This window comes from Pseudomonas sp. R3.Fl (assembly GCF_023516765.1).
In the GTDB taxonomy this organism is placed as follows: Bacteria; Pseudomonadota; Gammaproteobacteria; order Pseudomonadales; family Pseudomonadaceae; genus Pseudomonas; species Pseudomonas citronellolis.
In genome coordinates this window covers 1,696,162-1,751,184 of sequence record NZ_JAMGSO010000001.1, presented here as the reverse complement: position 1 = coordinate 1,751,184, position 55,023 = coordinate 1,696,162, and the positions used below count along the sequence as shown (strand labels likewise).

Annotated in this window: 50 protein-coding genes and 2 tRNA genes (2 of these 52 cut by a window edge); 27 read left to right on the top strand and 25 right to left on the bottom strand. The window is 68.0% G+C overall.

Annotation, left to right across the window (positions count from 1 at the left end):
• The 3 genes from queE to M8R19_RS07370 all read left to right on the top strand — a co-directional run.
• Positions 1-522, top strand: the 3' portion of a protein-coding gene (queE, locus tag M8R19_RS07380; RefSeq protein WP_024128550.1) for a 7-carboxy-7-deazaguanine synthase QueE. 126 nt of this gene lie to the left of the window's left edge; the window shows 522 of its 648 coding nt (coding positions 127-648); its start codon lies off the left edge, out of view; it ends in the stop codon at positions 520-522.
• 24 nt (positions 523-546) lie between these two features.
• On the top strand, positions 547-1,221 hold the full coding sequence (gene queC, locus M8R19_RS07375) for a 7-cyano-7-deazaguanine synthase QueC (RefSeq protein ID WP_074981488.1): 675 nt from the start codon (positions 547-549) through the stop codon (positions 1,219-1,221).
• 59 nt (positions 1,222-1,280) lie between these two features.
• Positions 1,281-1,356: transfer RNA gene (locus tag M8R19_RS07370), tRNA-Lys, on the top strand.
• Between the two features lie 54 nt (positions 1,357-1,410).
• Here M8R19_RS07370 and M8R19_RS07365 read toward each other — a convergent pair.
• The 3 genes from M8R19_RS07365 to M8R19_RS07355 all read right to left on the bottom strand — a co-directional run bounded on the left by M8R19_RS07365 (position 1,411) and on the right by M8R19_RS07355 (position 5,872).
• Entirely contained in the window at positions 1,411-2,295 is an 885-nt protein-coding gene (locus tag M8R19_RS07365; protein ID WP_116423079.1) for a TauD/TfdA dioxygenase family protein, read from the bottom strand.
• A gap of 217 nt (positions 2,296-2,512) precedes the next feature.
• Positions 2,513-3,415 (bottom strand): TauD/TfdA dioxygenase family protein, encoded by a 903-nt coding sequence (locus M8R19_RS07360; protein WP_249917448.1) that lies wholly within the window; start codon positions 3,413-3,415, stop codon positions 2,513-2,515.
• Positions 3,416-3,475: 60 nt separating this feature from the next.
• Complete coding sequence (locus tag M8R19_RS07355; RefSeq protein ID WP_249917447.1) at positions 3,476-5,872, bottom strand: TonB-dependent receptor; 2,397 nt, start codon at positions 5,870-5,872, stop codon at positions 3,476-3,478.
• A 346-nt stretch (positions 5,873-6,218) separates the two neighbouring features.
• On the opposite strand from M8R19_RS07355, the gene M8R19_RS07350 reads away from it, so the two are divergent.
• A complete protein-coding gene (locus tag M8R19_RS07350; RefSeq protein WP_249917446.1) occupies positions 6,219-7,139 on the top strand; it encodes a LysR family transcriptional regulator in 921 nt (306 codons plus the stop codon).
• 214 nt (positions 7,140-7,353) lie between these two features.
• Here the strand turns inward: M8R19_RS07350 and M8R19_RS07345 are convergent, their stop codons facing one another.
• Entirely contained in the window at positions 7,354-8,415 is a 1,062-nt protein-coding gene (locus M8R19_RS07345) for an ABC transporter substrate-binding protein (RefSeq protein ID WP_249917445.1), read from the bottom strand.
• A gap of 241 nt (positions 8,416-8,656) precedes the next feature.
• Between M8R19_RS07345 and M8R19_RS07340 the strand changes: the two genes are divergently transcribed.
• The 3 genes from M8R19_RS07340 to M8R19_RS07330 all read left to right on the top strand — a co-directional run bounded on the left by M8R19_RS07340 (position 8,657) and on the right by M8R19_RS07330 (position 12,849).
• The gene (locus M8R19_RS07340) at positions 8,657-10,261 is read left to right on the top strand and encodes an ABC transporter permease (RefSeq protein WP_249917444.1); all 1,605 of its coding nucleotides are present in this window, start codon (positions 8,657-8,659) and stop codon (positions 10,259-10,261) included.
• Complete coding sequence (locus M8R19_RS07335) at positions 10,258-11,085, top strand: ABC transporter ATP-binding protein (RefSeq protein ID WP_249917443.1); 828 nt, start codon at positions 10,258-10,260, stop codon at positions 11,083-11,085. Before M8R19_RS07340 ends, M8R19_RS07335 begins: the two co-directional genes overlap by 4 nt.
• 153 nt (positions 11,086-11,238) lie before the next feature.
• Complete coding sequence (locus M8R19_RS07330; protein WP_249917442.1) at positions 11,239-12,849, top strand: arylsulfatase; 1,611 nt, start codon at positions 11,239-11,241, stop codon at positions 12,847-12,849.
• Between the two features lie 709 nt (positions 12,850-13,558).
• Here the strand turns inward: M8R19_RS07330 and M8R19_RS07325 are convergent.
• From M8R19_RS07325 to M8R19_RS07315, 3 genes are read right to left on the bottom strand one after another with little or no spacing between them, the layout of a single operon-like run.
• Complete coding sequence (locus M8R19_RS07325) at positions 13,559-13,960, bottom strand: ExbD/TolR family protein (RefSeq protein WP_009616955.1); 402 nt, start codon at positions 13,958-13,960, stop codon at positions 13,559-13,561.
• A 1-nt stretch (position 13,961) separates the two neighbouring features.
• Complete coding sequence (locus tag M8R19_RS07320) at positions 13,962-14,681, bottom strand: MotA/TolQ/ExbB proton channel family protein (protein WP_058490881.1); 720 nt, start codon at positions 14,679-14,681, stop codon at positions 13,962-13,964.
• Between the two features lie 31 nt (positions 14,682-14,712).
• Positions 14,713-15,510, bottom strand: a complete 798-nt coding sequence (locus tag M8R19_RS07315; RefSeq protein ID WP_074981508.1) for an energy transducer TonB — start codon at positions 15,508-15,510, stop codon at positions 14,713-14,715.
• 365 nt (positions 15,511-15,875) lie between these two features.
• On the opposite strand from M8R19_RS07315, the gene M8R19_RS07310 reads away from it, so the two are divergent.
• Complete coding sequence (locus M8R19_RS07310; protein WP_249917441.1) at positions 15,876-16,625, top strand: class II aldolase and adducin N-terminal domain-containing protein; 750 nt, start codon at positions 15,876-15,878, stop codon at positions 16,623-16,625.
• Here the strand turns inward: M8R19_RS07310 and M8R19_RS07305 are convergent.
• From M8R19_RS07305 to M8R19_RS07295, 3 genes are all read right to left on the bottom strand, one after another.
• On the bottom strand, positions 16,613-17,659 hold the full coding sequence (locus M8R19_RS07305; protein ID WP_116423087.1) for a GlxA family transcriptional regulator: 1,047 nt from the start codon (positions 17,657-17,659) through the stop codon (positions 16,613-16,615). The two genes, M8R19_RS07310 and M8R19_RS07305, sit on opposite strands and share 13 nt — an antisense overlap.
• Positions 17,660-17,771: 112 nt before the next feature.
• Positions 17,772-19,433: a choline dehydrogenase gene (locus tag M8R19_RS07300; RefSeq protein WP_249917440.1), complete on the bottom strand. Its 1,662-nt coding sequence runs from the start codon at positions 19,431-19,433 to the stop codon at positions 17,772-17,774.
• A gap of 11 nt (positions 19,434-19,444) precedes the next feature.
• Positions 19,445-20,599, bottom strand: a complete 1,155-nt coding sequence (locus tag M8R19_RS07295) for an aromatic ring-hydroxylating oxygenase subunit alpha (protein WP_249917439.1) — start codon at positions 20,597-20,599, stop codon at positions 19,445-19,447.
• 217 nt (positions 20,600-20,816) lie between these two features.
• Here M8R19_RS07295 and nadA point away from each other — a divergent pair, with 217 nt between their 5' ends.
• Complete coding sequence (gene nadA / locus M8R19_RS07290; RefSeq protein ID WP_116423090.1) at positions 20,817-21,875, top strand: quinolinate synthase NadA; 1,059 nt, start codon at positions 20,817-20,819, stop codon at positions 21,873-21,875.
• 317 nt (positions 21,876-22,192) lie between these two features.
• On the opposite strand, the gene M8R19_RS07285 is transcribed toward nadA, so the two are convergent.
• Positions 22,193-23,629 carry a M48 family metalloprotease gene (locus tag M8R19_RS07285; protein ID WP_249917438.1) on the bottom strand — a complete coding sequence of 479 codons (1,437 nt, stop codon included), beginning with the start codon at positions 23,627-23,629 and terminating at the stop codon, positions 22,193-22,195.
• A gap of 217 nt (positions 23,630-23,846) precedes the next feature.
• Here M8R19_RS07285 and M8R19_RS07280 point away from each other — a divergent pair, with 217 nt between their 5' ends.
• Both M8R19_RS07280 and M8R19_RS07275 read left to right on the top strand, forming a co-directional pair.
• Complete coding sequence (locus tag M8R19_RS07280) at positions 23,847-24,098, top strand: sulfurtransferase TusA family protein (RefSeq protein ID WP_074981519.1); 252 nt, start codon at positions 23,847-23,849, stop codon at positions 24,096-24,098.
• 50 nt (positions 24,099-24,148) lie between these two features.
• Entirely contained in the window at positions 24,149-25,228 is a 1,080-nt protein-coding gene (locus tag M8R19_RS07275) for an AI-2E family transporter (protein ID WP_074981521.1), read from the top strand.
• An 801-nt stretch (positions 25,229-26,029) separates the two neighbouring features.
• On the opposite strand, the gene M8R19_RS07270 is transcribed toward M8R19_RS07275, so the two are convergent.
• Both M8R19_RS07270 and M8R19_RS07265 read right to left on the bottom strand, forming a co-directional pair.
• A complete protein-coding gene (locus tag M8R19_RS07270) occupies positions 26,030-26,503 on the bottom strand; it encodes a peroxiredoxin (protein ID WP_249917437.1) in 474 nt (157 codons plus the stop codon).
• Between the two features lie 27 nt (positions 26,504-26,530).
• Entirely contained in the window at positions 26,531-27,088 is a 558-nt protein-coding gene (locus M8R19_RS07265; protein WP_074981523.1) for a glycine cleavage system transcriptional repressor, read from the bottom strand.
• Between the two features lie 171 nt (positions 27,089-27,259).
• Between M8R19_RS07265 and dapA the strand changes: the two genes are divergently transcribed.
• The 6 genes from dapA (at position 27,260) to M8R19_RS07235 (ending at position 31,804) form a co-directional block, all read left to right on the top strand.
• A complete protein-coding gene (gene dapA, locus M8R19_RS07260) occupies positions 27,260-28,138 on the top strand; it encodes a 4-hydroxy-tetrahydrodipicolinate synthase (protein WP_249917436.1) in 879 nt (292 codons plus the stop codon).
• A 12-nt stretch (positions 28,139-28,150) separates the two neighbouring features.
• A complete protein-coding gene (bamC, locus tag M8R19_RS07255; protein ID WP_116423092.1) occupies positions 28,151-29,347 on the top strand; it encodes an NlpB/DapX family lipoprotein in 1,197 nt (398 codons plus the stop codon).
• The gene (locus M8R19_RS07250) at positions 29,286-30,044 is read left to right on the top strand and encodes an MBL fold metallo-hydrolase (protein ID WP_249917435.1); all 759 of its coding nucleotides are present in this window, start codon (positions 29,286-29,288) and stop codon (positions 30,042-30,044) included. The genes bamC and M8R19_RS07250 overlap by 62 nt, the downstream gene beginning before the upstream one ends.
• Positions 30,045-30,075: 31 nt before the next feature.
• Positions 30,076-30,786 carry a phosphoribosylaminoimidazolesuccinocarboxamide synthase gene (gene purC, locus M8R19_RS07245; RefSeq protein ID WP_009620599.1) on the top strand — a complete coding sequence of 237 codons (711 nt, stop codon included), beginning with the start codon at positions 30,076-30,078 and terminating at the stop codon, positions 30,784-30,786.
• Between the two features lie 95 nt (positions 30,787-30,881).
• Positions 30,882-30,971, top strand: a tRNA-Ser gene (locus M8R19_RS07240).
• A 152-nt stretch (positions 30,972-31,123) separates the two neighbouring features.
• Positions 31,124-31,804: a PIN domain-containing protein gene (locus M8R19_RS07235; RefSeq protein WP_064583934.1), complete on the top strand. Its 681-nt coding sequence runs from the start codon at positions 31,124-31,126 to the stop codon at positions 31,802-31,804.
• A gap of 186 nt (positions 31,805-31,990) precedes the next feature.
• On the opposite strand, the gene M8R19_RS07230 is transcribed toward M8R19_RS07235, so the two are convergent.
• Positions 31,991-32,827, bottom strand: coding sequence for a 5'-nucleotidase, lipoprotein e(P4) family (locus tag M8R19_RS07230; protein WP_116423094.1), 837 nt, complete (start codon positions 32,825-32,827; stop codon positions 31,991-31,993).
• A 293-nt stretch (positions 32,828-33,120) separates the two neighbouring features.
• Here M8R19_RS07230 and M8R19_RS07225 point away from each other — a divergent pair, with 293 nt between their 5' ends.
• Positions 33,121-34,170 carry a diguanylate cyclase gene (locus tag M8R19_RS07225; protein WP_249917434.1) on the top strand — a complete coding sequence of 350 codons (1,050 nt, stop codon included), beginning with the start codon at positions 33,121-33,123 and terminating at the stop codon, positions 34,168-34,170.
• On the opposite strand, the gene M8R19_RS07220 is transcribed toward M8R19_RS07225, so the two are convergent.
• From M8R19_RS07220 to M8R19_RS07210, 3 genes are all read right to left on the bottom strand, one after another.
• Positions 34,158-34,529 (bottom strand): hypothetical protein, encoded by a 372-nt coding sequence (locus M8R19_RS07220; RefSeq protein WP_074981535.1) that lies wholly within the window; start codon positions 34,527-34,529, stop codon positions 34,158-34,160. The two genes, M8R19_RS07225 and M8R19_RS07220, sit on opposite strands and share 13 nt — an antisense overlap.
• A gap of 91 nt (positions 34,530-34,620) precedes the next feature.
• A complete protein-coding gene (locus M8R19_RS07215) occupies positions 34,621-34,962 on the bottom strand; it encodes a carboxymuconolactone decarboxylase family protein (protein ID WP_009620588.1) in 342 nt (113 codons plus the stop codon).
• A gap of 71 nt (positions 34,963-35,033) precedes the next feature.
• Positions 35,034-35,516 carry a GreA/GreB family elongation factor gene (locus M8R19_RS07210; protein WP_249917433.1) on the bottom strand — a complete coding sequence of 161 codons (483 nt, stop codon included), beginning with the start codon at positions 35,514-35,516 and terminating at the stop codon, positions 35,034-35,036.
• A 128-nt stretch (positions 35,517-35,644) separates the two neighbouring features.
• On the opposite strand from M8R19_RS07210, the gene M8R19_RS07205 reads away from it, so the two are divergent.
• Complete coding sequence (locus tag M8R19_RS07205) at positions 35,645-36,076, top strand: hypothetical protein (RefSeq protein WP_249917432.1); 432 nt, start codon at positions 35,645-35,647, stop codon at positions 36,074-36,076.
• A 6-nt stretch (positions 36,077-36,082) separates the two neighbouring features.
• Here M8R19_RS07205 and M8R19_RS07200 read toward each other — a convergent pair whose 3' ends face one another.
• Positions 36,083-36,517: an RcnB family protein gene (locus M8R19_RS07200; RefSeq protein ID WP_249917431.1), complete on the bottom strand. Its 435-nt coding sequence runs from the start codon at positions 36,515-36,517 to the stop codon at positions 36,083-36,085.
• 277 nt (positions 36,518-36,794) lie between these two features.
• Between M8R19_RS07200 and M8R19_RS07195 the strand changes: the two genes are divergently transcribed.
• The 4 genes from M8R19_RS07195 to M8R19_RS07180 all read left to right on the top strand — a co-directional run bounded on the left by M8R19_RS07195 (position 36,795) and on the right by M8R19_RS07180 (position 40,105).
• Positions 36,795-37,163, top strand: a complete 369-nt coding sequence (locus tag M8R19_RS07195) for an antitoxin Xre/MbcA/ParS toxin-binding domain-containing protein (RefSeq protein WP_043271094.1) — start codon at positions 36,795-36,797, stop codon at positions 37,161-37,163.
• A complete protein-coding gene (locus tag M8R19_RS07190; protein ID WP_249917430.1) occupies positions 37,164-37,934 on the top strand; it encodes an RES family NAD+ phosphorylase in 771 nt (256 codons plus the stop codon).
• Positions 37,935-38,009: 75 nt separating this feature from the next.
• On the top strand, positions 38,010-38,216 hold the full coding sequence (locus M8R19_RS07185) for a hypothetical protein (protein WP_116423099.1): 207 nt from the start codon (positions 38,010-38,012) through the stop codon (positions 38,214-38,216).
• 524 nt (positions 38,217-38,740) lie between these two features.
• Positions 38,741-40,105: a DNA recombination protein RmuC gene (locus M8R19_RS07180; protein WP_116423183.1), complete on the top strand. Its 1,365-nt coding sequence runs from the start codon at positions 38,741-38,743 to the stop codon at positions 40,103-40,105.
• A gap of 285 nt (positions 40,106-40,390) precedes the next feature.
• Here M8R19_RS07180 and M8R19_RS07175 read toward each other — a convergent pair whose 3' ends face one another.
• Both M8R19_RS07175 and M8R19_RS07170 read right to left on the bottom strand, forming a co-directional pair.
• Entirely contained in the window at positions 40,391-41,278 is an 888-nt protein-coding gene (locus tag M8R19_RS07175) for a metal-dependent hydrolase (protein WP_249917429.1), read from the bottom strand.
• Positions 41,275-43,062, bottom strand: coding sequence for an SDR family oxidoreductase (locus M8R19_RS07170; protein WP_249917428.1), 1,788 nt, complete (start codon positions 43,060-43,062; stop codon positions 41,275-41,277). Before M8R19_RS07170 ends, M8R19_RS07175 begins: the two co-directional genes overlap by 4 nt.
• Positions 43,063-43,465: 403 nt before the next feature.
• Here M8R19_RS07170 and M8R19_RS07165 point away from each other — a divergent pair, with 403 nt between their 5' ends.
• Positions 43,466-44,221: a MerR family transcriptional regulator gene (locus tag M8R19_RS07165; RefSeq protein ID WP_135499989.1), complete on the top strand. Its 756-nt coding sequence runs from the start codon at positions 43,466-43,468 to the stop codon at positions 44,219-44,221.
• Between the two features lie 119 nt (positions 44,222-44,340).
• Here M8R19_RS07165 and M8R19_RS07160 read toward each other — a convergent pair whose 3' ends face one another.
• Positions 44,341-45,600 carry an MgtC/SapB family protein gene (locus M8R19_RS07160; protein ID WP_249917427.1) on the bottom strand — a complete coding sequence of 420 codons (1,260 nt, stop codon included), beginning with the start codon at positions 45,598-45,600 and terminating at the stop codon, positions 44,341-44,343.
• A gap of 603 nt (positions 45,601-46,203) precedes the next feature.
• Positions 46,204-49,680: a PAS domain-containing hybrid sensor histidine kinase/response regulator gene (locus M8R19_RS07155; protein WP_249917426.1), complete on the bottom strand. Its 3,477-nt coding sequence runs from the start codon at positions 49,678-49,680 to the stop codon at positions 46,204-46,206.
• Between the two features lie 251 nt (positions 49,681-49,931).
• Here M8R19_RS07155 and M8R19_RS07150 point away from each other — a divergent pair, with 251 nt between their 5' ends.
• From M8R19_RS07150 to M8R19_RS07140, 3 genes are all read left to right on the top strand, one after another.
• Complete coding sequence (locus tag M8R19_RS07150; protein WP_116423104.1) at positions 49,932-50,501, top strand: GNAT family N-acetyltransferase; 570 nt, start codon at positions 49,932-49,934, stop codon at positions 50,499-50,501.
• 9 nt (positions 50,502-50,510) lie between these two features.
• Complete coding sequence (locus M8R19_RS07145) at positions 50,511-51,371, top strand: AraC family transcriptional regulator (RefSeq protein WP_249917425.1); 861 nt, start codon at positions 50,511-50,513, stop codon at positions 51,369-51,371.
• 682 nt (positions 51,372-52,053) lie between these two features.
• Positions 52,054-53,928, top strand: coding sequence for an MFS transporter (locus tag M8R19_RS07140; RefSeq protein ID WP_249917424.1), 1,875 nt, complete (start codon positions 52,054-52,056; stop codon positions 53,926-53,928).
• Between the two features lie 49 nt (positions 53,929-53,977).
• Here the strand turns inward: M8R19_RS07140 and M8R19_RS07135 are convergent, their stop codons facing one another.
• From M8R19_RS07135 to M8R19_RS07125, 3 genes are all read right to left on the bottom strand, one after another.
• Positions 53,978-54,187 carry a cold-shock protein gene (locus M8R19_RS07135; protein ID WP_009620558.1) on the bottom strand — a complete coding sequence of 70 codons (210 nt, stop codon included), beginning with the start codon at positions 54,185-54,187 and terminating at the stop codon, positions 53,978-53,980.
• Positions 54,188-54,378: 191 nt separating this feature from the next.
• Positions 54,379-54,693: a quaternary ammonium compound efflux SMR transporter SugE gene (sugE, locus tag M8R19_RS07130; RefSeq protein ID WP_009620556.1), complete on the bottom strand. Its 315-nt coding sequence runs from the start codon at positions 54,691-54,693 to the stop codon at positions 54,379-54,381.
• Between the two features lie 145 nt (positions 54,694-54,838).
• Positions 54,839-55,023 carry the 3' end of a bile acid:sodium symporter family protein gene (locus M8R19_RS07125; RefSeq protein WP_249917423.1) on the bottom strand. 760 nt of this gene lie beyond the right edge of the window, so the window shows 185 of its 945 coding nt (coding positions 761-945); its start codon lies off the right edge, out of view; the stop codon is at positions 54,839-54,841.

Here is a 55,023-nt window from a genome sequence, read left to right as displayed (position 1 = left end):
GCCTACGCCTTCAGTGGCGGCGAGATCCGCAGCCTGGACAGCATCCTCGAAACCGTCGCCGGCTACCGGCCGCGCTACGTCTGCGTCACCGGCGGCGAGCCGCTGGCGCAGCCCAACTGCCTGCCGCTGCTGCAGCGCCTGTGCGACGCCGGTTACTCGGTATCCCTGGAGACCAGCGGCGCGCTGGACATCTCCGCCACCGACCGCCGCGTCAGCCGGGTGCTCGACCTGAAGACCCCGGGCTCCGGCGAGGTGCGCCGCAACCGCTACGAGAACATCGCCGAGCTCACCGGCAACGACCAGGTCAAGTTCGTCCTCTGCTCCCGCGAGGACTACGACTGGGCGGTGTCCAAGCTGATCGAATACCGCCTCGACGAGCGCGCCGGCGAAGTGCTGTTCTCGCCGAGTCATCACCAGCTGGCGCCGCGCGAGCTGGCCGACTGGATAGTCGCCGACAACCTGCCGGTGCGCTTCCAGATGCAACTGCACAAGATCCTCTGGAACGACGAACCGGGCCGCTGAGACGCGGACGGGAAGGGTAACCACATGACTCAGAAGAAAGCCGTCATCCTGCTCTCCGGCGGGCTCGACTCCGCCACCGTGGTAGCCATGGCCAAGGCCGAGGGCTACGCCTGCTACAGCATGAGCTTCGACTATGGCCAGCGCCACCGCGCCGAACTCCAGGCCGCCGAGCGCGTGGCCCGCCAATTGGGCGTGGTCGAGCACAAGGTCATCGGCCTGAACCTCAACGGCATCGGCGGCTCGGCGCTGACCGACAGCAGCATCGCCGTGCCCGAGGCGCCCAGCGAGGGCATCCCGGTGACCTACGTGCCGGCGCGCAACACCGTGTTCCTTTCCCTGGCCCTGGGCTGGGCCGAGGTGCTCGGTGCGCGGGACATCTTCATCGGCGTCAACGCCGTGGACTATTCCGGCTACCCGGACTGCCGCCCCGAGTTCGTCGAGGCCTTCGAGCGCATGGCCAACCTGGCCACCAAGGCGGGAGTGGAAGGCGATGGCTTCCGCATCCAGGCGCCGCTGCAGTTCCTCTCCAAGGCGCAGATCATCCAGGCCGGCGTGGCCCGCGGCGTGGACTACGCGCTCACCGTGAGCTGCTACCAGGCGGACGACGCAGGCCGCGCCTGCGGCAAGTGCGACAGCTGCCGTCTGCGCGCCGAAGGCTTCGCCGCGGCGGGAATTTCAGACCCTACGCGATATTTCTGAAAAATTTTTCGTAAAGGTGTTGTTTTTGCGTTAGAAATCAGTATTATACGCCTCGCGTTGGGTCGTTAGCTCAGTCGGTAGAGCAGTTGGCTTTTAACCAATTGGTCGTAGGTTCGAATCCTACACGACCCACCACTTCGCAAAGCCCCTGGCCATCGGCCAGGGGCTTTTTCTTTGCCCGCGGGAAACTCAGAACGGCCGGCTGCCGCCCAGGCTGATGCGCTTCAGGCGGCGCCGCTCGCTGGCCGGGAAGGCGTTGCGGCCGTGCAGGGTGGCCTGGTTGTCCCACCAGACGATGTCGCCGACCTGCCATTTGTGGCTGTAGATCAGCTCCGGCTTCTGCAGGTGGGCGCGCAGGCGCTCGACCAGGGCCTTGCCCTGCTGCGGCTCATGGCCGGGGATTTCCACTTCGGTGTGGACGCTGAGGTAGAGCACGCGCTTGCCGCTTTCCGGATGGGTGCGCACCAGCGGGTGCTCGGTGCCCTGGATCGGCTCGATGTCCGGGGTGCGGTAGGTGACGAAACCGCCCGAATAGCCGTTCTTCAGGCGCACGAAGGGGTTGTAGCTGACCAGCCGCAGGTCGTCGATTTCCTTGCGCGTGGCTGCGTCCAGGCTCTGGTAGGCGAGCGCCAGGTTGGTGAACAGGGTTTCGCCGCCCTGGCTCGGCACTTCCAGCGCGTAGAGGAAGGAGCCGGAGGAGGGCAGCGGCGTCCACTGGTGGTCGATGTGCGCGGGCAGGGCGAAGTTGCCCAGTTCGCCATCGCCGGTGTTGGCCACCTTGACGATGTCCGGGGCCTTGCCATCGGCGCCGGAAGACAGCACCGGCACGTCCGCCGGCGGCTGGAACACCGCGCCGAACAGGGTGGCGAAGTTCAGGTACTGCCGATCGTCCAGTTGCTGATTCCTGAAGATGAGGATGTGGTGGTCGCGGTGGGCCTGCTTGATCGCCAGGATCTGCTCGGGCGTCAGCGGCTGGCGTGCGTCCAGGCCGCGGACTTCGGCGCCCAGCGGGGCGTCGAGGGGGATGATGGTGAAGGGTTCGGGGGTGATCTTCAGGGCGGAGGATTGGCTCATGCTTGGGTGCTCCGTATCGGGTTTGGGTTGCCCTGTCCCCAGCCCTCGGCTGCGCGCCCCGCCCTGAAGGGAGAGGGGGCTTGTCCGTGCCGAGAGAAGGAATGCTTTCAGTCGGAAACCAACGGTGCTGCCGGCTGACTCTGAAATATCCGAGTACTCTGAACGGTCCCCTCTCCCTTCAGGGAGAGGGTTAGGGAGAGGGGCTCTTGCTGTGCTTTCAGGCTTTCCTGACAGTCCGACTCCGCTGCCCATCCACCCCCACCGGTACCTCACCGGCCAGCGTCACGCGCCGCACGATGCGCGGCTGGGTGCCGTAGTCGTCCACCGCGTAGTGCTGGGTGGCGCGGTTGTCCCAGATGGCCACGTCGCCGGCCTGCCAGCGCCAGCGCACGGTGTTTTCCAGGCGGGTGACGTGGCTCTGCAGTACCGCGAAGAGGTGCTGGGAGTCGTGCTGCGACAGGCCCTTCAGGCGCTTCACGAAGTGCCCCAGCAGCAGGTTGCGCTCGCCGCTGACGGGGTGCACGCGCACCACCGGGTGCTCGGTCTCGTAGACGGTGGAGGTGAACACCTTGCGGTACTGCTCCAGGCGCGCCGGGTCGGCGTTGGGTTTGATGGCGGCGTAGTCGTATTCATTGCTGTGCACCGCCCAGAGCTTGTCGGCCAGGGCCTTGAGTTCGTCGCTGAGGTCGTCGTAGGCGCTCGCGGTGTTGGCCCAGATGGTGTCGCCGCCGGCCTGCGGGGCCACCACGTTGCGCAGGATCGAGGCCTTCGGGTAGGCCTCGACGAAGGTCACGTCGGTGTGCCAGGAGTTGGCCCGGCGGCCTTCTGCGCCGTCCAGTTCGAGCAGGTATTCGGTGCCGTCGCGCACCGGCACCGTCGGGTGCGCCACCGGCTCGCCGAGCAGCTTGGCGAAGGCTTCCTGGCCCTGGTCGTCGAGCTGGCTCTGGCCGCGGAAGAAGATCACCTTGTGCTTCACCAGGGCGGCCTGGATGGCCTCGACCGTGGCCGTGTCCAGCTGGCCGGAAAGCGTCACCCCGCGGATCTCGGCGCCGATGCGCCCGGCCACCGGGTGGATGTCGAGTTGTACGGCGGGTCGAATGGCTTGTGCTGCGTTGCTCATCTCGTGTTCCTCATTGCTGTAGGTGGTACTGCAAGGAGCCGCGCGGGGCGGCGAGTGGGATCAGAAGTCGTAGCGGACCGAGGCGCCCAGGGTGCGCGGCTGGCCCACCGAGGCGGTGTAGGAGCCGTTGATGCTAGCGAAGGCGGCCAGGTAGTAGTCCTTGTCGAAGGCGTTCTTCAGCCAGACCGAGGCGTCCAGCTGGCCGTCGCCCAAGTCGTGGCGCACGCCCACGGAGAAGTTCGCCAGGCCGTAGCCGGGGATCTTCGAAAGGTCGGAATCGTCCAGGGTGCCCTCGGCCTCGGAGCGGTACGAATAGCTGGCGTTGACGTAGGGCTCGAAGCGGTTGGCCAACTGCCACTTGTATTCGCCGTTGAGGTTGGCGATCCATTTCGAGGCGCCGACCACGCGCTTGCCGGTGAGGTCGCAGCTGGCCGGGGCGCCGGGCTGGGTGCTGATCTCGGCCGGGCACGGGGCGTCCTTGAACGACAGGTAGCTGACGTCGTTGTAGGAGCCGTTGAAGTTCAGCGTCAGGCCGCGCAGCGGCAGCGCGGTGGCCTCCAGCTCCAGGCCGCGGGAGCGCACGCTGCCGGCGTTGGACAGCACCTGCACCAGTTGGGTGGAGCCGGCCGGCTGGTACAGGGTGGTGGCCTGGTAGCCGTGGATGCCGGTCCAGAAAATGTTGGCGTTGAGCTGCAGGCGGCGGTCGAGCAGCGTCGACTTGATCCCCAGTTCGGCATCGTTGGCGCGTTCCGGGCCGACCAGCAGCGAGTCGGCGCCGGCGCTCGGCGCGCTGGCCACCGCCAGGTTCACCCCGCCGGACTTCTCGCCGTGGGACAGCGAGGCATAGCCCAGCAGCTCGTCGCTGAACTGGTAGCTCAGGCTGAGCAGTGCCGAGGGGGCGAAGCTGTAGACGCTGAGGTCGCCGGAATCGTAGGCGCCCAGTTGGCCGTTGCGCACCACCGCGCCGGCGCCGCTCACGGGCGCACCGCCCACCGGCGCGTAGCGCTTCACCTTGGCGTCCTTCTCCTCGTAGGTGCCGCGCAGGCCGGCGGTGAAGTCGAGTTTGTCGGTGAGGTGCCAGGTACCCTGGGAGAAGAGCGCGAAGCTGTCCGTCTCGATCTTGCCGTTGGCCTTGCTGGAGGTGTCGTTCAGGGCGTTGAGGTTGGTGCCCAGCAGGTAGCTGTCGGCGAAGGGGCCGTAGTCGGTGAAGGTCTTGTTGCCCAGGTTCTGGTTGAACGCGTAGGCGCCGACCACATAGTCGAAGGCGCCGCCGGTGGGCGAGGCCAGGCGGATTTCCTGGGAGAACTGGCGGTCGCGCACCGCCACCCCGGTGTTGCGGATCGCCGAGACGTTCAACTGCTCGTCGTTGGCCGGGGTGAAGTTCCAGAAGCGGTAGGCGCTGATGGAGGTCAGGGTGAAGTCGTTGGCCAGCTTCCAGTTGGCCTCCACCGAACTGCCGCCCTGGTGCACGCTGACGTGCTGGCGGCTGTCGATGTTGACCTTGTGCCGGTCCGGATCGGCGATCGGCGAGGCGCCGACCAGCGCAGCGCGCTGCCAGAAGCGCGGGGCGGCGCCGTAGACCACCATGCTGCCGTTGCTGGAGTCCTCCTCGTTGTATTCGCTGATCCAGCGCAGGCTGAAGTCCTCGCTGGGCTTGTACAGCAGCTGGCCGCGGATGCCCTGGCGCTCGCCGCCGTTGAGCTTGTTGTCGTCGTGGATGTTGGTGATGTAGCCGTCGCTGCGCGTGCGGTAGGCGGAAACGCGCCCGGCCAGTTCGTCGGTGAGTGGCCCGGAGACGGTGCCGCGGCCCTGGAAGTAGCCTTCCTGGCCGCCGGAGACCTCCACCGTGCGCTCGGGGGTGAAGGTCGGCGCACGGGTGCTGATGTTCAGCACGCCGGCGGTGGTGTTCTTGCCGAACAGCGTGCCTTGCGGGCCGCGCAACAGCTCCAGCTGCTCGATGTCCAGCAGGTCGAACACCGCCATGCCCGGGCGGCCCAGGTAGACGTTGTCCAGGTAGACCCCGGCGGAGCCCTCCAGGCCGTCGCTGGCCGGGTTGTTGCCGATGCCGCGCACGGCGATGCTCGACTGGCGGGCGTGGATGTAGGCGACGTTGACGCTGGGCAGCACCTGCTGCAGGTCCTGCACCTTGGTGATGCGCTGGTTCTCCAGGGTGGCGCCGTCGAGCACGGTGATCGGCGTGGGTACCTTCTGCGAGTCTTCCTCGCGGCGCCGGGCGGTGACCGTGACCTTGCCCAGGGCGGTGGCCTGGGTGCTGGTGCCCTTGTCGGCGGTGCTGGCGGCCTCGGGCGTGGCGCTGGCCTCGTCCTGCTCGGCGGCCTGCAGCGGCAGCGCGCCGCCCAGGGCGAGCAGCAGGGCCAGGGCATAGTCGGGGGCGCCGGGCCGGGTTCGGCCGGGGCGCAGCGTGAACGGGGTTTGCAGCGAAGCACTCTGGCTCATCGTCTTTTCCTTGCATCAGGCACTGCCCGGCGGATCGCGGGCAACAGGGGGCCGCGCCATGCGGGGCATGGCGGAAACGGCTCTCTTCTAATCGGTGGGCGTCGTCCGGCGACGCCGGGGCTCAGCGGCTACAGCCGCGAGAGGGAAGCATTCGTGCCGGCAGCAGGCGTGGGGCGAAAGGGTGCAAAGCCATTGGGGGCTCCTGGTCGAGGGGCATATTCTTATTTCTTAAAAGAATAAATTTAAGTTTTATTCTTCGTTGACGGAATAAGAGCTTGCATTTAAAACCAGCGCATCCCCGACGGCAAATGCCTTTGTCCAATATTTTCAATGCCGGTAAAGCATCATGGATCTGCGCCAACTGCGTTACTTCATCGCCCTCACCGAACACCGCAGTTTCGTCCGCGCGGCCGATGCCATGGGCATCACCCAGCCGGCCTTCAGCCGCAGCATCCAGGGCCTGGAGCAGGAGCTGGGCTGCCAACTGGTGGACCGCGGCAGCAAGGAACTGCGCCCCACGCCGGAAGGCCAGGTGGTGCTGCAGCACGCGCTGCGCCTGGTGCAGGGCGCGGCCAACCTGACCCAGGAAATCACCCAGCTGAACAAGCTGGACGCCGGCGAGCTGCACTTCGGCTGCGGGCCGGCGCCAGCGCAGAAACTGGTGCCCGATGCGGTGGCGCGGCTGATCCAGCGGCATCCGCGGCTGCAGATCGATTTCCAGGTGGACAACTGGGAGCGCCTGTCGCGCAGCCTGCTGCGCGACGAGATCGAATTCTTCATCGCCGACATCCGCCACTTCGAGGCCGACCCCGGCTTCCAGACACGGCCGCTGAGCCCGCGCCGGGGCTTCTTCTTCTGCCGCACCGGGCATCCACTGCTGGCCAAGGAGAGCCTGTCCACCAACGATCTGTTCGCCTACCCGCTGGCCTCGGCGCGGATGCCGCCGGGCATCCGCAAGCTGCTGGCCAACCTCAGCGGCAAGAGCGACCTGCAGGCGAACATCCAGTGCGAGCACCTGGGCTCGCTGGTGCGCATCGTCAGCCAGACCGATGCCATCGGCGTGGGCAGCGAGGATGGTTTGCGCCATGCGCTGGCCAACGGCGAGGTGACGCGCCTGCACCTGCGCAACCTGCCGCACAACATCGACAGCCTGCAGGCGCGCTGCGGGATCGTCAGCCGTACCGGCTACCGCCTTTCGGCGGCGGCGCGGGCGTTGATCGAGATGTTGGTGGAGTTGGACGAGGAAGAGCGGAGTGCGGTGGCGTGAAGGTTTGCGGGGAGAGGGGCGTACGGTGGGTATGGCGTAGGGCGAATAACGCTCCGCGTTATCCGCCGTTTGGCCTTGATTCCAGGCGGCGCCGGGGTTGACCTGGGCGTGGGCTGGGGGCTTGGGTGAGGCGGCGTATAACCGCGAACGGTTATACGCCCTACGGTGGATTGGCGTTATCCGCGATCGAGCTCGCAGGCTGCTACGGCCTCAATCACTGCACCTGCGCCACCGGCTGCGCCGCGGCCAGCTTCGCGGCGCCGGCCAGGTAGTCCGGCCTGGCCCACTCGGCGGCCTTGAAGTCGCGGCGGATCAGGCCGTACTGCCTGGCCGCCTGGATCGAGGCGTCGAGCTGGCCGAGGAAGCCGGCGTCCAGTTGCGGCGACAGGGCCTCGGCCAGCGGGCGATCCTTGTATTCGGTCTGCAGGACGATCGGCGGGTAGCCGGCCTGGTTCGACACCAGGTCGATGAAGGCCGCGTGGTTGGCTTCGGCGCCGGCCCAGGCCAGGGCCTGCAGTTCCACCTTGAGCAGGCGCTGGGTGATTTCCGGGTGGGCGTCGACGAAGGCGCCGTTGCCTACCAGTACGGCTTGCAGGGTGCCGGCGCCGCCGAGGTCGCGGGTGCTCAGGGGGATTTCCGCCAGGCCCTTCTCGCGTAGGGCGAAGAGGCCGGCCAGGCCCCAGGTGGCGTCGATCTGCTTGGCCGCGAGGGCCGCCAGGGCGGCGTTGAAGTCCAGGCTGATGACCTTCAGGTCCTTCTCGCTCAGGCCAACGCTGGCCAGGGCGTTGTCGAACGACAGCTGGCTGGCGGTGCCGCGGAAGATGCCCACGCGCTTGCCCTTGAGGTCGGCCAGGGTCTTGATCCCCGAGCCCGGCTGCACGCCCAGGTAGTGGTTGACGCCGCGCCCGGTGGCGGCCAGCAGGCGGGTGTCCAGGCCGCTGGCCTTGCCGATGATGGCGGCCAGGTCGCCGAGGTAGGCGAAGTCCACCTGGCCGTTGGCGAAGGCCTCGTTGATCACCGGGCCGGCGCCCTTGAAGTAGGTCCACTTGATCTGGATGCCGTCGTTGGCGAACTCCTTCTCCAGCAGCTTGCGGGTGTAGAGCACGTCGACGAGGCCGCCGCCGGAATGGTTCTGCCCGGCGCCCACGTCGGGCACGGCGATGCGGATTTCCTTCGGCGCCTCGGCGGCGCTGGTGAACGGGGCATAAGCGCCGAGCAGCCCGACGAGCACCGGGGCGGCGAAGAGCGACAGCAACTGGTGGGTGAGGGCCTTCATGGCGCCTGCCTCCTGCGGGGGAATGGGAGAGGCACTAAGGCAGGTCGCGGATGATTAATAAAATAATAAAAATTTATTTTTTAATAATTTATGGAGATAAGTCAGCCAACATCCGCGCTGCCGGGCGAATGCACGCAAGGCATAAAAAATATTCGTCGAATGCATTGGCTGCGCAGGAGAGGCTTCCCTTAAATGGGGTTTCTTAGCTCATAAATGCATTGATAGATTTTTTCATATTCCAATGAAGAATATTTCTAAGGCACTCGCCTTGCTTGCGTACCCCACCGCAAGCGCTGCCGCATCGCAGCGGCTGGCGCTGATCGCTCCACGCTTGCTGCCCTGGCTGTTGCCGCTGAGCCTGTTTGTTCTCTGGTGGCTGGCCGCCGCCCAGCACTGGATGTCCGCGCAGATACTGCCGGCGCCGGCGCTGGTCTGGCAGAGCGCCCGCGAGCTGTTCGCCGGCGAGCTCTGGCAGCAGCTGTGGATCAGCCTGCAGCGGCTGTTCTGGGGCCTGCTCGCCGGCATCGCCAGCGGCGCGGCGCTGGGCGCCTGGCTGGGTTTCAGCCGCAGCGCCGAGCGCTTCGTGCTGCCGACCTTCCTGGCCCTGGCGCAGGTCCCCACGCTGGCCTGGATTCCGCTGTTCATGCTGTTCTTCGGCATCGGCGAACTGCTCAAGCTGGTGGTGCTGGTCAAGGCGGTGATAGTCCCGGTGGCGCTGCATACCTTGGTCGGCGTGCGCGACGCCCAGCCCAGGCTGCGCGAGGCCGCGGCCGTGCTGCGCCTGCCGCCGCCGCTGCTGGTGCGCCGGCTGCTGTTGCCGGCGGCGCTGCCGGCCTTCCTCACCGGCGTGCGCCTGGCCCTGGCCCAGGGTTGGACTTCGCTGCTGGCGGTGGAGCTGCTGGCCTCCAGCGAGGGCATCGGCTACCTGATGGTGCAGAGCCGCCAACTGTTCATGCTCGACGTGGTGTTCGTCTGCATCCTCGTCGTCGGCCTGGTGGGCGCGGCCATGGACCAGGGCATCCAGGCCCTGGAGCGGCGCCTGGTGCACTGGCCGCAGCAGGCCGCCGGCGAGTTCCGCCGTGGCGTCCGCGGCCAGGGCTGGCAGCGCCTGCAGCCGTGGCTGTTGCCGCTGGCGCTGGTCGGCTTGTGGCAGGCGGCGAGCGTTGGCCAGTGGGTCGACCCGGCCATCCTCGCCAGCCCCGCCGCGGTGGTCGAGGCCACCTGGCGCGGCCTGCTCGACGGCAGCCTGCCGACGGCCTTGCTGGCCAGCCTGCAGCGTTCCCTGCTCGGTCTGCTGCTGGGCGGCGGCGCCGGCTTCCTGCTGGGCCTGGCGCTGGGGCTGTGGCGCCCGGCGGAGCGCCTGCTCGGCCCGTCGTTCTCGGCTCTGCGCCAGGTGGCGATCTTCGCCTGGGTGCCGTTGCTCACCGCCTGGTTCGGCCTGGGCGAGGCGGCCAAGGTGGTGTTCGTCGCCCTGGCCAGTTTCTTCCCGCTGCTGCTGGCCACCCAGCGCGGCATCGCCAGCCTGCCGGCGCAACTGGGCGAGGCCGCCCGAGCGCTGCGCCTGTCGCCCTGGCAGCGCCTGCGCCGGCTGGTGCTGCCGGGCGCGGCGCCGTCGATCTTCGCCGGCCTGCGCCTGGGCCTGATCTACGCCTGGCTGGGCGCCATCGGCGCCGAGTACTTCATGCCCTCGGACGGCGGCATCGGCAGCCTGATGATCGGCGCCCAGCAGCTGTTCCGCATGGACCTGGTCAGCGCCGGGATGCTCCTGGTCGGCCTCACCGGCGCCCTGCTCGGCGCCCTCGGACAACGCATCGAAGCGCGCGCCACGCGCTGGAGACACGCATGAACGCTTTCACTTCCGCGCCCCTGGTGAGCTTCCGCCAGGTCGGCAAGAGCTTCCCGGTGGACGGCCGGCAACTGGAGGCCATCCAGCGCTTCGACCTGGACATCGCCGAGGGCGAGTTCATCGCCATCGTCGGCGCCAGCGGCTGCGGCAAGTCCACCCTGCTGCGCCTGCTGGTGGGCCTGGACCGCGAGTACCGCGGCGAGATCCGCATCGGCGACAGGGCCATCGACGGCATCGGCGGCGAGCGTGGCATCGTGTTCCAGGAGCACCGGCTGTTCCCCTGGCTGACGGTGGAGCAGAACGTCGCCCTGGGCCTGGTCAACGAGCCGCTGAGCGAGGAGGGCAGGGCGCGCAAGGTTGCCGACTACCTCGAACTGGTCGGCCTGTCCGCGTTCAACCGCGCCTACCCGCACCAGCTCTCCGGTGGCATGGCCCAGCGCGTGGCCATCGCCCGCGGCCTGGTGGCCAGCCCGCGCATCCTGCTGCTGGACGAACCCTTCGGCGCCCTCGACGCGCTGACCCGCCAGCAGTTGCAGGAAGAACTGCTGCGCATCCGCGAGCGCGAGCGCATCACCACCCTGCTGGTGACCCACGACGTGGAGGAGGCGCTGTTCCTGGCCGACCGCGTGGTGGTGATGGCGCCGCGCCCGGGGCGCATCAAGCGCATCGTCGAGGTGCCCCTGGCGCACCCGCGCGAGCGCGGCGGCTTCGACTTCCTGCGCCTGCGCGAGGAACTGCTGCACGAGCTGACCGGCGATGGCGACTACCTCGCGCCGCAGCCCAGGCGGGTGGAGAACCTGCCGTTCGAGTTCATCGCCTGCTGAGGCGCCTCTTCTTTTCGTAGGAGCGAGCTTGCTCGCGAACAGACTCCGCTGCGGGGCTCATTCGCGAGCAAGCTCGCTCCTACGAAGAGCCCCCGGCACGGCCTGCAAGACAGTTGCTCCTACATGAAACCTCCCAACTCTCCGAGTCCCGACATGAGCAAACGCCCCAACTTCCTGGTGATAGTCGCCGACGACCTCGGCTTCTCCGACATCGGCGCCTTCGGCGGCGAGATCGCCACGCCCAACCTCGACGCCCTGGCCCACGCCGGCCTGCGCCTGACCGACTTCCACACCGCGCCGACCTGCTCGCCGACGCGCTCGATGCTGCTCACCGGTACCGACCATCACATCGCCGGCATCGGCACCATGGCCGAGGCGCTGACGCCGGAGCTGGAAGGCAAGCCCGGTTACGAGGGCTACCTCAACGACCGCGTGGTGGCGCTGCCCGAACTGCTGCGCGAGGCCGGCTACCAGACGCTGATGGCCGGCAAGTGGCACCTGGGCCTGAAGGCCGAGCAGGCGCCCCACGCGCGCGGCTTCGAGCGTTCCTTCTCGCTGCTGCCCGGCGCCGCCAACCACTACGGCTACGAGCCGCCCTACGACGAAAGCACGCCGCGCATCCTCAAGGGCACGCCGGCGCTCTACATCGAGGACGACCGGTTCGTCGAGCAACTGCCCGAGGGCTTCTATTCCTCCGACGCCTTCGGCGACAAGCTGCTGCAGTACCTCAAGGAACGCGACCAGGCGCGGCCGTTCTTCGCCTACCTGCCGTTCTCCGCGCCGCACTGGCCGCTGCAGGCGCCCAAGGAGGTGGTGGACAAGTACCGCGGCCGCTACGACGCCGGCCCCGAGGCATTGCGTCAGGAGCGCCTGGCCCGGCTCAAGGACCTGGGTCTGGTGGCGCACGACGTCGAGGCGCACCCGGTGGTCGCCATCAGCCGCGAGTGGGAAACGCTGAGCGACGAGGAGCGGGCCAAGTCGGCGCGGGCCATGGAGGTCTACGCGGCGATGGTCGAGCGCATGGACTGGAACATCGGCCGGGTGGTCGACTACCTGCGCCGGCAGGGCGAGCTGGACAACACCTTCGTCCTGTTCATGTCCGACAACGGTGCCGAGGGCGCGCTGCTGGAAGCCTTCCCGAAGTTCGGCCCGGACCTGCTGGGCTTCCTCGACCAGCACTACGACAACAGCCTGGACAACATTGGCCGCGCCGATTCCTACGTCTGGTACGGCCCGCGCTGGGCCCAGGCGGCCACTGCGCCGTCGCGGCTGTTCAAGGCCTTCACCACCGAGGGCGGCATCCGCGTGCCGGCCTTCGTGCGCTACCCGCAGCTGGCGCGCCAGGGCGTGATCAGCGAGCAGTTCGCCACCGTCATGGACATCACCCCGACACTCCTCGACCTGGCCGGCGTGCGCCACCCGGGCAAGCGCTGGCGCGGCCGCGAGGTCGCCGAGCCGCGCGGCAAGTCCTGGCTGGGCTGGCTCTCCGGCGAGACCGAACGCGCCCACGACGAGAAGACCGTGACCGGCTGGGAGCTGTTCGGCATGCGCGCCATCCGCCAGGGCGACTGGAAGGCGGTGTACATCCCCGCGCCGGTGGGGCCGGCCAGTTGGCAGCTGTACGACCTGGGCAAGGATCCGGGCGAGATCCACGACCTGGCCGAGGCCCAGCCGGGCAAGCTGGCGGAGTTGATCGAGCACTGGAAGCAGTACGTCAACGAGACCGGCGTGGTGGAAGGGGCTTCGCCGTTCCTGGTGAAGTGATGCGCTGAGCGACGAAAAAGCCCCGGGCAGCGATGCCCGGGGCTTTTGTTTTGTAGTCCGCGGTACCAGGGAGGCACAGTTGTAGGAGCAACTGTCTTGTCGGCCGCGCCGAGGTGCTTTTCGTAGGATGGGTTGAGCTTGCGATACCCATCGGGCCATGGTGATGGGTATCGCTTCGCTCAACCCATCCTACGGGGCTCGTGAATAAGCCTCCGCAGCGGAGTGTGTTCGCGAGCAAGCTCGCTCCTACGAGAAGCCGTGCCTGCCCGTACGGTAGGAGCGGATCTTATCCGCGAATTGCGCCGGAATGCCCGGCTATCGCGGACAAGGTCCGCTCCTACGGGGAACGTGGCGTTCCCGGGACTCCATCCGTGGTGATTCGTCGTTGGGAACGGCGGGACTCCCGTCCCAGCGCCGAGGTGCTCTTCGTAGGAGCGAGCTTGCTCGCGAACAGACTCCGCAGAGGGGCTCATTCGCGAGCAAGCTCGCTCCTACGAGAAGCCGTGCCTGCCTGTACGGTAGGAGCGGATCTTATCCGCGAATCGCGCCGGGATGTCCGGCTATCGCGGACAAGGTCCGCTCCTACGGGGAAACGCGGCATACCCAGGGCTCTTTCTCGAAGATAAAAAAAGGCCGCTTTCCCCTGCCTGAGTTGAAGAAAGCGACCTGGAAGCACGGATGTTTCGATGGGGTATTTGCAACGAGCCTCTCAGCGCGCCGTGATCACCGACAGCTTGGTGATCCCGGCCTTTTCGATCGAGGCCATGGCCTTGGCCACCTGGCCGTAGTTCACGCCCTCGTCGGCCTGCAACTGCACGCGCAGTTCAGGTTCCTTGGCCTTGGCCGCCTCCAGGCTGCCCTGCAGCAGCTCGGGCTGGATCTCGTCCTTGTTGATGAACCACTTGCCGGCGCCGTCGATGCTGACCACCAGCGGGTCCTTCTGCTCCGGCGGGGCCACCGATTCGGTCTTGGGCAGGTTGATCGGGATGGCGTTGGTCAGCAGCGGCGCGGTGACGATGAACACCACCAGCAGCACCAGCATCACGTCCACCAGCGGGGTGACGTTGATCTCGGAAAGAACCTCGTCGCTGTCCTGGGTCGAGAAGGCCATGTCAGCTCGCCTCCTTCACGCTTTTGCCGCCGGCCACCGGCTTGCGGGCCGTGGCGGGGTGCACGATGACGCGGAAGGCGCTCTTCTGCGCGAGGCTGTAGAAGTCGTGGGCGAAGTCGTCGAGGTCGGCCGCGGTGAGCTTCAGGCGGCGCAGGAAGTAGTTGTAGACCAGCACCGCGGGCACGGCGACGGCGATGCCCACGCCGGTGGCGATCAGCGCCGAGCCGATCGGGCCGGCCACGGTTTCCAGGCTCGCCGAGCCCGCGGCGCTGATGCCCTTGAGCGCTTCCATGATGCCCCACACGGTGCCGAACAGGCCGATGAAGGGCGAGGTGGAGCCGATCGAGGCGAGCACCGCCAGGCCCGATTCCAGGGAGCGCCGTTCGCGCTGGATCTGCTGGCGCAGGGCGCGTTCCAGGCGGTCCTGGTGGTTGATCGACTGGGCCAGGTCATGCTGGTTGCCGTCCGGCACCTGGATGGCGGCGAAGCCGGCCTGGGCCACGCGGGCGCCGGCGCCGGGCTGGCCGGCGGACTGCTCGCCGGCCGATTCGAGGCTGGTGGCGCCCCAGAATTGCTTCTGGAAGCGGCGGTCCTGGGATTTCTGCCGGCCGAACTGGATGCCCTTGACCAGGGCCAGGCTCCAGGTGAGGACGGAGAAGCCGGCCAGCAGCCAGATCACCGCGCCTTCGACGGATTCCACGGGGTTGAGGGGCAGACTCATGGGGTTCTCTCCTGTGCGAACTCGTCGCAGATCAATTCAGTTTGAAGTCGATGGGCACGCTGACCCAGCCGTCCTGGGCCACGTCGCCGCGTTTGGCGGGTACGAACTTCCAGCGCTGCACGGCCTTGATCGCCGCCTGGTCGAGGGCCTCGCGGCCGCTGGAGGTCTGCACCTGGATTTCGCTCGGGCCGCCGCTGGCCAGCACGTGGACGCGCAGCAGCACCGTGCCTTCCCAGCCGCGGCGCTGCGCCAGGGCCGGGTATTCCGGCGCCGGGTTGTGCAGGTAGCCGGCGTGGGCCGAGGGCGGCGTGACCGGGGCCGGCGCCGGCGGAGCAGGGCGCGCGGGCGGTGCCGGCGGGGTCTCCGCCTTGGGCGGCGCGGGCGGCTGTTCCACCGGCTTGGGTTTGGCCACGGGTTTCGGCTTGGGCTTGGGGATCGGCTTGGGCGGCGGCGGTTTCACCGCGTTCTCGTCCACCACGGGCGGCGGCGGTTCTTCCACTACCGGCGGCGTCGGCTCGGGCGGTGGCGGCTCCACCACCGGCGGGGTGGGGGCGCTGAATTCGATGGTCATGGGCGGTACCTGCGGCGGCACCTCCGGCAGCTTGGGCGTGGGCTGCTGGCTCAGCCAGTAGGCCACGGAGCCATGCAGGGTCAGGACCAGCAGGCCGAGCAGCAGCGCTTCGCGGCGGCCCAGCACGTTGTGTTTCGCCGGCACGTGGCGCACCAGCTGCAGGGGCGGGCGCAGCGGCCGGCCCAGCTCGACCATATCGCCACCGGGCGCGTGGCGCAGGAGCGGGTCCTGCGCGACGGCGGGCTGGGGGTTGGCCATGGACGATCTCCTCGGGTTTCTGGCGAAAGCGCGGCACCGTGGAGGCGCCGGGTACGGGCTGGATGATTGAGGGAGCGCCTTAGCTATTAAAGTAATTGTTTGCCTTATTTAAATTTCCTTAAGGAATAATAGATTCGCGCGGATCGCTGCAGGTGGCGTGGCACTAGGGCTTGGCCGATCCGGCGGAGGCCTTCATGCCTTTGCGGCATGAAAAATATGCCCGCAGGGCTGGGTGCCGACGCCCGTTCCAGAGCCTTCGCGACAGGGCCCGTCGCATCGCGTCAAGCCGACGCCGCCCCGCTCCCTAGACTCGGGGCCAACGGATGCGCGCCCGCCGGGTGCGCCCGTGTCGAGGAGCCGCCGCCATGCACACCGAAGCCATCGCCTTTCCCGAGGCCCATGCCCAGGCCCGCGCCGAGCTGGCCTGCGCCTTCCGCTGGGCCGCGCGCCTGGGCCTGCACGAGGCCATCGCCAACCACTTCAGCCTGGCCGTGTCCGAGGACGGCCGGCGCTTCCTGATCAACCCCTACGGCCGCCATTTCTCACGCGTCCGCGCCAGTGACCTGTTGCTGCTGGATGCCGACGACCCATCGGCGCTGGAGCGCCCCGACGCACCCGACATCACCGCCTGGGCCCTGCACGGCGCGCTGCACCGGCGCCATCCGCACGCCCGCTGCATCCTCCACGTGCATTCGAAGTACGCCACCGCGCTGGCCTGCCTGGCCGATTCACGGCTGCCGCCGATCGAGCAGAACTCCATGCGCTTTTTCGAGCGCGTGGCCATCGACGAAGGCTTCGACGGCATGGGCCTGGGCGACGAGGCCGAGCGCGTCAGCCGCCAACTGGGCGACAAGCCGATCCTGCTGATGGGCAACCACGGCGTGCTGGTGGCGGCGCCCAGCGTGGCCCAGGCCTTCGACGACCTGTACTACTTCGAGCGGGCCTGCGAGGTCTACCTCACCGCGCTGGCCAGCGGCCGCCCGCTGCGCATCGCCAGCGACGCGGTGGCGCGCAAGACCGCGCGGCAGTGGCTGGACTACCCGGACTTCGCCCGCCGCCACTTCGCCGCGCTGCAGGGCATCCTCGATGAGGAGGAGCCGGACTACCGCAGCTGAGCCGGCAGATGGTCATGCGCCAGGGGCTGGCGCATGACCGGTGCCTCCAGGCTTTGCGAGCGGTCGCTGCTCGGCGTGCAGCCGAAGCGCGCGCGATAGGCGCGGGAGAAGTGCTCCAGCGAGCCGAAGCCGGCGCTGGCGGCGACCTGGGCCACGCTCATGCGTGTCTGCTGCAGCAGGTTGTGGGCCCGCGCCAGGCGCAGGGCCAGGTAGTACTTCAGCGGCGTCAGCCCGGTGTGCTGCATGAACTGCCGTTCCAGCTGGCGGCGCGACAGGCCGACGCGCGCGGCCAGCGCCTCGCAGCTCAGCGGCTCCTCCAGGTGCTGTTCCATCAGCGCGATGGCCCGCCCCAGGCGCCCGGCCTGGGCGTGCAGGCGGTGCTGGAAGCCGGTCACCTGGCCGACCTGGGGTTCGCGCACCCGCTCCACCAGCATGTGCATCGCCACCTCGCGGGCCAGGCCGGCGCCGGCCACTCCTTCCAGCCAGCCCAGCATCATGTCCAGCACCGCGGTGGCGCCGGCGCAGGTCAGGCGCTTGCGGCCGACCGAGTAGAGCTGCGCGCGGGCCTGCACGCGCGGGTAGCTTTCCTGGAAGCCCTGCAGGTTGTCCCAGTGCACCGCGGCGGGGTGGCCGTCGAGCACGCCGGCGGCGGCCAGCAGCTCGCTGCCGGTCTCGATGCCCATCAGCACCGCGCCGAACGCCGCCTGGCGCTTGAGCCAGGCCTTGAGCGCGGCGTCGCGGGCGTGGCGGTGCACGTCGAAGCTGGCGATCACTGCGCAGACGTCGAACTCGCCCGGCTCGCCGATGCCCTGCTGGGCGGCGGCGAGCAGGCCGTTGCTGGCCGGCACCGGCTTGCCGTCGAGCGACAGCAGGGTCCAGTCGAACAGCTTGCGCTGGGCCAGCCAGTTGGCGATCGACAGCGGCTCGATCAGCGCCGCCAGGCCGAAGTTGGAGAAGCACGGCAATAGCAGGATGCCGATGCGCTGGGGTTCGCGGGCGAGGGGCGGCCAGTCGGCGCGTTCGGTGAGGGTCATGGCTGCATCCGGCACTGTGCTGGGCGGCGGCTGCTTCGGCCGGCGCCTCGTGGAGGGGAAAGGCCCACGGCCTCTATGCAAAGGCAGTCGGCCGGGTTTGGCAAGGGCCGCGTCAGCGCTGGCATTCGCGCCAGCGCGGGTGCAGCCACACCGGCGCGTCGCTGGGCGGCAGCGGCGCGCGGCCGAGGATCAGGTCGCTGGCCTTCTCGGCGATCATCACTGTCGGCGCGTTGGTGTTGCCGCTGACGATCTCCGGCATGATCGACGCGTCCACCACCCGCAGCCCGCGCAGGCCGTGCACGCGCAGTTGCGCGTCGACCACCGCCTGGGCGTCGCCGGCCGGGCCCATCTTGCAGGTGCCGCTGGCGTGGTAGCCGGTTTCTGTGACGCGCCGCGCCCAGGCGTCGAGCTGCGCATCGCTGAGCTGGTCGGCGCCGGGCACCAGTTCCTCGCCGGCGAAGGCGCGCATCGCCGGCTGCGCCAGCACCTCGCGCACCAGGCGGGCGCCGGCGCGCATGTCCTCGCGGTCGCGCGCGGTCTTCAGGTAGTTGAAGAGGATGCGCGGCGCCTGGCGCGAGTCGGCGCTGGCGAGCGTGACGCTGCCCAGGCTGGTGGGGCGCATCAGGTCGATGTGCACCTGGAAGGCGTGGTCGGGCACCAGGTCGACGCTGCCCGGCTGTACCGCCAGGGGCATGAAGGTCAGTTGCAGGTCGGGATGCTCGATGCCGGCCCGCGAGCGGATGAATGCGCCCACCTCGAAGTGGTTGCTCGCCGCCAGGCCGTCGTGGCGGGCGAACCAGCGCGCGCCCACCAGCCATTTGCCCGGCGCGCGGGTCCAGGGGTAGATGCTCACCGGGCGCTTGCAGCGGTACTGCACCACGGTGTCCGGGTGGTCGTTGAGGCGCTGGCCGACGCCGGGCAGGTCGAGCAGCGGGCGGATGCCCAGGCGCTGCAGGTCCTCGGCCGGGCCGATGCCGGAGAGCATCAGCAGTTGCGGCGAGTTGATCGCCCCGGCGCTCAGCAGCACCTCGCGGCGTGCCCGCACCTGGCGCAGCTGGCCGTCCATCTCGAACTCCACGCCGCAGGCCGCAGCGCCGTCGAAGAGGATGCGCCGGCTCAGCGCCGAGGTCGCCACCGTGACGTTGCCGCCGGCCAGGGCCTCGGCCAGGTAGCCGCGGGCGGTGCTCCAGCGCTTGCCGTCGCGGGTGGTGCGGTCCACCGGGCCGAAGGCTTCCTGGCGCTGGCCGTTGAGGTCGGCGCTGTAGCCGTAGCCGGCCTCCTGGCCGGCGTCGAGGAAGGCCTGGCACAGCGGCGGCGAGGTATCGCCGGGGGTGACGTGCAGCGGCCCGTCGCCGCCGCGGTAGGCGTCGGCGCCGTCGCGATGGCTCTGCGCGCGGCGGAAGTAGGGCAGCACCTCGCGGTAGCTCCAGCCTGCGCAGCCGCGCGCGGCCCAGCCGTCGTAGTCGCGGGCGTGGCCACGGACGTAGACCATGCCGTTGATCGACGAGGAGCCGCCCAGGGTGCGCCCGCGCGGGGTGCCGATGCGCCGGCCGTCGAGCCAGGGCTCCGGCTCGCTGGCGTAGCTCCAGTTGTAGCGGGTGCCGCCGACGACTATGCCCACCGCCGAGGGCATGTCGATGGTCCAGCTGCGGTCCACCGGGCCGGCCTCCAGCACCAGGATGCGCAGCGCCGGGTCCACGCCCAGGCGCCGCGCCAGCACGCAGCCGGCCGAGCCGGCGCCGACGATGATGTAGTCGTATTGCGTGGCGAGCATGGCCTGTCTCCTCAGCGGATGCCGTCGAACACCAGCTTGTGGAAGTGGTGCACCAGGTGCTCGCTCTCGTTGCTGCGCTCGGCGTCGATCATGTAGCGGCCCTGGTCGTAGCCCAGGGAATGCAGGCCCTTCTGCACGCTGACGTTGAGTTCGATGTCTTCCGGGCCGAGTTCCTCGTTCATCCACTTCATGCAGGCGTGGGACACCTCCGGCACCGTCTCGTGGGGGCTGTAGTAGCCGAAGCGCAGCAGCGAGCGCTCGGCGTCCAGCGGGATCATGACGAAGGTGCCGAGGAACTCGGAGAACGGGAAGGTATAGAAGGTGTTGTTCGGCCACAGGCCGATGTTGAAGAAGCGTTCGTCGGGGTTGCGCGGGCCGTTCAGCGGCACCCCGTAGGCTTCCTCGGCGGCGAGGTTGGCCGGGGCGATGTAGGTCCACCAGTTGTCGCGTTTGCTCAAGCGGTAGCCCTTGAAATCGATGAGCCTGGCCAGATCTATGTGGCAGGGCCCGGAGAGCTTGAAGTGGTAGCCCTCGATGGAGTTGTCCATGATGACTTTCCAGTTGGCCGGGACTATCACGTCCTGCTCCTCGATCAGGCGCATCCGCCCGAGGTCGGGGAAGACCTCGCGCATTTCCTGGTCGGCGCCGGGGAACAGCTCGGCCATCGACGGCGCCTCGGCGTCGAAGTTGAAGTAGACGAAGCCGCCGAGTTCCTCGACGCGCAGTTTCGGGATGTTGAACTGCTGCTTGTCGAAGGCGATCAGCCGTTCGCTGCGCGGCGCGCCGCGCAGGCTGCCGTCCATCTCGTAGCACCAGGAGTGGTAGGCGCAGCGCAGCACCCGGGTATCGGCGCCGCGGCGCACGTCCAGTAGGCGGTTGCCGCGGTGCTGGCAGACGTTGTGGAAGGCGTTGACCTTGCCGTCGTTGCCGCAGGCCACCACCACGCTCTGGTCGAAGATGTCGCAGACCACGAACTGCCCGGGCTCGGCGAACTCGTTGCGGTGCCCGGCCAGGTGCCAGGCGCTCATGAAGATGCGGTCGCGCTCGGCGGCGAAGATGTCCTTGTCGAAGAAATAGCGCGAGGGGAGGGTGAAGGCTTCCTCCGGGCGCTGCTCGGCCCAGCCTTCGACGCGGGTGCCCTGCTTGATCTGCTCGACGGATTGCATGTCTGGTTTCCTCCAGGCCGCGCCCCTCGGGATGGGGGCTCGCTGTAGAGCAATCTAGGGGAGCGGAACCGCCCGCTATTGATGGAATGCGACAAGTTGGCGCGGCCGGCCGGCGCTTGCCTCCCGGCGGCTTTCCCCGCAAGATCGCGCGCTCGCTTTCGTGGCGATGTAAAATCGCCCCCACAGCTGGTCGTACCCCCGCAGGTGCAGTGAAGACATGACGCAGATATCCGAACGCCTCCTGGTCCAGGCCCACCTCGCCGCCAAGCAGCCCCGTGTGCTGAGCGTCCAGGAAGAGGCCGAGTACCGCGCGGCCATCGCCGCCGAGCTGAAGGCGCAGAACGCCGTGCTGGTGGCGCACTACTATTGCGACCCGGTGATCCAGGCCCTGGCCGAGGAGACCGGCGGTTGCGTCTCCGACTCCCTGGAGATGGCCCGCTTCGGCAACCAGCACCCGGCGCAGACCGTGGTGGTGGCCGGGGTGCGCTTCATGGGCGAGACGGCGAAGATCCTCAACCCCGAGAAGCGCGTGCTGATGCCGACCCTCGAGGCCACCTGCTCGCTGGACCTGGGCTGCCCGGTGGAGGAGTTCTCGGCCTTCTGCGACCAGCACCCGGAACGCACCGTGGTGGTCTACGCCAACACCTCGGCGGCGGTGAAGGCGCGCGCCGACTGGGTGGTGACCTCCAGCTGCGCGGTGGAGATCGTCGAGCACCTGATGGACAACGGCGAGCCGATCCTCTGGGCCCCGGACCAGCACCTGGGCCGCTACATCCAGCGCGAGACCGGCGCCGACATGCTGCTCTGGGACGGCGCCTGCATCGTCCACGAGGAGTTCAAGGCCAAGCAGCTGGAAGACCTCAAGGCGCTGTACCCGGACGCGGCCATCCTGGTCCACCCGGAGTCGCCCGAGGCGGTGGTCGAGCTGGCCGACGCGGTGGGCTCCACCAGCCAGTTGATCAAGGCCGCGCAGACCCTGCCGAACAAGCGCTTCATCGTCGCCACCGACCGCGGCATCTTCTACAAGATGCAGCAGCTGTGCCCGGACAAGGAATTCATCGAGGCCCCCACCGCCGGCAACGGCGCGGCCTGCCGCAGCTGCGCGCACTGCCCGTGGATGGCCATGAACACCCTGGAGCGCACCCTGGCCTGCCTGAAGGAAGGCAGCGGCGAGATCTTCGTCGACCCGGCGCTGATCCCGCGGGCCATCCGCCCGCTCAAGCGCATGCTGGAGTTCACCCAGGCGGCGAGGCTGAAGGTGGCGGGCAACGCCTGAGCCTTCCAGCGGACATGAAAAAGCCCGGCGATGCCGGGCTTTTCTTTTACTGTAGGAGCGGGCCCTGCCCGCGATTCGCGCGCAGGGCGCGCTCCTACAGGGGAATGGCGCGGGTGGGGTTGCGTAGGAGCGGATCTCATCCGCGAATCGCGCCGGAACGTCCGGCTATCGCGGACAAGGTCCGCTCCTACCCTGCCGGCGGGCATTGCTTCTCGTAGGAGCGAGCTTGCTCGCGAATAAGCCCCGCAGCGGAGCCTGTTCGCGAGCAAGCTCGCTCCTACGAAGAGCCCGCAATCGCTTCTACGACCGCGATCCGGTCAACCGCGCATCATCTCCTTGAGGATCTTCTCCTGCTCGCGGAACGCCTGTTGGCGTGCGTCCAGCTTGGCCGCCAGGGTGAAGTTGCCACCGGCGCGGCGCTTGGCGAAGTCCAGCTGCTCGATGGCCGAGGGGTAGTCGCCGGTCAGCGCCAGGTACTCGGCGCGGGCCTGGTGCACGCCGATGGCGTTGCCGTCGATGGTGCGGGCGTCGGCCAGGCGGCTCCAGACGTCCGGGTCCAGCGGGCGGTCCTGGGTCAGCTTGATCAGGATCTTCTCGGCGTCGGCGGCCTTGTTCTGCTTGAGCAGGATGTCGGCCTGGGCCTGGACCAGCGGGTAGTTGCCGGGGTACTGGCCGAGCAGGCGCTGGACCCGGGCGAGGGCGTCGCCGAGCTTGTTCGAGGTGATCTCCAGGTCGACCTCGGCCAGGTTGTAGGCCACGTCGTTGGGCGCCTTGGCCAGCAGCGGCTGGAGGGTGGCGCGGGCGTCGTTGAGCTGGCCGACGCGGATCTGCGACAGCGCCAGGCCGTAGCGCGCGGCGTCGAGCTTGGGGTTGTCGTCGAGCATGGCGCGGAAGCGCTTGCCGGCGATGCCCGGGGTTTCCTCGAAGAGCAACTGCACGCGGGCGCGCATCTGCTGGTAGCGCAGCGAGTCTTCCTTGCCGCCCTGCGGGTACTGCTCGGCGCGGTTGCGGGTGTCGGCGATACGCGAATCGGTCACCGGGTGGGTGAGCAGGAACTCCGGCGGCCTGGCGTCGTAGCGGTACTGCCGCGCCAGGCGCTCGAACATGGTCGGCATGGAGCGCGGGTCGTAGCCGGCGCGGACCATGTTGGTCACCCCGACGCGGTCGGCCTCCTGCTCGTTCTGCCGGGAGAAGCGCAGCTGGTTCTGGATCGCCGCCGCCTGGGTCGAGGCGATGGCGGCGATGCCGGCATCCCCGGCGCCCGCCGCCGCGGCCACGATCCCGGCGAGCATCGCCGCCATCACCGGCAGCTGCATCTGCTTCTGCGCTTCCAGGCCGCGGGCGAAGTGGCGCTGGATCAGGTGGCCGAGTTCGTGGGCCAGCACCGCGGCGTACTCGCCTTCGGTCTGGGCGTAGAGGAACAGGCCGCCGTTGACGCCGATGACGCCGCCGGGGGCGGCGAAGGCGTTGATCTGCGGGTCCTTGATCAGGATGAAGGCCAGGCGGTGGTCCTGCAGGTCGCTGGTTTCCGCCAGGCGGTAGACGCTGCTTTCGACGAAGTCCTTGAGCTGGGTGTCGTTGATCGAGTCGACCTGGTTGCGCAGCATGCTCAGCCAGGCGCGGCCGAGCTGGAACTCCTGTTCCGGCGAGACGATGGACGAGCTGGCGTCGCCCAGGGCGGGCAGGTCGTCGGCCAGGGTGGGCATGGCCAACAGGCAGGCAAGCGACAGCAGGGCGGGGCGCAGTACTTTCATGTACAGGGAGCTCGTTCCGGGAAAGGCTCTACTTTAGCCGCAGGTCGTCGCCCATGCCTAGGTCGGGGCGGCGCCCGGCGGCCGTCTGTGCGGATGCCGTCCAACCCTTGTAGGCCGCGCGCCTGAAGGATCGCTTAAGGCCGCGTGCATGCCGGCCCCTGGCGGCTTTTCCAACGGATTCGGTATCCTTGGACGCCCACTTCCGGAGTGCTTCGCCATGCCACCTGTCTCGTCCGCCGAAATTCCTTGTGACGCGGAACTGGACGCCAGCGGTCTCAATTGTCCCTTGCCCCTGCTCAAGGCCAAGCTGGAGCTCAACCGCCTGGCCAGTGGCCAGGTGCTCAAGGTGACGGCTACCGATGCCGGCTCGCAGCGCGATTTCCGCGCCTTCGCCCAGTTGGCCGGGCACCAGTTGCTGCGCGAAGAGGTCGAAGACGGCCTGTACCGCTACTGGTTGCGCAAGAAATAGCCCGCCCCCGGACGCCCGGGACGGCGTCCTCATCGATCGCAGGAACCCCGATGCTCAAAGTTCTGCAAGGCTGGATGCAGCGCTACTTTTCCGACGAGGAAGCAGTGGTGCTGGCGGTCATCCTGGCCCTTGGCTTCACCGTCATCCTGGCCTTCGGCAGCATGCTCGCGCCGGTGCTCGCGGCCATGGTCATCGCCTTCCTGATCAAGGGCCTGCAGGGCCACCTGGAGCGCCTGCGGGTACCGCGGCTGTTCGCCCTGTGGCTGGTCTACGCGCTGTTCCTGGGCATGCTCGCGCTGTTCCTGCTGGTGCTGGTGCCGCTGATCTGGAAGCAGCTGTTCACCCTGCTCAACGAGCTGCCGCGGATGTTCGGCGAATGGCAGTCGGTGCTGCTGATGCTGCCCGAGCGCTACCCGGCGATGGTCACCGAGGAGCAGGTGCTGCGCCTGATCGAGACCGCGCGCAACGAACTCGGCCAGCTCGGCCAGTGGGCGCTGACCTTCTCCCTGTCGGGCCTGCCGGTGCTGGTCAACGTGATGATCTACCTGGTGCTGGTGCCGATCCTGGTGTTCTTCTTCCTCAAGGACCGCCGGCGCTTCTACAACTGGTTCCGCAGCTACCTGCCGCGCGAGCGCGGGCTGATGAAGCAGGTGTGGGCGGAGATGGACAAGCAGATCGCCAACTACATCCGCGGCAAGGTGATCGAGATCATCATCACCGGCGGCGTCACCTACGTGGCTTTCGTCGCCCTGGGGCTGAACTACGCAGCGCTGCTGGCCCTGCTGGTCGGCCTGTCGGTGGTGGTGCCCTACATAGGCGCGGTGGTGGTGACCGTGCCGGTGGCGCTGATCGCGCTGTTCCAGTGGGGCTGGAGCGACCAGTTCATCTACCTGATGGCTGCCCACGCGATCATCCAGGCGCTGGATGGCAACGTGCTGGTGCCGCTGCTGTTCTCCGAGGCGGTGAACCTGCATCCGGTGGCGATCATCTGTGCGGTGCTGCTGTTCGGCGGGCTGTGGGGGTTCTGGGGGGTGTTCTTCGCTATTCCTCTGGCCACTCTGGTCAAGGCGGTGCTCGATGCCTGGCCGCGGCAGCCGGAGGTGCAGCCCCAGGTCAGTCCGATGATGTGAGCGAGAAAGGCTGCTTGAAAGTTTGATGCTGATACTTGAGAGATGCCTTGGAGCCCAAGCTTGGCTCCGTCCCCTCACCCCAACCCTCTCCCGGAGGGAGAGGGGGCTGTCCTGAGCGGCTTGTTGGTCAGGCGCCATCCTCACACCCCGTCATTCCCGCGAACGCGGGAACCCAGTGGCTTGGGGGCTCGGTGTAGCGCGCCGCTCCGAGTCTGCGGAGATTTCTAGTTTCGCCCCCTCGGGCGAGTCACTTTGGCAATCGCCCCAAAGTAACCAAAACGCTTGCCCCGACATACGGGCCCGATGGAGTCGGGCTACCCTCACGAACTCCCCCGCCACGGAGGCCCGCCCCGAGGGTACGTCCCTGTAGCCCACGGGGCTCTCGCGACATCCATGTCGCATGACCTCCTGAGCGGGGGCTTCGCTCGGCCTTCTGAAGGGGCGTTTCAGTGCGCTCGGATGTTTCTCTGGAAATCCGCCGAATCGCGGACAGAGTCCGCTCCTACCGCATGAGCGAGCATGGCTTTTCGTAGGATGGTGTTGAGCGAAGCGATACCCATCAGCGCAACCGCATGGGTTTCGCAAGCTCAACCCATCCTACGAAGAGCGCCTCGGAGCGGCCTTCCTATAGTTCCAGGGAAGCGCGGGCGTAGGAGCGGACTTTGTCCGCGATTGGATTCACCGGCCACGCCGGACACCCCCATGGCACGAACAGCCCCCTCTCCCTCCGGGAGAGGGTTGGGGTGAGGGGGCGGAGCCAGGATCAGGCGCCTTCGCTGAACCCAGGCAGCAGGCGACGGCTCAGGCCTTGGCCAGCTCCTGCGCAGCGGCAAGAACCTCGTCGACATGGCCTGGCACCTTGACCCCGCGCCACTCGCGACGCAGCACGCCCTTGGCGTCGATCAGGAAGGTGCTGCGGTCCACGCCCATGTATTCCTTGCCGTAGAGCTTCTTCAGCTTGATCACGTCGAACAGCTGGCACAGCGCCTCGTCCTTGTCGCTGATCAGCTCGAAGGGGAAGCACTGCTTGGCCTTGAAGTTCTCGTGGGACTTCAGGCCGTCGCGGGACACGCCGAAGACCACGGTATTGGCCTTGGCGAAGGCCTCGATCTTGTCGCGGAAGCCCTGGCCTTCGGTGGTGCAGCCCGGGGTGCTGTCCTTGGGGTAGAAGTACAGCACCACCTGCTGGCCCTTCAGGGCCGAGAGTTGCACCTGCTGGCCGCTGGTGGCCGGGGCCTGGAAATCGGCGACGGGTTTGTCGAGTTCGACGGCCATGGAGCTCTCCTTGGAAATACTGGGGCCTTACGGGTGCTGCGGGCGCCAGGGTTCGATCAGCGCGTCCAGGTTCAGGGCGTCGGCGAAATCGAGGAACTGGTCGCGCAGCCAACTGATCTGGGTGCCGGCCGGCAGCGTCACGGTGATGGTGGCGTTGAGCATGCTGGTGTTGGTGTGCGGCGCCTGGTAGGTGTCGCAGGTCAGGTTCTCCAGCTCGATGTTGTGGTCGATGAAGAACTGGCACAGCTCGTTGAGGATGTCCGGGCGGTACACCGCGCTGACGTACGCCACGTAGGGCAGGGCCTGGGCGCGGGTGACGTGGGCGTTGCTGCGGGTGACGCTGAGGGTGAAGGTATGGCGCTTGGCCAGTGCCGGCAGGCCGCCTTCGAGGCGGGCCAGGGCGTCCCAACTGCCGGACACCTGGAGCACCAGCGCGCTGAACTCGCCGTGGCGGGTCAGGCGGCTGCTGACGACCGAGCAGCGGTTGTCCACGCAGGTGCGGCAGAGCACGCTGGTCAGCTCCATGGGGTTGGGCCCCAGGGCACTGATCAGCAGGAATTGTTCACGGGGGTGTGAGGCGGACATGCAGCTTTCCTGGGATGGGCGGCCAAGAGGGCCGCGTCGACAAAGGGGAAAGGGTAGCGAAAAGCGGCCGCCAGGGGAATGTCCGGCGTGCGCCGGCCGCCGCGCTCAGCTTGTGCAAGGCAGGTGGCACCAGTACCATTACGGCTTTCTTTTTCCGGCAGGAGCGGTTGCATGATTGCGGGCAGTATGGTGGCGCTGGTCACCCCCTTCGATGCTCAGGGTCGACTGGACTGGGACAGCCTTGCCAAGCTGGTGGACTTCCACCTGCAGGAAGGCACCAACGCCATAGTCGCCGTCGGCACCACCGGTGAGTCGGCGACCCTCGACGTGGCCGAACACCTCGAGGTCATCCGCCGCGTGGTCGACCAGGTCAAGGGCCGCATCCCGGTGATCGCCGGTACCGGCGCCAACTCCACCCGCGAAGCGGTCGAGCTGACCGAGGCGGCCAAGAGCGGCGGCGCCGACGCCTGCCTGCTGGTCACCCCGTACTACAACAAGCCGACCCAGGAAGGCCTGTACCAGCACTTCCGCCACATCGCCGAAGCCGTGGCCATCCCGCAGATCCTCTACAACGTCCCCGGCCGCACCGCCTGCGACATGCTGCCGGAGACCATCGAGCGCCTGTCCAAGGTGCCGAACATCATCGGCATCAAGGAAGCCACCGGCGACCTGCAGCGCGGCAAGGAAGTGCTCGACCGCGTCGGCAAGGACTTCCTGGTCTACTCCGGCGACGACGCCACCGCCGTCGAGCTGATGCTGATGGGCGGCAAGGGCAACATCTCGGTGACCGCCAACGTCGCCCCGCGCGCCATGAGCGACCTGTGCGCCGCCGCCATGCGCGGTGACGCCGCCGCCGCGCGCGCCATCAATGACCGCCTGATGCCGCTGCACAAGGCGCTGTTCATCGAATCCAACCCCATTCCGGTGAAATGGGCCCTGCACGAGATGGGCCTGATCCCCGAGGGCATCCGCCTGCCCCTGACCTGGCTCAGCCCGCGTTGCCACGAGCCGCTGCGTCAGGCCATGCGCCAGACCGGCGTGCTGGCCTGAGGAGCATCGCGCATGAAGCGACTGGCAGGACTGACCGCGCTCGCCCTGGTCATCGGCAACACCTCCGGCTGCGGCTGGCTGTGGGGCAAGGACGGCTACTTCCGTGACCGCGGCACCGACTATCTGGATTCCCGGCAGACCGGGCCGATGAAGGTGCCCGAAGGGCTGCAGAGCAAGCAGCTCGACCCGCTGCTGCCGATTCCCATGAACATCGCCGACAGCCACGAGAAGGCCGGTGAGTTCGAAGTGCCGCGCCCGCTGCCGCTGGCCAACGCCGGCAGCTCCAGCGACTACAGCCTGCAGAAGAGCGGCGACTCGCGCTGGCTGATCGCCCAGCGCCCGCCGGCGGAAGTCTGGCCGGTGGCCCACCAGTTCTTCCAGGACAACGGCTTCTCCTTCGCCGACGAGCGCCCGCAGACCGGCGAGTTCTCCACCAACTGGCAGCCGCTGACGCAGCTCTCCGCGCCCCTGGCCCGCCGCCTGGGCAGCCGCGTCGCCGGCGTCGACCCCAGCAGCGAGGCGCGCGTGCGCGTGCGCATCGAGCCGGGCGTGCAGACCAACACCAGCGAAGTCTACGTCCTCAGCGAAACCCGTCCGGCCGGCAGCAGCGCCAGCGCCGACTGGCCGAGCAAGCCGGTGGTCCCGGCGCTGGACGCCGCGCTGCTCGACGAAATGCTCGCCAACATGTCCACCAGCGCCGAGAAGGGCGGTTCGGTGTCGTTGCTGGCCGCGCACTCCACCTACGACACCCCCGGCAGCGTGACGCTGGAGAAAGACGGCAACGGCAACCCGATGCTGACCCTCGACTCCGACTTCGACCGCGCCTGGGTCAGCGTCGGCCGCGCCCTGGAGCGCGCCGACATTCGCGTCGACGACCTCAACCGCAGCCTGGGCGTTTACTACGTGAACGTCGCCGAGGGCGCGAAGAAGCTCGAGGAAGCGAAGAAGCCCGGCTTCTTCAGCCGCCTGTTCGGCGCCAGCGAAGAGAAGGCCAAGGCCGAGGAAGACGCCAAGGCGCAGCGCTACCAGGTGCGCCTGACCACCGTGAGCAACACGGTGCAGGTCACCCTCGACAAGGACATCAACACCTCCGCGCCGACCGACGTCGCGCAGAGCGTCCTGGAAAAACTTCAAGAGAGCATGCGCAATGCGTTTCGCGGTACTGGGGAGCGGAAGCCGGGGCAATTCGGCCTTGGTGAGCAGTTCTGACACCCGGGTACTGATCGATTGCGGCTTTCCGCTGCGTGAAACCATCAAGCGTCTGGCTCGCCTGGGTGTGCACCCCGGCGAGCTGGACGCCGTCCTGGTGACCCACGAGCATTCCGATCATGTCCACGGCGTCGAGCTGCTGGCCCGGCACTACGGCATTCCCGTGTACCTCAGCGACGGCACCCTGCGCGGGCTGCGCAAGCCGCTGCAGCCGGCGGGCCTGCTCAAGGCCGGCGAGCGCCTGGAGCTGAAGGACCTGGAAGTGACCGCGGTGGGCGTGGCCCACGATGCCCGCGAGCCCCTGCAATACGTGATTTCCGATGGCCGGCGGCGTTTCGGCCAGCTCACCGACCTGGGCAGCGTCACCGCCGAGGTGCTGGAATGCTATCGTGGCCTGGATGCCCTGGTAGTGGAGGCCAACCACGACAGCGACATGCTGGCGCGCGGCCCCTATCCCTACCCGCTGAAGGTCCGCGTGGGCGGCCAGTGGGGACACCTGAACAACCGCCAGTCCGCGGAGTTCGTCGCGGAACTGGGCTGGGAAGGGCTGCAGCACCTGGTGCTGGCCCACCTCAGCGAAAAGAACAACACGCCGCAGCTGGCCCGGCAATGTTTCGTCGACACCCTCGGGTGCGACCCGGACTGGCTGCAGGTAGCCGATCAGCATTCGGGGCTGGACTGGCGCGAAATCGCCTGACCCCCTACCAACCTAGCAAGCGGAGCCCATCATGGAAAAACGCGAAGAACTCTATCGCGGCAAGGCCAAATCGGTTTACACCACCGACGACCCCGACCGCCTCGTCCTGCTGTTCCGCAACGACACCTCGGCGTTCGACGGCAAGCGCATCGAACAGCTGGACCGCAAGGGCATGGTGAACAACAAGTTCAACGCCTTCATCATGCAGAAGCTGGAAGCGGCGGGCATCCCGACCCAGTTCGACAAGCTGCTGGCCGACAACGAAGTGCTGGTGAAGAAGCTGGCGATGATCCCGGTCGAGTGCGTGGTGCGTAACTACGCCGCCGGCAGTCTGGTGCGCCGCCTGGGCGTGGAAGAGGGCCTGCAGCTCAACCCGCCGACCTTTGAACTGTTCCTGAAGAACGACGCCCTGGGCGACCCCTTCATCAACGAATCCCACGTCCAGGCTTTCGGCTGGGCGACCCTGGAACAGCTGGCGCAGATGAAGGCCTACTCCTTCAAGGTCAACGAAGTGCTGAGCAAGCTGTTCGACGACGCCGGCCTGCTGCTGGTGGACTTCAAGCTGGAATTCGGCGTGTTCCACGGCCAGATCGTCCTTGGCGACGAATTCAGCCCCGACGGCTGCCGCCTGTGGGACAAGGAAACCCGCAAGAAAATGGACAAGGACCGCTTCCGCCAGGGCCTGGGCGGCGTGATCGAGGCCTACGAGGAAGTGGCGCAGCGCCTGGGCGTACCGCTCTGACCTGTTCCAGGCGCGCAAGCATCTGATAGCACGCGAAAATTTCTCAAAAGAAGGCTTCGCGTTCGCCAATCAAGCTGATATGATGCGCGCCGCACGGAGAGATGCCGGAGTGGTCGAACGGGACGGATTCGAAATCCGTTGAGTCAGCAATGGCTCCTAGGGTTCAAATCCCTATCTCTCCGCCATTACAGATGGCCAAAGCCCCTGAAATGCCTAGCGTTTCAGGGGCTTTGTCTTTTCTGCGCCAGGGCAGTCGAAACCTCCGACGCAAGCCTGCTTCCGTTCCGTCAATGACTGCAGCAGAATGCCGGGAACATGGATGCCCGGGAAGCAGCGGATGCGTACCAACTACGTACTGATCGACTACGAAAGCATTCCGGTCCGGTCGCTCGACCTGCTGCAGGACGCGCATTTTCGCCTGCGGGTCTTTCTCGGCCCGAACAACTCCAGGCTGCCTACCGAACTGGTCGTCGCCATCCAGCGCCTGGGTGAGCGGGCGGACTACATCCAGCTCGAAGCCGCCGGCCCCAACGCCCTCGACTTCCATATCGCTTACTACCTGGGTCGCTTCGCCCTGGAGGATCCCACGGCTTTCTTCCACGTGATTTCGGCCGACAAGGGCTTCGATCCCCTGCTCAGGCACCTGAAGGGCAAAGGTATCTTCGCAATGCGTTCCGAAAGCATCGAGGCCATGCCCTGCTTCAAGGATTTGCCTGCACTGCAGGCGACGCTGGCAGCCAGCGCGGCAAGCGCGAACGATGCCAAGCCGGCCAGCCAGGCATCTTCCAAGCCTGCTTCTGAGAGCGATGCCCATCTGAAGACCGTCATGGCCGACCTTGTTCGTCGGAAGGCTTCGAAGCCGGCTTCGGTCAAGACGCTGACCAGCACGATTCGAGCGACGCTTGGCAAGGACACTCCACTGGCCGAGGCTGAGCGCGTTTACCAGCTCCTGTGCAAGCGTGGCCTCGTGAAGGTGAAAGGGCAGAAGGTCACCTATTCGCTGCCGGAGCGTGTCTAGGGATGGCTTCCATACGCTGCGAATCTGGAGCTTACGCATCCATGGGGATCAAGCCGAACGGGAGGGCGCTCTAGACGCTGGAGTTCTATGCGGAATGTAGGCGCCGCGATCAGGCAAAGCCCTGCAGATAGTCAAAGCTCCTGGAGCGCCCAGCGCTCCAGGAGCTTTGTCCTTTCTGCGTCTACCTCAATCCTGCCCCTTCCACGCCCCCGAAGTCGCCGCGGCGCGGAACTTGGCGCGATTGGCCGGGGTGTCGGCCGGTTCCGATTCGCCGAAGATCGCTTTCATCCAGTGGCCGTCGGTGGGGTTGGGGAAGAGGATGAAGCGGTCGCCGAACTGGGCGCGGTCCTCGTCGAGCAGGGCGGCGCGTTGCTTGGCGTCGTCGACGTAGTAGCGGCGTTTGAAGTCGTTGAGGTTGTCGCCCAGCATCAGCAGCACGTCGTAGCGTTCGGCGATGGCTTTCTGCGCGGGTTCCTTGTTGGAGCTTTCGCGCAGGATGGTGACGTGTTCCTTGTCGGCGAAGGGTACCTTGAGGTTGCGCAGGTTGTTCAGGGCGTATTCGTCGGTCCTGTCGCCCTGGTCGCGGCTGGAGACGTAGAAGATTTCCACGCCCCGGGACTTGGCGTAGTCGAGGAAGTCCAGCGCGCCGGGCGTCAGGGTGGGGCCGTTGGCGGCCACCCAGCGATCCCAGAGGGCGTCGTCGAAGAAGTCCTTGCCCTGGCTGAGCAGGGCGCCCCAATAGCTGTTGCTGCTGAGGATGGTGTCGTCGAGGTCGCTGATGATCGCCGGTGGCCTGGCGCCGGGCTTGCGTTCGGCCAGGGCCTGGTCCAGGCGCAGCTTGGCCAGGTTGAAGCCTTGGTAGTAGAGGGCGCGGTATTCGGCGGCCGTCTGCCGCCAGGCGACGGCGGCGGTCAGCAGGTTGGGCGAGGAGGTGTCGGTTTTCGCAGTGTCGGCCAGTGCCAGCTGGAGGGGCGCGGCGAGGACGAGCAGGGCGGCAGCGATTGTCGTTCTTGGATTGGGCATGGGTGACGATCCTTGTGGCTTGTGTGCCATGGCGGCGGGGGTGGAGTTCTCATACCCCAGGCGGGGGCGGGCCTCAATCGGGGCGACGCATATCCGTAAGGAGTTGGCGTGCTTGCAGAAGGATTGGACCCGGCCGCGGGGGATGGCCTGCATCCTCGTTCCGCCATGGGATTGGCGCTGTGGCCGGGCGATGGCGTGGGTGGGGAATAATGTCAAATTGCCGCCAATCCGCGTAGGCGCTTTCCTGCCGATCTGCTAGCTTGCTCTATCGGATGCCTGGATCAGGATGATGTATGGGGGCTGTGGTCGGTAAGGGGTTGTCTTTCGCCAGGCGCATCTACGTGCCGCGCATGGTCGGGTTGGGCATCGGCTTCTTCTGCGTGGCGGCGGCGCTGGAGCCGTTGCAGCGGCCGGGTTGGGCCTGGGCTCTGCTGGTGGCCAACGGCTTTCTCTGGCCGCACCTGGCCTACCAGTTGGCGCGCCTGTCGCGGGCGCCGTACCAGGCGGAGCGGCGCAACCTGTTGCTGGATTCGCTGTTCGGCGGCTTCTGGGCCGGCGCCATGCAGCTCAACCCGCTGCCGAGCGTGACCATCCTGTCGATGATGGCGATGGACAACATCGCCGCCGGCGGCCTGCGTTTCTTCCTGATGGGCAGCGTGGCGCAACTGCTGGGCGTGCTGCTGGCCTGGCTGTGCTTCGGCATCGCCTTCACCGCCGTGGCCACGCCGCTGCAGGTGTATGCCTGCCTGCCGATGCTGGTGGTCTACCCGCTGGCGGTGGGCGGCGTGAGCTACAGCCTGGCCAGGCGCCTGTCCGAGCACAAGCAGGCGCTGCGCGCGGTCAGCCGCACCGACAGCCTCACCGGGCTGCTCAACCACGGTTCCTGGATGGACCAACTGGAGAACGAATTCCAGAAGTGCCGCCAGCAGCACACCCGGGCCAGCGTGGCGCTGATCGACATCGACCACTTCAAGGGCATCAACGACCGCTTCGGCCATGTGCTGGGCGACATGGTCATCACCGAGCTCAGCCACCTGCTCACCCACTCGCTGCGTGAAACCGACACCCCGGGGCGCTATGGCGGCGACGAATTCTGCGTGATCCTGCCCGGCACCACCCAGACGCTGGCGGTGGAGATTATGGAGCGCCTGCGCCAGAGCTTCGCGGAAAAGCACTACCAGCTGGCGACGGACCTGTCCGTCGGCCTGAGCATCGGCATAGCCTCCTACAGTCCCTACCAGGTGGATGCCAGCGCCTGGCTGAGCGATGCGGACAGGGCGCTGTACCAGGCCAAGCGCCTGGGCCGCAACCAGGTGGTGGGGGCCGAGCCTCAGCCGCAGTAGCCGTCCATCTTCAGCCGGTTCTTCTCGCTGGGGTCGGCCTGGTACTGCTGGCGCCAGAACTGGCAGGGCGCGCTGTTGAAGCGCTGTTCCCGCTCGCTCTGTTCGAGTTGCCGGCTCTGTTCGGCCTGGGCCTTGCGCTGGTTCTCCAGGTACTGCTGGAACATCGCCGCGTTGGCATCCGGGGTGGGCGCCGGAGCGCTGGCCGGCGCCGGCGACAGGCCGGCGGGCAACGGCAGGGGCGCGCCGGGCCACAAGCGCAGGAGCAGGACGCAGCTCAGGGCCACGGCGACGAAGCCCAGCCAGATGCCGGCGGCGATGCCGAGGGCGAGTTTGCAGAGACTGATGCTGGGCGAGGACATGGCGGCTCATCGTCGGGCGAAAACGCAATGGATAACCCAATTCCGCCGCCGGAGAAAGCCTGGGCGCGGCACCCGGCGCCGCGCCTGAACCTCAGCCCTGCGGCTGTTCGAAGGCCTCCAGCGCGCGCAGCGAGTAGACGTAGGCGGCGCCGGCGTTCATGGCGATCGCCGTGGCCAGCGCCTGGGCTACTTCGGCCTCACTGGCGCCGGCCTTGCGCGCGGCCTCGGCGTGCACGCCGATGCAGCCGTCGCAGCGGGTGGTGATGGCCACCGCCAGGGAGATCAGCTCGCGGGTCTTGGCGTCCAGCGCGTCGCCATCCGCGGCGGCGGCATCCAGCGCCTGGTAGGCGGCGATCATCTTCGGATGTTTCTTACCCAATGAGCCGAAGGCCTTCTTCACCGCGGGAACGTATTCGGACCAGTTGAACAGCATGGCGGCATCTCCTTTTCGGGTTGACGGCCATGCAGCTTAGTCCGGGATTCGCCGGTCTGCGGGCGGGGCGCTCAGAGCGCCGCGACGATCTCGTAGGCCTGGCGCGCCGAGCCCAGGCCGACCTCGATCTCGTCGCCGGGGTGGCGGCCGAGCAGGGCGCCGCCCAGCGGCGAGCGCGGGGTGATGACCAGGACCTCGTGGCCGTCCAGTTCGATCTTCAGGCCGGCGGCGTCTGGACCCAGGAACAGCCTGCGGCGGCGGTCCTCATGGTCTGCCAGTTCGACCAGGGCGCTGGTCTGGATGCCCAGCTCGGCGTCGAAGTCGCGCAGCGCCAGGCCCTGGAACGAGGCGAGCGCCTGGCGGATCTCCTCCACCCGGCGCGAGTGCCCGGCGGCCAGGTAGGCCGCTTCCAGGCCGAGGGTGTCGTACTTGTTCTCGGCGATGTTTTCCTCGTGGGTGGCGGCCTCGTGGGCGGTGCGCGCGGCGCGGACGGCGACATCGAGGTCGGCGTCGAGGCGCTGGAGGATCAACTGGTGGGCGCGTTGCTTGTCCATGGTGACGGCTGCCTGGGCATGAAGGGGCCTATCCTAGGGCCTTTGCCTGGCATCGGCGAATGGTCTTTCAAGTTTTTCCTATGGCAGTCGATAGAACGGCAGAACACCCGGAAAAAGGAACCTCGGGCATGAACCTTTCCCTGACGCCTTCCAGCCAGGCCTTCGCCGGTCAATTGCGGATAGCTGCCAATGGCGATGGCGGCACGGCGGCCGATGCCCCCCAGGATGACGGCGCCGTGACCACCCGTGGCGCGAAGGCCGAAAGCCAGGGCGCGGCTGGCGCCGGCGCCGAAAGCGGCGGCAGCTCCAGCGTTGCCGTCGAGCAGTTGCAGAAGCGCCTGCAGCAGCTGCAGAAGCAGTTGCTGCAGGAGCAGCAGGAACTGGCGGCCGCGCAGGAGCGGCAATATTCCTCGGAAAACGAGCGCACCGCGATCATCATGGCCCTGCAGAGCCGCATCGCCAGCACCAGCGCCGCCATGCAGGCCACGGCGGCGGCGCTGGCCGAAGCGATCCGCAATGGCGGCGGTGGCGCCGGTGCCTTGCTCAGCACCAGCGCCTGAGGCGCCTCAATAGCCGGCCAGGATGTTGACGATCACCCCGGTGGCGATGGCCACCAGCACGTAGTCGCCGTTGACGTACAGCCAGCGATGATCACGCGGCGGCGCATAGAGGTGACGGGCGCGCCAGTCGGTGACCCAGTAGCGGTCGCTGCGGTAGACCGGCTGCACCACCACGCCTCGGCGCCATTCGCGGTGCGGCACCGGCATACCGGCCTGCGGGCGGAAGTGCGGGTCGCGGTAGTAGCGCGGGTCGGCGTGGCCCTGGCGACCCTGGTAGTGGCCGCCCTGGTGGCCTTTCTGCTGCTGGTATTGCTGGTGCTGCTGCGGGCGGTTGTCCGGGCGGTTCGGGCCGTGGTCCGGGCCGGGGCCCTGCTGGGCGAAACTCGCCAGCGGGCTGCCGAGCATCAGGGCGGCACAGAGCAGGGCGACGGTCTTCTTCATGGTGTTCTCCTGGCGCGGCCGCCAATTGCGGCGCGCACTGCTAGCGGTCGATCCCGCGCCGGGCGCAGCCGGTTCGGGTACTTCATGAGACCGCGCGTCCAAGTCAAGAAACGCCAATGTGGAGTAAAGGTCCGGTAAAGAATTCGTCGCTTTCGTCAGGGCGCTGATACATGGCCGCCCGAACCGCGTCCGGCGCTCTGCCAGAAAAGGGGAAGTGCTTTGTGCGGTTTTCACATTTGATGGTATGTTTGCATCAAATGCACGAAAGAGGTACGGCATGAGCGCACTGATCCGGGAAACTCCGTCGGCCGATCTGGTCCTGGCCAAGGCGGTACTGGCTGCCCGTGAGCAACTGGGCATGACGCAGCAGGAGCTGGCCGCCATCGTCGGCGTCGACCGCAGCGCGGTGAGCCGCTGGAAGAGCGGCGGCCTGCGGGTGGGCAGCAAGACCGGCGAGCTGGCGCTGCTGCTGGTGCGGGTATACCGCGCGCTCTTCGCCCTGTTCGGCGGCAACCTGGAGGACATGCGCCACTTCCTGCGCACCCCCAACCGCCACCTGAGCGGTGTGCCGCTGCAGCGGATGGAGCAGGTGCAGGGCCTGGTGCAGGTGGTCGAGTACCTCGACGCCATCCGGGGCAAGATCTGAATGGCCCTCGACGTCGGCGCCGAACTGTGGCGCGAATGCCGGGGCGAGCAGGCCATCGCCCCGCTGCGGGGCAAGCTGGTGCGCCTGGTGGAGAGCCAGGAGCAGGTCGCGACCCTGCAACTGGTGGATACCCTGGAGGAACAGGCCCTGCTGGAAGAGCTGATCGAGACCAGCAAGCCGCACCTGCCGCCGTCCACCGAAACCCTGCACTACCTGCTGAAGACGCCGTTCCGCTACCCGCCGCTGCGCTGGGGCTCGCGCTTCGGCCGGCGCCATGAGCCCAGCCTGTTCTACGCCGCGCTGCGGCTGGAGACGGCCATGGCCGAGGCAGCCTATTACCGCTTCGTGCTCTGGGAGGGCATGGCCAGCCCGCCGCCCAGCGGGCGCATCCTTTCCGAGCACGCTTCCTTCGAGGCGCGTTTCCAGGTGCAGCGGGGCATACGCCTGCAGGCGCCGCCCTTCGACGGTTATGCCGCGCGCCTGCAGGACCCGCGGGACTACCGCCTGACCCAGGCGCTGGGCAGCGCCATGCGCGCTGCCGCGGTGGAGGCCTTCGAATACCGCTCGGCGCGCTGCCCGGAGGGTGGGCTGAATGCCGCGCTCTTCGTGCCTTCGGCCTTCGTCGACAAGCGCCCGCGCAACCTCATGCCCTGGCTGTGCGAGACCACCGCCGACTACGTGGCCTTCAAGCATGCCCAGGTGCCGGGGGCGCCGCGGCTGTTCCCGCGCGCGGGATTCCTGGTCGAGGGCGACCTGCCGCACCCGGCGTGACCGTCCGTCGTCCTGCCCGCGCGGGGTGGGGCGAACGCGCTAGCTTATTGCGCTGGCCAAGCAACGGAGTGCGCCATGGACATTCGCCTGGAAGCCCATCCCCATGACCGCCGCCAGTGGCGCGTCTATCTCAACCAGTACTTCTTCCAGTACCCCGACAAGCCCACCGCGCAACGCATGTACGAGCGCGTGCTGGAGTCGTTGGGCCAGGTCGCGCCTGTTGCCGGGGCGGGCAGTATTCCTAGCCAGGAACGTCGGCGCAGAGCCCGCGAATGCGTCTGATTCTCTGCTGAAGCTTGCCTGAAAATCCCTTCGGATTGCCCTGAAATGAGGCGGTCCGCCCCTGTCCGGCGCGGACTTGTGCACAATGTTGGTGGCTGTTGTCAAGCGCCGGAAACATTCCTCCGTAAGCGCTTGATTTTTCGTTGAGCGTTTGTAAATTATTGATTTTTAATGGCTTTATTTATTGGTGAAAAAAGCACCAATCTAAGCGGCAGCCCCAGCGGGCAAGGCGTATAAGACGTTTTCATCACCTTATCCACGTGGTTATCCACAGCTTCTGTGGATTGTCCCAAGCGCTTGCTTTCCTTCCGCGTTGTCAAGAGCCCTGACGGCAAAAGCCGCACTGAATTCCTATTCGCGGCTGCTACCATGACGCGAATTTTCCTGCGACCACCCGCCCTGGAGCGCCCATGCCCGTCGACTTGCCCAACCTGCTGATCGGACTGCTGGCCGCCACGCTGCCGCTGGGCTGGTTGGCCTGGCACCTGCGCGAGCGCGCGGCGCGGCAGGAGAGCGAACTGGCGCTGTTGCGCGAACGCCTGACCACCGCGCAACTGGCCCAGGATGGCCTGGGCGCGCAACTGGAGGCCGAGCGCGAAGCCTTCCAGCGCCTGAGCGGCCGCCACGGCGAGCTGGCCGGCGAGGCCGCGGCCCTGCGCCGCGAGGTGGACCTGGGCCGCGCCGAGCGCGAGCGCCAGCAGCAGGCCGAGCGCAGTTGGCAGGCCGAGCGCGAGGGCCGCGAGGAGGAACTGCGCCGGCTGTCCGCCGAACGCGCCGCGCTGGCTGCCGAACTGCGTGAGCAGCAGGAGGGCCACCAGCAGCGCCTGGGAGACCTGCAGGCGGCGCGGGACGAGCTACGCGCGCAGTTCGCCGAGCTGGCCGGGAAGATCTTCGAGGAGCGCGAGCAGCGTTTCGCCGAGGCCAGCCAGCAACGCCTGGGGCAGTTGCTCGATCCGCTGAAGGAGCGCATCCAGGCCTTCGAGAAGCGCGTGGAAGAGAGTTATCAACAGGAAGCCCGCGAGCGCTTCTCCCTGGGCAAGGAACTGGAGCGCCTGCAGCAGCTCAACCTGCGCCTGGGCGAGGAGGCGACCAACCTGACCCGCGCGCTCAAGGGCCAGAAGACCCAGGGCAACTGGGGCGAGCTGGTGCTGGAGCGCGTGCTGGAACACGCCGGCCTGGAGAAGGGCCGCGAGTACGAGACCCAGGTGAGCCTGCGCGCCGCCGATGGCGAGCGCTTCCAGCCCGACGTGCTGATCCGCCTGCCCGGCGACAAGCAGGTGGTGGTGGACGCCAAGGTCAGCCTGACGGCCTACCAGCAGTTCGTCGCCAGTGACGACGAGGTGATCCGCCAGCAGGCGCTGAAACAGCACGTGCTGTCCCTGCGCAGCCACGTGAAGGGCCTCTCCGGCAAGGACTACCGGCGCCTGGAAGGCCTGCACAGCCTGGATTTCGTGCTGCTGTTCATGCCGGTGGAGGCGGCCTTCTCGGTGGCCCTGCAGGCCGAGCCGAACCTGTTCCAGGAGGCCTTCGAGCGCAACATCGTGATCGTCAGCCCGACCACCCTGCTGGCCACCCTGCGGGTGATCGACAGCCTCTGGCGCCAGGAGCGGCAGACGCAGAACGCCCGCGAGATCGCCGAGCGCGCCGGCGCGCTGTACGACAAGTTCGTGCTCTTCGTCCAGGACCTGGACGAGATGGGCTCGCGCCTGCAGCAGCTGGACAAGGCCTACGCGGCGGCGCGCAACAAGCTCTGCGAGGGCCGCGGCAACCTGATCAGCCGTGCGGAACAGGTCAAGCTGCTCGGGGCGCGGGCCAGCAAGAGCCTGCCGGGGGATTGGCTGGAGCGGGCGCTGGGCGATGAGCCGCAGGTTCTGGAAGAGGACAAATAGTCCTACGTTGCCGCGCTTTTCGTAGGAGCGAGCTTGCTCGCGAACCGTGTTTCTCGGCGGCTGTTGTGCTTGAGGTGGACCCCGTTCCCTCTCCCCAGCCCTCGGCTGCGCGCCCCGCCCTGAAGGGAGAGGGGGCTTGTCCGTGCCGAGAGAAGACTTGGTTTCAGCCGGTAGCCTCTGTGCTAGCCGGCCAACGCCGAAATACCTGAGCACTCCGAACGGTCCCCTCTCCCTTCAGGGAGAGGGTTAGGGAGAGGGTGCTCTTTCTCTTACCCGGAACTCCCCTCAACCCCGCGCCGCCCGACTCGCCGCCGGCGAGCGCGCCAGGTAGTCCAGGGCCTCCTGGGTATTGGCCTCGTGGTCCGGGTGGTACCAGGGCTTGAAGTAGCGCAGGAAGCTGCCGGCCAGCGACGCTCGCCGCGGCAGCAGGCCGCGCTTTTCGCTGTCGCGCCAGATGCGCCAGAAGGGCCGTGGCCTGCCCAGGCTCGGGTCCTGGCGGGCTAGGGTGCGGGTGCCGAAGGTGAACAGCCAGATGATCAGCGGCCAGACCACGAACATCCACAACTGGCGGCTGACGAAGCTGCCGCCCAGGTGCACGTGCAGGTCGTGGGCGACGTTGCGGTGCTCCACTTCCTCGGCGCCGTGCCAGCGGAACAGGTCCAGCAGCACCGGATCGGAGCCGGCGCGGTCCAGCGCCTCTGCTTCCAGCACCCACTTGCCCAGCACGCAGGTGAAGTGCTCGACCGCTGCGACTATGGCGCAGCGCTGGCCGATCCACCAGCGGCGCAGCCAGGGCGTTCTGTTGAACAACTGCAGCCCCAGCGGGGTGTCGCTGAGCAACTGTTCGAACAGGTAGTCCATGGCCTTCAGGTAGCGGCTGGAGTCGATGCCGTGCATCGTCAGGTAGCGCTCCACGGCGCCGGAGTGGGCGCGGGCGTGCATCGCTTCCTGGCGGATGAAGCCCTGCACGTCGTCGCGCATGCGCGCGTCCTTCACGAAGGGCAGGGCCTTGTTGTACAGGCGGCAGAACCACAGCTCGCCAGCCGGCAGCATCATGTGGATGACGTTGATGACGTGGGAGGCCTCGGCCTGCCCGGGGATCCAGTGCAGTGGCGAGGTGCTGTAGTCGAACTGCACCTTGCGCTGCACCAGGCGGTGATGATGGTCGGTCATGGTTGGCCTCGGGAAGTCAGGTCGAAACGGGCGAACAGGCGCGACAGGCCGGGCAGCAGGCGCCACTGCCAGCGCGCCAGGTGCACCTCGGCGCCGGCGGCGACCACCGGCAGGTTGCGCTGCACGGCCTGGACGATCTTCTCGCCCACCCTGTCCGGGCTCAGCCGGCGCCGGCGGTAGAAGCGCTGCACCTTGGCCCGGCGGCGGGCCTGTTGCTCCTCGCTGAGGCCGGCGAAGCGGGTGGCCTGGACGATGCCGGTGTCGACGAAGCCGGGGCAGGCGGCGCTGACGCCGATGCCGTGCCCGGCCAGTTCGGCGCGCAGGCATTCGCTGAGCATCAGCACCGCCGCCTTGCTGGTGGCGTAGGCCGGGTAGTTGCGCGAGGGCGCGAAGGCCACGCCGGAGGCGACGTTGACCAGGTGCCCGGGCTTGCCGGCCTCGACCATCTGCCGGCCGAACAGGCGGCAGCCGTCGATGACGCTCCACAGGTTGACGCGCAGCAGGCGCTCCCAGTCCTGGGCGCTGGTGTCGAGCATGGCGCCTGCCAGGCCGATGCCGGCGTTGCTGACCACCACGTCGGGCACGCCCAGGCTGCTTTTCACCCAGGTGGCGAAGCGTTCCATGGCGGCGCTGTCGCCGACGTCCACGCAATAGCTGAAGGCCGTGGCGCCGTGGCTGCGGGCCTGGGCGGCGCTGGCTTCGGCGGCGGCCGGGTCGATGTCCGCGGCGAGCACGCTGGCGCCCTGTTCGGCGAAGCGCAGCAGCGTGGAACGGCCGATGCCGCCGCCGGCGCCGGTGACCACCACCAGCTTGCCGGCGAAGGGCCCGGCGCCGGGTTTCTGCTGGGCGCGCTGCAGCGGTTGGCTGGCCTCGCCGCCGTCGATGTGGAGGGCGAATTCGTCGATCCAGCCGGCCAGCTGCTCCGGCTTGGCGAGCAGTTGCCAGTGCCCGGCGGCCACCTCGCGGCGCCACAGTCGCGGCGCCCATAGCGAAAGCTGCTGGAACAGCTGCTGGCCGACGTAGCGGTCGCGGGTCGGCACCACCAGTTGCACCGGCACCTCGGTATGGCGCTTGCGCGGCTTGAAGATCGAACCGATGAAGTTGGCCCGGTACAGCTTCACGCCGTGCTCGCCGTCGCTGGCCTGGTGCGGGTTGCGCCCGGGGTTGCGGATACCCTCGACCTTGCGCAGGTATTGCGGCCACAGGCGCGCGGCGCCCAGGCGCCAGGACAGCGCCGGCAGTAGCGGCAGGTGGAAGTAGTAGATGTACCAGGAGTGCAGCAGCTGGCTGAGCACCTGCAGCAGCGCGGCCGGGCGCCTGCGTCGCAGGCGGTCGCGCATCCAGTGGCCGACGTGGTCCAGGCAGGGCCCGGAGATGCTGGTGTAGGAGGCGATGCGCTGGCGCAGCGCCGGGTCGGTGACGCTCTCCCAGGTCTGGATCGAGCCCCAGTCGTGGGCCACCAGGTGCACCGCGCGTTCGGGGCTGACGGCGTCGAGCACGGCTTTCAGGTCCTGACTGAGCAGTTCCAGGCGGTAGTCGCGGGTGCGCCGCGGCTTGTCCGAGGCGCCGGCGCCGCGCACGTCGTAGGCCACCACCTGGTAGCGGCCGAGCAGGCGGGCGATCAGCGGCAGCCAGACCTCGTGGTTGTCCGGGTAGCCGTGGACGAACAGCAGCATCGGCTTGTTCGCATCGCCCCAGCGGTACACCGCCAGGCGCACCGCGCCGGATTGCACGTCGAGGCGTTCGGCCGGCGGCAGGCCGGGGTTCTCGAGCATGGCGTTCATGCGGCCTCCCGTGGCAGCGGCGGGAGCGGATGGGCGGACGGGGTGCCTCGGGGCATGACGTTCTCCAGGCCATTGTTGTTGTACGGAGCGACCATGACATTGGTCGATGTCACGATGGATGCTGACCCATTCGCCCCGCCCGCGCCATGCCCGGCGGCGCTGTTACCAATGCGGGCAGCGGCGCGCAGCCCAGTCGCCATGCGGGTTTGGCAGAAAGGGCAGGGTGCGCGGGGCGATGAAGTCCCGCCTTTGGTTGGGCGTTGTGACGGGCTTCGCAAGCGCTTGCGTATCGATGCCTTGCGGTTGTGGCCGGCGCCGGGCGCTGGCTATGATCGCCGCCATGAGCACGCCCCTGAGCCTTCTGCAGCGCCTGCTCCAGCGCCCCGAGCAAAGCCCGGCGGAGATGGAGGACGAGCGCGAATTCAGCGTCGACGAGCTGGCCCGCGAGGCCGGCAGTACGGTGCGCAACATCCGCGCCTACCAGGACCGCGGCCTGCTGCCGCCGCCCGAGCGGCGCGGCCGCAGCGGCGTGTACTTCGCCAGCCACCTGCGCCGCCTGCGCCTGATCGGCGGCCTGCTGGAGCGCGGCTACGGCCTGTCGAACATCAAGGAGCTGCTGGAAAGCTGGGAGCGCGGCCACGACCTCGACCACGTGCTGGGCCTGGACCAGGCCATCCTCGGCGCCTGGAACCTGGAGACGCCGGGGCAGATCGGCTTCGACGAACTGCAGGCGATCTTCGGCGACGAACTCGACGACGAGGTCATCGACCGCGCCCTGCAGCAGGGTCTGCTGCAATTCGACGGCGAGCGCATCAGCATCCCCAGCCCGCGGTTGTTCAACGCCGGCGTCGAGCTGTACCGCTCGGGCATTCCCCTGGCCGCGCTGCTGGAGCACCTGGCGGTGCTGCGCGGCGATACCGAGCACCTGGCCGCCGGCATCGTGCGCCTGGTGGTCACCCACCTGGTGGACAAGCGCGGCGCCGAGCTGCTGCCTGGCGCGGCCGACCTGGAGCAACTGGCCGAGGTGTTCATGCGCCTGCGTCCGCTGGCCGAGCAGGTGGTGCTGGTGGAGCTGGCGCGGGGCCTGAAGCGGTCGGCCAACGAAATGCTCGGTGAGCGGGTGGAGGAGATCCTCCGCCAGTTCGAGCAGCCGCGCTGACGCCACTTCTGCAAGGTGCTTTTCGTAGGATGGGTTGAGCTTGCGAAACCCATGCGGTCATGGCGATGGGTATCGCTTCGCTCCACCCATCCTACGGGCGTTGCATTGGCTCGCCTGATCTACACGAAGAGCAGCGTCAGCGCCCCCGCGGCGAGGCCGGCGACCATCACCGGTACGCAGCGCAGGGCCAGCCGGGCGCCGCCGACCAGGGCGATCAGGGCGGCCTTGACCAGGCTGTTGCTGACCACGGCGAGGACGATGCCGTGCCCGGCCACTTCGGCGCCCAACCCGCCCAGGGCGTTGCTGGCCAGGGACAGGGTGATGGCGTCGACGTCGGCCAGGCCCGAGAGCAGCGCCACCAGGTACACGCCGACGTCGCCCAGGTAGCGGTGCCCGGCCTCGACCAGGAACAGGATCAGCGCCAGCAGGGCGGCGAAGCGCAAGGCCGGGCCCAGTTCGAAGGGGTTCTTCAGCGGCGGTTCGCTGGTGGCGGGCGTCTCGTCCCGGCTGGCGCGCTGCCAATACAGCAGCGCGCCGCCGGCATAGATCAGGGTGGCGACGATCAGCGGCGGCAGCAGGTCCGGCAGCAGCTCGGCGTTGACCAGGCCGACCTCCAGGGCCACCCGCGGGAACATCAGCGCCGAGGTGGCCAGCAGGCCGGCGGCCAGCAGCGGTTGCAGGCGGCGTTGCCCGTGCATGCCGGCGAGGGTGAGGGTCATCGCCGTGGACGACACCAGGCCGCCGAGCAGCGCGGTGATCAGCAGGCCGTGGCGGGTGCCGGTGAGGCGCACGGCGACGTAGGCGGCGAAGCCCAGGCCGGCGATCAGCACCACCATCCACCAGCTGGCGTAGGGGTTGAACACCTGCCAGGGGCCGTAGCCCTGGTTGGGCAGCACCGGCAGCATCACCACCGAGATGAACAGCAGCTTGAAGGCCGCCGAGAGTTCGCGGGCCTCCAGGTGCTTCAGCGCCGCATGCAGGGATTCCTTCAGGCTCAGCAGCAGCGCCACCACCACGCCGCCGCCGGCGGCCAGCAGGCGGCTGTCGGCCACTGCCAGGCTGCCCAGCAGGAAGGTGGCGAGCAGGGCGACCTCGCTGGTCATGCCCTGGTCGCCGCTGCGGCCCACGTCGGCCAGGTAGCCGGCCACGGCCAGCAGGCCCACTAGCAGCGCCATCACCGCCCAGGCCCAGACGCCGAAGTGCCCAGCCAGCAGCGCGCTCAAGCCGCCGAGCAGGCCGGCCAGGGTGAAGGTGCGGATGCCGGCGACCTGGCGGATGTCCTCGAAGTCGCGCTCGCGCCAGCCGCGCTCGGTGCCCACCAGCAGGCCGATGGCCAGGGCGGTGGTGAGGTCGAGGACGAGTTCCATGTGGTCCAGCATCGCGGGGCGGCTCCGTGCGGGGATGCTGGGAGTCTAGAAGCTGACGGCGTGGAGGGGGTGTTCCAGGTCAAGGCGGGGGATTTCATTCGTGATTCGCGGCGGGACGTCCGGCTATCGCGGACAAGGTTCCGGTGGGCATGGCTTCTCGTAGGAGCGAGCTCGCTCGCGAACAGACTCCGCTGCGGGGCTCATTCGCGAGCAAGAACTAGGCGTCCCCCTCGATCCTACGAAGAGCGCCCCGACGCGGCCGGCAAGACAGGTGCTCCTACGAGGGAATGCCATGCCTCTCCATGGGCTGTAGGAGCGGGCCCTGCCCGTGATTCGCGCGCAGGGCGCGCTCCTACAAGGGAATGGCGTGGCTGGGGTGGCGTAGGAGCGGATCTCATCCGCGAATCGCGCCGGTGGTCCCGGCTATCGCGGACAAGGTCTGCTCCTACGGGGGAGGAATACCGTGCCTCCCGGAACCGTAGGGCGGATAACCGTTCGCGGTTATCCGCCGATACGCCGGGGTCACAGCCAACGCCAAGGTCAACCCAGGAGCCGCCGGCAAGCAAGGCCAGGCGGCGGATAACGCCGTAGGCGTTATGCGCCTACGACGTCCGGTCAGCGCAAGCTCAGGTGCCGGCTCAGCAGTGCCCGTAGCGCCGCCGGTTTCACCGGCTTGGCGAGGAATTCCAGGCCGGCGGCGTGGATCTGCGCCACCAGCTCGGGGCGGGCGTCGGCGCTGATCACCACGCCGGGCACCGGTTCGCCCAGGCGCGTGCGCAGCCAGGCCATCAGTTCGGCGCCGGTCTCGCCGTTGTCCAGGTGGTAGTCGATCAGCGCCAGTTCCGGGCGCGCGTCGCTGTCCAGCAACTGCTCGCACTCGGCCTTGCTGCGCGCGGTGAGCACGCGGCAGCCCCAGCGGCTGAGCAGGCTGTTCATGCCGACCAGGATGCTGTCCTCGTTGTCCACGCACAGCACCTGGGCGCCGTTCAGCTCGGTGGGCACCTCGGCCTTGTGGCCGTTGAGCTCGGCCGGCGCCGGTTGCCGCGCCAGCGGCACGCTGACGCTGAACACGCTGCCCTTGCCCGGCCAGGAGCGCACCTGCAAGCGGTGGCCGAGCACCTTGCACAGCCGGTCGGCGATCGCCAGGCCCAGGCCCAGGCCCTTCTCGGCGCGGGTCTGGTGGCTGTCCAGGCGCTTGAATTCCTCGAAGATCACGCTGAGCTTGTCCTCGGGGATGCCCGGGCCGCGGTCCCACACCTCCAGGCGCAGGTGCCCGTCCTCGCGGCGCACGCCCAGTAGCACGCGGCCCTTGGCGTAGCGGAAGGCGTTGGTCAGGAAGTTCTGCAGCACCCGGCGCAGCAGCTTGATGTCGCTGTCCACCCGCAGCTTGCTGCCGCGCAGGTGGAAGTCGATGCCCTGTTCCTGGGCCAGGGCGCGGAACTCGGCGCCCAGCGGGTCGAGCAGGGCGCTGAGCGGGAAGGCCGCGCGCTCGGCGCTGACGCGGCCGCTTTCCAGGCGCGAGATGTCCAGCAGGTCGGTGATCAGGTCCTCGGCCGAACGCAGCGAGGAGTCCAGGTGGCGCACCAGGTCGCTGGACTCGCCGGGCAGTTCGCTCTGCGCCAGCGCCGCGGAGAACAGCCGCGCGGCGTTCAGCGGCTGCATCAGGTCGTGGCTGACCGCGGCGAGGAAGCGCGTCTTCGACTGGTTGGCGGCCTCGGCGGTGCCCTTGGCCTCGGTCAGCGCCTGGTTCAGCTGGGAGAGTTCCTGGGTGCGTTCCTCGACGCGCTGCTCCAGGCTCTCGTTGGCTTCCTTGAGGCCGTGCTCGGCGTCGCGGAACGCGGTGATGTCGGTGAAGCTCATGACGAAGCCGCCGCCGGGCATGGGGTTGCCGATCAGCTCGATGACGCGGCCGTTGGGGAACAGCCGCTCGGAGGTGTGCGGGGTGCCCTGGCGCATCCAGTACAGGCGCTTGGCCACGTGCAGGTCGGGGTCGCCGGGCCCGCACAGGCCGCGCTCGGCGTTGTAGCGGATGATGTCGGCGATCGGCCGGCCGACGTGGATCAGCCCCTCGGGATAGTCGAACAGCTCGATGTAGCGGTGGTTCCAGGCCACCAGGCGCAGCGACTGGTCGACCACGCTGATGCCCTGGGTGATGTTCTCGATGGCGCCCTGCAGCAGGGCACGGTTGAACTGCAGCACCTCGGAGGCTTCGTCGGCGATCTTCACCACGTCCTCCACCTGCATCTCGCGGCCTTCGATGGCGGCCTTCACCACCGCGCGCGCCGAGGAGGCGCCGAGCACGCCGGCGAGCAGGCGCTCGGTGTGGGCGATCCACTCGTCGTTGGCGTTCTGGCTGGGCACGAAGCCCTTGCCCTGGCGGTAGGCGAAGCGGATGAAGCTCTGCCGCGCGCGCTCCTCGCCGACGAAGCGCGCGGCGAGCATCAGCAGGTCTTCCAGCTGCACCGCCAGCATCGAGCGCGAGCTGAGCCGCTGGGAGATTTCCTGGCCGATGAAGCGGCTGGCCTGCCAGTGCTCGGAGACGCGGGTGCGGGAGAACACCGAGACCAGGCCGAACAGGGCGAAGTTGCCGATCAGCGAGAGCAGCACGCCGAGGGTCAGCGGCTCGATGTTGATGCCGAAGGGGTGGGCGGCCAGCCAGGTCAGCCCAGGGAAGTGCTCCAGCGGCCAGCCCAGGCTGCGGGCGATCACCGGCAGCACCAGGGTATAGGCCCAGAGCGCGGCGCCGGCGGCGAGGCCGGCGAACACGCCGCGGCGGTTGGCTTGCTTCCAGTACAGTGCGCCGATCATCGCCGGGCCCAGCTGGGCGATGGCGGCGAAGGCGATCTGGCCGATGGTCGCCAGGCTCGCGGTGGAGCCCAGCAGGCGGTAGCTGACGTAGGCCAGCAGGAGGATCAGCGCGATGCTCACCCGGCGCACGGTCAGCAGCCAGTGGCGGAACACCTCGAACGGCTGCTCGGCGTCGGTGCCCTTGCGGCGCAGCAGCCAGGGCAGCAGCATGTCGTTGGAGACCATGGTGGACAGCGCCACGCTGGCCACGATGACCATGCCGGTGGCCGCCGAGGCGCCGCCGATGAAGGCCAGCAGCGCCAGCGCCGGGTGCGCCTCGGCCAGCGGCAGGCTGATCACGAAGGAGTCGGGGATGACCCCCGCCGGCAACTGCATCTGCCCGGCCAGGGCGATGGGCACCACGAACAGCGCGGCCAGCACCAGGTAGGCGGGGAACACCCAGCGCGCCAGGTTGAGGTCGCGCGGCTCGATGTTCTCCACCACCAGCACGTGGAACTGCCGCGGCAGGCACATGATGGCGGTCATGGCCACGCCGGTCTGCAGCAGCATGGCCGGCCAGTGCACGGTCTCCTGCCAGTATTCGGCCAGTTGCGGGGCGTCGCGGGCCCTGTCGAACAGGTCGCCGAAGCCGTCGTAGAGGCCGAAGGTGACGAAGATGCCCACGGCGAGGAAGGCGGTGAGCTTGACCAGCGACTCGAAGGCGATGGCCAGCACCATGCCGCGGTGGTGCTCGGTGACGTCCAGGCTGCGGGTGCCGAAGACGATGGTGAACAGCGCCAGCACCAGCGAGACGATCAGCGCCGTGTCCTGGGCGCGGCTGCCGCCGGAGTCGGCGCCGGCGCCGATCAGGAGGTTCACGCCCAGGACGATGCCCTTGAGCTGCAGGGCGATGTAGGGCAGCACGCAGACCACGCAGATCAGCGCCACCACCACCGCCAGGGCCTGGGACTTGCCGTAGCGCGCGGCGATGAAGTCGGCGATGGAGGTGATGTTCTCCTGCTTGCTGATCATGATCATCTTCTGCAGCACCCAGGGCGCGAAGAGCATCAGCAACACCGGGCCGAGGTAGATCGGCAGGAACGACCAGAGCTGGCCGGCGGCCTGGCCGACGGCGCCGAAGAAGGTCCAGCTGGTGCAGTACACCGCCAGCGACAGGCTGTAGACCCAGGCGCGCAGGCGCGGCGACAGGGGCGCGCGGCGGCGGTCGCCATAGAAGGCGATGGCGAACAGGATGGCCATGTAGAGAAGGGCGACCGTGGCGATCAGCCCACTGGACAACGACATGCGAACTCCGACAAATCGACTCGCTCCCCCGCAGGAGCTGCTGGGATGCAGTTTCGCACCAAAGTCCGATGCTGTCAGAACCCCTGCGACCAAGGTCTCAGAGGCCGCTTGCCGCAGTGGGAAAGCGCTGGTAGCTTTGCCGGCCTTTTCGCCCGGGGCCCGTCCGTCGCGCCCTGGCGCCGCTGTGGCACTATTGCCGGGCACCGGGTTCCGATAGGAGCCGGCGGAAAGTCGAGGTACGAGGAGGGGCCATGTTCAGACCGTCACCCATCACCCTGCAGCGCGGTGCGCTGCGCCTGGAGCCCATGGTCGAGGCCGACGTGCCGGACCTGGTGGCGCTGGCCGAGGCCAATCGCGAGGCGCTGAGGTTCATGAGCGCGCCGCAGCGCCCGGACTGGTACCGCAACAGCCTCGCCGAGCAGCGCGAGGGCCGCGCCCTGCCGCTGGTGGTGCGCCTGGGCAACCAACTGGTGGGCACCACCCGCTTCATGGACTTCCTCCCGGCGCTGCCGGCCTGCGAGATCGGCGGCACCTGGCTGGATGCGGCACAGCACGGCACCGGGCTGAACGCCAGCATCAAGTACCTGATGCTGCGCCAGGCCTTCGACAACTGGAAGATGGTCCGCGTGCAGCTGAAGACCGCCGCCAGCAACCTGCGCTCGCAGCGCGCCATCGAGAAGCTCGGCGCGGTGCGCGAGGGCGTGCTGCGCAACCACCGGCGCCTGGCCGGCGGGCGCCTGGACGACAGCGTTCTCTACAGCATCACCGACCTGGAGTGGCCGCAGGTGAAGGCCGCCCTGGAAGCCGGCTTCATCGGCTGAGGCCCCGGCATGCCCCTCGACAGCGCCCATGGCGAGCAGACGCGCTTCTGGCGGGCCCAGGAACTGGGCGGCCTGGAGCTGCTGCACGCGCGCTTCATCGAGCAGCGCTTTGCCCCCCATGTCCACGAAGGCTTCGCCCTGGTGCTGATCGAGCAGGGCGCCCAGCGCTTCCGCCACCGTGGCGCCGAGCACCTGGCGCCCAGCGGTAGCCTGGTGCTGATCAATCCCGATGAGGTCCACACCGGCTCCAAGGCCCATGAGGCGGGCTGGCTGTACCGTGGTTTCTATCCGGAGATCGGGCAGGTCGGCAGCGTGCTCGACGAGCTGGAGCTGGGTGGCCGCGGCCTGCCGACCTTCGACGCCAGCGTGTTGCACGATCCCGAGCTGAGCCGGGCCTTCCTGCACGTGCACCGCCTGCTGGAGTCCAACGCCAGCAGCCTGGAGCGCCAGACCTGCTGGCGCGAGGCGCTGCTGTTGCTGTTCCAGCGCCACGCGCGGGTGCCCGAGGCGCGCCCGGCCGGGCAGGAACCCCAGGCGGTGGCCCGCGCCCGCGAGCTGCTGGCCGCCCGGCTGGTCGAGCCGCCGTCGCTGGAAGAGCTGGCGGCGGCGGTGAATCTGTCGCCGTTCCATTTCGCCCGGGTGTTCCGCAAGTCCACCGGCCTGCCGCCCCACGCCTGGATCAAGCAACGCCGCCTGGAGCAGGCCCGCGCCCTGCTCAAGGGCGGCTGCGCGCCGGCCTCGGTGGCGGCGCAGCTGGGCTACGCCGACCAGAGCCACCTGAGCCGCCAGTTCAAGCAGGCCTACGGCGTGGCGCCGGGGGAATACCGCCAGGCCTGTGGGCGCTCCGGCCTGCCACCCGGCAACCTGTAGGAGCGGGCCCTGCCCGCGATTCGCGCGCAGGGCGCGCTCCTACATGGAATGGTGCGGCGGCGGCGTAGGAGCGGATCCTATCCGCGAATCGCGCCGGGGGTTCCGGCTATCGCGGACAAGGTCCGCTCCTACGGGGGAGGAATACTGTGCTCCTACATGGAATGGTGCGGGTGGGGCGGCGTAGGAGCGGATCTTATCCGCGAATCGCGCCGGTGGTTCCGGCTATCGCGGACAAGGTCCGCTCCTACGGGGGGAGGAATACCGTGCAACCTGTAGGAGCGGGCCCTGCCCGCGAAATCGCGCGCAGGGCGCGCTCCTACATGGAATGGTGCGGGTGGGGCGGCGTAGGAGCGGATCCTATCCGCGAATCGCGCCGGGGGTTCCGGCTATCGCGGACAAGGTCCGCTCGGGGGGAGGAATACCGTGCAACCTGTAGGAGCGGGCCCTGCCCGCGATTTCGCGCGCAGGGCGCACTCCTACATGGAATGGCGTGGGTGGGGCAGCGTAGGAGCGGATCTCATCCGCGATTTCGCCCCGGCCTGTCCGGCCATGCGAGAGGCAATTCGGAATTTTTGCCCGCGGATGTGGCCAGAGGCATCGCAGTTGCAGTCAAATCTGCGACGGACGCCGCGGCGTCCTCCCGGCCCGCTTTCGGGGTCGCCTGACCAGGTACACACGGACGATGAGCCAACACTCGCAATTCGCCCTGCTGGGCACCCGGCGCTTTTTGCCGTTCTTCATCACCCAGCTGCTCGGCGCCTTCAACGACAACATCTTCAAGCAGTCGCTGATCCTGGCGATCCTCTACCACCTGAGCGTCGGCGGTGACCGCAATCTGCTGGTCAACCTCTGCGCCCTGCTGTTCATCCTGCCGTTCTTCCTGTTCTCCGCCCTGGGCGGGCAGTTCGGCGAGAAGTTCAACAAGGACGCGCTGATGCGCGCCCTGAAGGCCGCAGAGATCGTCATCATGCTGGTCGGCGCCGCGGGCTTCCTGTTCGGCAGCCTGCCGCTGCTGTTCCTCGCCCTGTTCGCCATGGGCACCCATTCGGCGCTGTTCGGCCCGGTGAAGTACTCGATCCTGCCGCAGCACCTGCGCGACGACGAACTGGTCGGCGGCAACGCCCTGGTGGAGATGGGCACCTTCCTGGCCATCCTCGCCGGCACCATCGGCGCCGGCGTGCTGATGTCGCGCCAGGCCTACGCCCCGGCGGTGGGAATCGCCGTGGTGCTGGTGGCTATCTGCGGCTTCCTGGCCAGCCGCGGCATTCCCCGCGCCGCCGCCGCGCTGCCGCAACTGCAGCTGGACTGGAACATCTTCAAGCAGTCCTGGGCCATCCTGCGCCTGGGCCTCGGCCAGCGCCCGGCGGTGTCGCGCTCGCTGGTGGGCAACTCCTGGTTCTGGTTCCTCGGCGCCGTCTACCTGACGCAGATCCCGACCTACGCCAAGGAGCTGCTGCACGGCGACGAGAGCGTGGTGACGCTGATCCTCACCGTGTTCTCGGTGGGCATCGCCCTGGGCTCGATGCTCTGCGAGAAGCTCTCGGGCAAGAAGGTGGAGATCGGCCTGGTGCCCTTCGGCTCCATTGGCCTGAGCCTGTTCGGCATCCTGCTGTGGTGGCACAGCGGCGGCTTCCCCGTCGGCGCCGCGCCGTTCACCTGGCTGGAAGTGCTGGAGCACCCGCAGAGCTGGGCGGTGCTCGGCGACATCCTCGGCATCGGCGTCTTCGGCGGCTTCTACATAGTGCCGCTGTACGCCCTGATCCAGGCGCGCACCGAGGAGGACAAGCGGGCCCGGGTAATCGCCGCGAACAACATCCTCAACGCGCTGTTCATGGTGGTCGCCGCCGTCGTCTCGATCCTGCTGCTGTCGGTGGCCAAGCTGAGCATCCCGCAGCTGTTCCTGGTGCTGTCGCTGATGAACGTCGCGGTGAACGTGTACATCTTCAAGATCGTGCCCGAGTTCACCATGCGCTTCCTGGTCTGGCTGCTCAGCCACTCCATGTACCGCGTCGACCACCAGAACCTCGAGGCCATCCCCGACGAGGGGCCGGTGGTGCTGGTGTGCAACCACGTGTCCTTCGTCGACGCGCTGCTCATCGCCGGCTCCATCCGCCGCCCGGTGCGCTTCGTGATGTACTACAAGATCTTCCGCCTGCCGGTGCTCAACTTCATCTTCCGCACCGCCGGCGCCGTGCCCATCGCCGCGCGCCACGAGGACGAGCGCATCTACGAGGAGGCCTTCCGCCGCGTGGCGCAGTACCTGAAGGACGGCGAGGTGGTGTGCATCTTCCCCGAGGGCAAGCTGACCGCCGACGGCGAGATGAACGAGTTCCGCGGCGGGGTGGAGCGGATCATCGAGGAAACCCCGGTACCGGTGATCCCCATGGCGCTGCAGGGCCTGTGGGGCAGCTTCTTCAGCCGCGACCCGGACAAGGGCTTCTTCCGCCGCTTCTGGTCGCGCGTGTGTCTGGTGGCGGGGCAGCCGCTGCCGCCGCAGGAGGCTGGGCGCCAATACCTGCAGGCGCAGGTGGCTGGCCTGCGCGGCAACGCCCGCTGAAACGAAAAAGCCCCGGCAGAGCCGGGGCTTTTTCACAGGGGTGCGAGGTTCAGATGACCTGAACTTCGTCCGCCTGCAGGCCTTTCTGGCCTTCTACAACGATGAAGGAGACCTTCTGGCCTTCCTGCAGCGACTTGAAGCCATTGCCCTGGATGGAACGGAAGTGAACGAACAGGTCGCCACCGTTTTCCTGGGTGATGAAGCCAAAGCCCTTGGCATCGTTGAACCATTTGACGGTGCCGGTCTGACGATTCGACATGGAATTACACCTTGAACGTTGTGGTTTGCTGCACGGCGTTACCGCCGCCTGTTCTGAGTTGCAAGGTGTGGGCCGGGCCGAACGAAGAGCGTCGCCGCCTTCAGGTCATCAGCCGTGACGATCCTGGCAAGCACAGTTGCCGCAGCATACCGGGACTTTTCCGGGAAAGCGACAGGACGGACGTGCCGATTTCAATGGCTTAACTTCAGCCCAACCAGGCCGCAGAGGATCAGCGCGATGCTGAGCAGGCGCAGCGGGGCGACGGATTCGCCGAACAGCAGGATGCCGAGGGTCACCGTGCCCAGCGCGCCGATGCCGGTCCAGATGGCGTAGGCGGTGCCCAGCGGCAGGTGTTTCATGGCAAGGCCCAGCAGGCCGATGCTGGCGGCCATGGCCAGCGCGGTCAGCACGCTGGGCCACAGGCGGGTGAAACCTTCGGTGTATTTCAGACCGACGGCCCAGGCCACTTCGAACAGGCCGGCGAGGAAAAGGATGAACCAGGACATGGGAGACCTCCGGGATGACTGATGGGCAGGGCCGTCCCCGTCGGTGCACCTGGCGGTGGTGAGGTCGTCCTCACGATGTGCAGTATTTTGCACAATTTGGCCCGGGCGGCAACCTGTGCCGGCGTCGCGCCCGGGCCGGCAGGCTTCAGGCGTCCTGTTCGGGCTTGTCCGTCAGGCGGCGGAACCAGCTCGACAGGGTGGCTCCGGAGATGTTGTGCCAGACGCTGAACAGCGCGCTGGGCACCGCCGCCAGCGGCGAGAAATGCGCGCTGGCCAGGGCCGCGCCGAGCCCGGAGTTCTGCATGCCGACTTCCAGCGCCAGCGACTTGC

Bases quoted from the DNA above. Each gene is read 5' to 3' on its own strand.
- queC (WP_074981488.1), top strand. From the start codon at position 547: ATGACTCAGAAGAAAGCCGTCATCCTGCTCTCCGGCGGGCTCGACTCC.
- M8R19_RS07365 (WP_116423079.1), bottom strand. From the start codon at position 2,295: ATGAGCCAATCCTCCGCCCTGAAGATCACCCCCGAACCCTTCACCATC.
- M8R19_RS07360 (WP_249917448.1), bottom strand. From the start codon at position 3,415: ATGAGCAACGCAGCACAAGCCATTCGACCCGCCGTACAACTCGACATC.
- M8R19_RS07355 (WP_249917447.1), bottom strand. From the start codon at position 5,872: ATGAGCCAGAGTGCTTCGCTGCAAACCCCGTTCACGCTGCGCCCCGGC.
- M8R19_RS07350 (WP_249917446.1), top strand. From the start codon at position 6,219: ATGGATCTGCGCCAACTGCGTTACTTCATCGCCCTCACCGAACACCGC.
- M8R19_RS07345 (WP_249917445.1), bottom strand. From the start codon at position 8,415: ATGAAGGCCCTCACCCACCAGTTGCTGTCGCTCTTCGCCGCCCCGGTG.
- M8R19_RS07340 (WP_249917444.1), top strand. From the start codon at position 8,657: ATGAAGAATATTTCTAAGGCACTCGCCTTGCTTGCGTACCCCACCGCA.
- M8R19_RS07335 (WP_249917443.1), top strand. From the start codon at position 10,258: ATGAACGCTTTCACTTCCGCGCCCCTGGTGAGCTTCCGCCAGGTCGGC.
- M8R19_RS07330 (WP_249917442.1), top strand. From the start codon at position 11,239: ATGAGCAAACGCCCCAACTTCCTGGTGATAGTCGCCGACGACCTCGGC.
- M8R19_RS07325 (WP_009616955.1), bottom strand. From the start codon at position 13,960: ATGGCCTTCTCGACCCAGGACAGCGACGAGGTTCTTTCCGAGATCAAC.
- M8R19_RS07320 (WP_058490881.1), bottom strand. From the start codon at position 14,681: ATGAGTCTGCCCCTCAACCCCGTGGAATCCGTCGAAGGCGCGGTGATC.
- M8R19_RS07315 (WP_074981508.1), bottom strand. From the start codon at position 15,510: ATGGCCAACCCCCAGCCCGCCGTCGCGCAGGACCCGCTCCTGCGCCAC.
- M8R19_RS07310 (WP_249917441.1), top strand. From the start codon at position 15,876: ATGCACACCGAAGCCATCGCCTTTCCCGAGGCCCATGCCCAGGCCCGC.
- M8R19_RS07305 (WP_116423087.1), bottom strand. From the start codon at position 17,659: ATGACCCTCACCGAACGCGCCGACTGGCCGCCCCTCGCCCGCGAACCC.
- M8R19_RS07300 (WP_249917440.1), bottom strand. From the start codon at position 19,433: ATGCTCGCCACGCAATACGACTACATCATCGTCGGCGCCGGCTCGGCC.
- M8R19_RS07295 (WP_249917439.1), bottom strand. From the start codon at position 20,599: ATGCAATCCGTCGAGCAGATCAAGCAGGGCACCCGCGTCGAAGGCTGG.
- nadA (WP_116423090.1), top strand. From the start codon at position 20,817: ATGACGCAGATATCCGAACGCCTCCTGGTCCAGGCCCACCTCGCCGCC.
- M8R19_RS07285 (WP_249917438.1), bottom strand. From the start codon at position 23,629: ATGAAAGTACTGCGCCCCGCCCTGCTGTCGCTTGCCTGCCTGTTGGCC.
- M8R19_RS07280 (WP_074981519.1), top strand. From the start codon at position 23,847: ATGCCACCTGTCTCGTCCGCCGAAATTCCTTGTGACGCGGAACTGGAC.
- M8R19_RS07275 (WP_074981521.1), top strand. From the start codon at position 24,149: ATGCTCAAAGTTCTGCAAGGCTGGATGCAGCGCTACTTTTCCGACGAG.
- M8R19_RS07270 (WP_249917437.1), bottom strand. From the start codon at position 26,503: ATGGCCGTCGAACTCGACAAACCCGTCGCCGATTTCCAGGCCCCGGCC.
- M8R19_RS07265 (WP_074981523.1), bottom strand. From the start codon at position 27,088: ATGTCCGCCTCACACCCCCGTGAACAATTCCTGCTGATCAGTGCCCTG.
- dapA (WP_249917436.1), top strand. From the start codon at position 27,260: ATGATTGCGGGCAGTATGGTGGCGCTGGTCACCCCCTTCGATGCTCAG.
- bamC (WP_116423092.1), top strand. From the start codon at position 28,151: ATGAAGCGACTGGCAGGACTGACCGCGCTCGCCCTGGTCATCGGCAAC.
- M8R19_RS07250 (WP_249917435.1), top strand. From the start codon at position 29,286: ATGCGTTTCGCGGTACTGGGGAGCGGAAGCCGGGGCAATTCGGCCTTG.
- purC (WP_009620599.1), top strand. From the start codon at position 30,076: ATGGAAAAACGCGAAGAACTCTATCGCGGCAAGGCCAAATCGGTTTAC.
- M8R19_RS07235 (WP_064583934.1), top strand. From the start codon at position 31,124: ATGCGTACCAACTACGTACTGATCGACTACGAAAGCATTCCGGTCCGG.
- M8R19_RS07230 (WP_116423094.1), bottom strand. From the start codon at position 32,827: ATGCCCAATCCAAGAACGACAATCGCTGCCGCCCTGCTCGTCCTCGCC.
- M8R19_RS07225 (WP_249917434.1), top strand. From the start codon at position 33,121: ATGGGGGCTGTGGTCGGTAAGGGGTTGTCTTTCGCCAGGCGCATCTAC.
- M8R19_RS07220 (WP_074981535.1), bottom strand. From the start codon at position 34,529: ATGTCCTCGCCCAGCATCAGTCTCTGCAAACTCGCCCTCGGCATCGCC.
- M8R19_RS07215 (WP_009620588.1), bottom strand. From the start codon at position 34,962: ATGCTGTTCAACTGGTCCGAATACGTTCCCGCGGTGAAGAAGGCCTTC.
- M8R19_RS07210 (WP_249917433.1), bottom strand. From the start codon at position 35,516: ATGGACAAGCAACGCGCCCACCAGTTGATCCTCCAGCGCCTCGACGCC.
- M8R19_RS07205 (WP_249917432.1), top strand. From the start codon at position 35,645: ATGAACCTTTCCCTGACGCCTTCCAGCCAGGCCTTCGCCGGTCAATTG.
- M8R19_RS07200 (WP_249917431.1), bottom strand. From the start codon at position 36,517: ATGAAGAAGACCGTCGCCCTGCTCTGTGCCGCCCTGATGCTCGGCAGC.
- M8R19_RS07195 (WP_043271094.1), top strand. From the start codon at position 36,795: ATGAGCGCACTGATCCGGGAAACTCCGTCGGCCGATCTGGTCCTGGCC.
- M8R19_RS07190 (WP_249917430.1), top strand. From the start codon at position 37,164: ATGGCCCTCGACGTCGGCGCCGAACTGTGGCGCGAATGCCGGGGCGAG.
- M8R19_RS07185 (WP_116423099.1), top strand. From the start codon at position 38,010: ATGGACATTCGCCTGGAAGCCCATCCCCATGACCGCCGCCAGTGGCGC.
- M8R19_RS07175 (WP_249917429.1), bottom strand. From the start codon at position 41,278: ATGACCGACCATCATCACCGCCTGGTGCAGCGCAAGGTGCAGTTCGAC.
- M8R19_RS07170 (WP_249917428.1), bottom strand. From the start codon at position 43,062: ATGAACGCCATGCTCGAGAACCCCGGCCTGCCGCCGGCCGAACGCCTC.
- M8R19_RS07165 (WP_135499989.1), top strand. From the start codon at position 43,466: ATGGAGGACGAGCGCGAATTCAGCGTCGACGAGCTGGCCCGCGAGGCC.
- M8R19_RS07160 (WP_249917427.1), bottom strand. From the start codon at position 45,600: ATGCTGGACCACATGGAACTCGTCCTCGACCTCACCACCGCCCTGGCC.
- M8R19_RS07155 (WP_249917426.1), bottom strand. From the start codon at position 49,680: ATGTCGTTGTCCAGTGGGCTGATCGCCACGGTCGCCCTTCTCTACATG.
- M8R19_RS07150 (WP_116423104.1), top strand. From the start codon at position 49,932: ATGTTCAGACCGTCACCCATCACCCTGCAGCGCGGTGCGCTGCGCCTG.
- M8R19_RS07145 (WP_249917425.1), top strand. From the start codon at position 50,511: ATGCCCCTCGACAGCGCCCATGGCGAGCAGACGCGCTTCTGGCGGGCC.
- M8R19_RS07140 (WP_249917424.1), top strand. From the start codon at position 52,054: ATGAGCCAACACTCGCAATTCGCCCTGCTGGGCACCCGGCGCTTTTTG.
- M8R19_RS07135 (WP_009620558.1), bottom strand. From the start codon at position 54,187: ATGTCGAATCGTCAGACCGGCACCGTCAAATGGTTCAACGATGCCAAG.
- sugE (WP_009620556.1), bottom strand. From the start codon at position 54,693: ATGTCCTGGTTCATCCTTTTCCTCGCCGGCCTGTTCGAAGTGGCCTGG.